Raw genomic sequence first — 57,671 nt, forward strand, 5'->3', positions numbered from 1 at the left:
AATTGCAGATCAGCAATGCCCTTGGCATCAGTCCGGATAGCGTTACCCGTTCGAGGCATCGCCTGAGACAGAAGCTCGGACTGGCAAAAGACGACAGTCTGGAAGAAATAATACTAAGCTGCTGATTATAAGTTTGATAAACATTGTTGTTATTTCATCTATTACTGCAATAATCAATTTGTCTGGATTTTGTCTGCTTGCTTTTTGTCAATGCTGCAACCCACTAACGTATCATTGTACCCGAATTATCACCCACTCAGATTATCGATCAGCTTCCTCTCTGTAAGGACCTTTTTATGCCTGGGGTCTGAATTGCTGATGTCAGCTATTTCCGGGTTCAACTGTAAACCACTGTAAAATGAAAGGATTTTTTACCCTTCTTGCCTCGCTGTTAATTGTACAATGCAGTTTCAGCCAAACCGTCATGTATGTAAATGAAGCTGCCGCCGGCAGCAATAATGGAACCAGCTGGGCAAATGCCTACCGTCAATTAAGTGAGGCCTTCCAGACAATCCGGGACAATCCTTCCACCAACTACGAGATCAGGATCGCTTCCGGTACTTATTATCCAACAGGCATACAAACTGCTACCAACCGGGACTCCACTTTCTTACTAACCAGAGGCGGCGTTAAGATCTATGGTGGATACAATGCAACAACCGGTATCAGAAAGCTCTCCGAAAATGCTACCATCCTCAGTGGAAACATCGGGGCATTGGGCGCCAACACCGATAACAGTTACCACGTGATGGTGGTGATAGGGCTGCCTGCAAATGCCGACAGTGTGGTGATCGATGGAGTTACCATTACGGGCGCCAATGCCAATGGCTCCGCCAACTTTACTTACAATGGCATTGCCACTTCGCAGGTGAGTGGAGGAGGTATCAGGTTTCGCAATAATAATGGTCTAACTAAAATAGCGGTGCGCAACAGTTTCATTTACGATAACCGGGTGAATTATGCCGGAGCAGGGATTCTGAATGAAGTATCACCGATAGAACTGATGAACTGCGTTTTTGCTAACAATGAAAGCCTCAATATGGGAGGTGCGCTATTCAACAATGGCTCCAATGCACGCGTAATTAACTGCAGCTTCAGCAACAACAAAGCCACGAACAATGGCAGCACTGTTCACAATGATAACGCTTCGGTAGTGGCGATCAATAACAGCATCCTTTGGGGAAATTCCGGAGGCGGCAGCAGGGTTACAAGCTTAGCCGGATCTGCTGTTACTATGTTCTACTGCATTGTGGAAGGAGGAAGTACAACAAATAACAACAGCAATAGCGATCCGCAATTCGTTAATGCCACAGATGCGGATGGAGCAGATAATCTTTTTGGCACAGCAGACGATGGTCTGATGCTGAAGAATTGCAGTCCGGCTTTCAATACAGGAGACAATAATGCTATTCCTTCGGGATCCAATACAGATATAACCGGTGCTGCGCGTATATTGCAAACCATTGTTGACAGAGGCGCTTATGAGTCGGCACAGGCAAACAGATTATATGTGAGAGCAGGCAGCGCTGCCGGCGCAGATGGGAAATCGTGGGCAACTGCTTTCAATAACCTGGAAGATGCACTGGTGGCGGCCCGCAGCTGTGCTGTGATCGAAGAGATCTGGGTTGCAGCAGGCACTTATATTCCTTCGCGTGATCCATTCGGGAATGCAACTCCGGCTGACGCCCGCGACAAAACTTTTTATCTGAGAAGCGGACTGAAGATCTATGGCGGATTTCCTGCAACGGGTGATCCCGCAATGAACGACAGAAATCCCGGTCGCAATACAACAATCTTCAGTGGCAATATCGGCAATGCTGCTGATTCAAAAGATAACTGCTACCATGTTGTACTTACAATCAGCGATAACAACGCAACGCTGATAGATGGCGTTACCATCCGAGATGGATACAACGATCTTAACAACAACGGAAGCATTACTGTAGAAACCCTTCCTATCAACAGATATTCAGGTGCGGGCATTTACAGCCTGTTCTCTTCCCTCAAAATACAGAACTGTATATTTACTGCCGATACGGCTATGAATGGCGGAGCAATCTATAATTTCGGTTCACCGGAAATTACAAACTGTGTGTTTGCCGGAAACAGAGGTGATGTTGGTGGTGCGATGTATAATGTAGGCAATACTAATACTCATTCCATTCCCGTTATTTCCAACTGCACATTCGTGAACAATTCTATCAAGCAAAACGGATTGGGCAGCGGCGCCTATTTCAATCAGTATGCCGGAGGGAATATCCGTAATTCCATCTTCTTCAATAAACCTACACTCAGTTCTACCGATGGTGGCCGGGAAGAAATCTATAAAGAGAATACTGTTACACGTCCACTGTATGTAAGCTACTCCAATGTAAGAGACTATGCAGCTGCTACCTCTTTAAGCATTGAATGGGGAAGCGGCATCAGCACTGCAAATGCCGGATTCGAGAATATTTCAAATATGACCGGTTTGGATAATGTACTGGGCACAGAAGATGATGGACTGCGATTATCGTCATGCAGTCCCTGCATCAGTGCCGGAAACAATGATTCTATTCCGGCAGGAAACATCACCGACATTCGTTTTGAACAAAGGATCTTCAATGGTACTATCGATCTGGGTGCTTATGAATATCAACTGATGCCGGCCAGCGGTACTGCCTTGTATGTAGACAGCACCAATGGCAACGATTACGCAAACAACGGATACAGCTGGGCTTTTGCTTTCAAGACATTGTCTCATGCGCTCAATTATGCACAGTTCAACAGTTGTGCAGCAGGCACCATAACGCAGATACACGTTGCCAAAGGAACTTATTATCCAACACAGAACAACCATCAGGATTCTTCTTTCGTCCTCAATAGCAATAACCTTGCATTGCTCGGCGGATATCCTGCCGGTGGAGGAATCAGAAACGCAGCAAATAATCCTGTGATATTAAGCGGTAATATCGGCAACGTAAATAATGTTGGCGATAACAGTTACCATGTAATGATCATTTCTCCGTTGTTGTACACCGGGGTTACCAATATCGATAACGTGGTAGTGGATGGTTTCACTTTTGCTGATGGCAATGCCGGTGCAGGAAGCATCATGGCAAACGGGCTGCCCAGATATTCCGGTGGCGCCATATTTATCACCAGCAAATTATCTGAACTCAATTGCACGCCAACGATCCGCAATTGCAGGTTCATCAATAACCGAACCAGCGTAGCTGCTAATGGTGGCGCTATCTGGTACGATGGCGTCTCGGCAGGCAGCAACAAACTGATCATCGACTCCTGTTACTTTGAAAACAATACATCCTGGCATATGGGTGGCGCTGTAGGCATTATTCAGGAAGGCGCTGCAGCATATCCTATCACAGGTCTTTATGCTGTGCAGATTTCCAACAGCATTTTTAAGAATAATCTTACAGATAACCGGGGGCAGGGAGGAACGAGAGCTGGTGCAGGTGGCGCCATCTCTGCATTTGGGCCTGGTGAGCTGGTGGTGGAGCGATGCCAGTTCAGCAACAATATTGCTGAAAGATTTCAGCCAGTATTTGGTTCACCCAATCCGGGACTGGGACAGGGTTCTGTACTCGCTGCATTTGCAAAAGCCAAAGTGAAATTGCTGCAATGTTCGGGATACAATCTCACCGGAAAAGATTCGGCCATGATCTACAACAACGGATCCGAAATTGAAAGCCATCTGAGCAGTTTCTATCAGCAAACAGGTAATCTGTTTGCAACTGAAGGAACCAATACGGTGAGCACATTGCGCAATACCATTGCCTGGAACAGTCAGGCAACGGCAGTGCCATTGTTGATACGAGCTGGGACAGGCCAGTTCAATGTTGACAACTCATTGCTCACAAGGCTCAACATCTCTAATATCGCAGGTACAAACAATATTGCCGGTGATCCGCTCTTCAAAAATGTATCGCTGGGTGATCTGCATTTGCTTGGTTGCAGTCCGGCTATCAATGCAGGAAATACCGCAACTATTCCTTCAGGCATTACTGCGGATTTCGATCAGTTGCCACGCATTCAGCATGGCACAGTCGACATCGGAGCATTTGAAGCAAACAGTCTTACCAGCAATGCAGCTGCTTTGCAACAGGTAAATGCAACTGCCACAGCATGGCAGTTGAAAGATGATACAACTTTTTACAATCCCGATTGCAATGCCATTATCGCAAGTGTATCCGGGACCAATACTGCGGCATCCATCACCGGAAATACTACGGCGAAAGTTTGGATAGAAGCTGCACAGCCGCCGCACTTTGTGAAAAGACATTTCGAGATAACGCCGGATAATAATGCAGCTGCTGCAACCGGAAGAGTAACCCTGTATTTTACACAGCAGGATTTCAATGAGTTCAATGCAGTGAATACAGTGAAGCTGCCGGTTGGTCCGGCAGACAATGCCGGCAAATCGAATCTGCTGATAGAGAAACGTCCCGGTGTAAGCAATGATGGGACCGGACTGCCAGCCACTTACAGCGGCACGCCGCTCACCATCGATCCCACAGATGCGGATATTCAGTGGAATGCCACAGCAGGCCGATGGGAACTGAGTTTCAGCGTAACAGGGTTCAGCGGTTTCTTTGTAAAAACTCAAAGTGTAACACTGCCATTGAAGCTGGTGGGTTTTACCGGCACAAGGCAAAACCCGGTGAGCAAATTGCAGTGGGAAACGAGGGATGAACAAAATGCAAAACATTTCGAACTGGAGCGGAAAATAAATGATCAGTCGTTTGAGCCGGTTGCTATGATAAAAGCGCTTAATGGTAACAGTCAGTTATATGCTTACAACGATACCATACGCTTCAATGGCCTGATCTATTACCGGTTGAAAATGGTAGATGTGGATGGCAAGTTCACCTACAGCGATATCGTAAGGCTGCGGGATACCCAGGCGGATTTTGTACAACTCAAACCGAACCCCGCTACCTCATGGATCATCATTGATTTTTATGAATCCTCTCTGCTGAATACCGAAGCAGTAATTGCCAACACACAGGGAGCAGTAATGAAAAAAATAAGAATCAGTGCAAGGCCACAAAAGGTAGAGCTGAATGGATTGGCGGCCGGTGTGTATTTCATCCGCTTTGCGAATGGAGAAGTACTGCGGTTCGTGAAACTGTAACAATTCAAATGAGGATGTTATAGTTCACCAGTTGAAGTAAAGCGTGATATTGCCTACTTCGTGACTGCTCAGCCCTTTGATCCATGGCGAAAAAACTTTCTGTGTAAATGAAATGCCGAAGTTGCCATGTGAGAGCACGATGCCATAATCCAGTGTAGCTGTAAGCCGGTTGATATCCGGAGAGATCTTTTTGTCTTTTTTCAATATGATGCCTCCCTGCAGCAATGCATTGTAGGCTATAAACTGGGCCGCTGGCCGGGCGAATACATACGCCTGCCAGCGGCCTCTTGCATTCGATCTGGCAGGTGTGCTGGTATGAGCCATCAGGCCTGTAAACCAAGATTTCATTTTTCCCGCGCGCAGCACCACATAGGCTTCCAGCGCATTCGTCATGGAACCAGCATACACGCGACCACCTCCGATTATTTCTGCCCATTCAAAACCGTTGAGTTGCTTCTCTGCTGTTACATCGATATTCAGGAGGATATCATTCGGCAACTGATTATCCCACCCTTTCGGTTGCTGGGTACCGGTAAGGCGATGTACGAACTCCTGTATTTCTCTCGCTCCGGATGCCTCTCCCAGCATGCCTGCCATGAAGCGGCTATGGATGGCATACTTCTTTTCGGGGTTGTAAGACCAGGAAGAGAAATGCCCCAATACTGCCCCAGCATAAGGAAAATCGTTATTGATCGGCTGCTCCAGTTTAGTGTTGTTAGGCGTAAACATGAGATGCAGGAGACCCACTCCGTAAATGTTCACGGAATTGGGGCCGGCTTTGGGCGCCCATCTTTCCAGAAAGAAACCGGGTTGCTTCTTCGCGTATCTGTAATCGATGAAAGTGCCTGCTGTATAGGCTTTGTCCGTTCCCTGCCCGCGGATATTGATGAAGTCTTCGTCAACGGACAGCCGAAACTGATGGCGGTAATCATCCGGGGATTGTGCACGCAGCATCGTGCTGCTGATGATGATCAGAAATGATAAGTAATAGCGCCTGCTTTTCATCCTTAACCTTTGAAAGTGCCGGTTGAAAAATCATGCCAGGGGAATGGACGATAAAAACTGTGGAATTAGATTTCGCGCTTGCTGGTGAGATCCATGTCGATCTTTTCATCCACTGCATTCGCAAGAATCTGATTCGTCATCTTCTTCAGCGGATTGCGATGGTTCTCTGCATACTCGTCGCGCTGCGTGATGATATCGATGCACTCGAAAATAGACTGGAGGAAAGAGGAATGATCAGCTTTGTTCTTGCCTGCAATATCGAATGCGGTTCCATGGTCCGGAGATGTGCGGATCGCGGGCAGGCCAGCGGTATAGTTCACGCCTTCTCCGATAGCCAGCGATTTGAAAGGGATCAGTCCCTGATCGTGATACATGGCCAGCACACCGTCGAATTTCTCGAACTGGCGGCGGGCGAAGAATGCATCCGGACTGAATGGCCCGATCACCAGCATATTGCGTTTGGCTTCTTTGATGGCGGGTTTGATGATCTCTTCTTCTTCTTTTCCGATCAATCCTTCATCACCCGCGTGTGGGTTGAGTCCCAGTACAGCGATCTTTGGTTTGTCGATCCCGAAATCGCGCTGCAGTGAATTGTGCATGATATTGAGCTTGGAAAGAATATTCTCGCGGGTTACATATTTGGCGGCTTCGGCCAGCGGAACATGCTCGCTGAGCAGGCCTACACGGAAATTGCCGGATGTCATCAGCATCAGTACATCCTGCATGCCGAATACCTCCTTCAGATAAGGGGTATGGCCGGTGTAGTTGAATTCCGCAGACTGCACATTCTTTTTGTGAATGGGAGCGGTTACCAGTCCCTGGATCTTCTGCTCTTTCAGTGCCTGTACGGCAGCTGTGAGCGAACGGATGGCATATTTGCCGCCCACGTCGGTGAGCTGACCGGGCTGAATGTTCACATCTTCTTCCCAGCAATTGAAAATATTCACCTGCTTATGGTTGATGCGGGTGAAGTCTTTTATGTTCTGATAGTTGAAATTGCAATCAGGAATGCCCTTTTTGTAGAAGTTGAGCACCTTGTTGGAAGCGAAGATAATAGGGGTGCACATTTCCAGTACACGGTGATCTGCAAAGGTTTTGATCACTAATTCAGGACCTATCCCGTTCAGATCGCCAATTGAAATACCGATTACTGGTTTGTGTTGCGGTGCACTCATATTAAATATTTCAGGGGCCTAAATTACGTATTTTTGCAGCTCATGTATACACTTAAAAAATCACTGGGGCAGCATTTTCTGAAGGATGAGAATATCTGCCGCCAGATTGTGGACTCCTTACAGGCATATCCGTTCAGTCAGTTGCTCGAAGTGGGCCCCGGTGGCGGCGCCCTCACCAAGTACCTGATAAAGTTGCCGGAGGTGGATCTCCGCTGTGTGGAGCTCGACGATGAGAAGGTCACCTGGCTGCTGAAAACCTACCCTGCCCTGGAAGGAAAGATCATTCACAAGAGCGTACTGGATATAGATCCGCCTTTTGAAGGACCATTCACCGTAGTGGGCAATTTCCCATACAATATTTCTACTGAGATACTTTTTAAAGTGCTTGCCTGGAAAGATCAGATCCAGACCATGGTAGGCATGTTTCAGAAAGAAGTGGCGCAGCGCGTAGCAGCCAAAGAAGGCAGTAAAGTATATGGAGTAACTTCCGTGCTGATGCAGGCGCACTTTCAGGTGGACTATCTTTTCGAGGTGGATGAAGAGGCTTTCAATCCTCCCCCAAAAGTAAAAAGTGCCGTAATCAGAATGAAGCCGCTGGAGCAGCCCGTGCCCACCCGCAGCGACAAACATCTTGCCCTGCTGGTAAAAACTGCGTTTCAGCAAAGAAGAAAAACACTGCGCAATGCAGTGAAATCATTGTTCGATCCGGAGAAGTTGCAGGACGATATTTTCAACAAAAGAGCAGAACAACTGTCAGTTGCTGATTTTGCAGCGCTGACCTACACAATGAGATAAGATGCAAAAAGTAATTGTAACCGCTAAGGTTCACCCATACCTCATAGATCAGCTGACAGCAAAAGGATTTCATGTAGAGTACCACACTGCCATCACTTACGATGAGCTGGCAGCGATGATACCCGATGCAACGGGGCTGATAGTAACCACCCGCCTCAGGATCGATCGCAGCATATTGGAAAAGGCAGACCAGCTGAAATGGATCGGCCGGCTCGGCAGCGGCATGGAACTGATAGATGTTCCGTTTGCAGAGAGCAAAGGTATCTTATGCGTGAGCAGCCCTGAAGGAAACCGAAACGCAGTAGCAGAGCAGGTTCTGGGCATGCTGCTCAATCTCATGAACCGCATCGGCATCAGCCAGCAGGAGGTTCGTGAAATGAAATGGATACGCGATGCCAACCGTGGAACCGAGCTCAGCGGAAAAACAGTGGGCATCATCGGATACGGAAATACCGGAAGTGCATTCGCCCGGCTGCTGGAACCATTTGGAGTAACAGTGCTGGCGCACGACAAATACAATGTAGGTTTTGCAAAAGGATACATACACGAAGCCAATGCAGAACAGATAGCGAAATATGCCGATGTGATAAGTCTTCATCTGCCACTTACAGACGAAACATTTCATTATGCCGGCGAAACGTTTTTCAGTTCACTGAAAAACAAGCCCTGGTTCATCAATGCCAGCAGGGGTAAGGTGCACGATACTTCGGCAGTGATCGAAGCACTGAAAAAAGGCCAGATTGCAGGCGCAGCACTTGATGTACTTGAAAATGAAAAGCTTGATCTCTACACAGAACCGGAGAAGCAACAGCTGCAATGGCTCACTGCCCAACCCAATGTAATAGTAACCCCGCACATTGCAGGTTACAGCCACGAAGCCTTCTATAAAATGGCTGCTGTAACGCTGGAAAAATTGAAATTGTAAGGGGGAAATCCATTATATTTGTAAGGAACATAAATAGTGCAACGCTTCAGCACCAACTGAGGCGTTGTTCTTTTTTTCTATTTTCGGAAGGAAGCAACGATGCCCTTCCTGCAAAAAGAAGGAGGTTATTATGAGTGTTTTATATGTAAGCAAAGAAACACTGGAACAAATGAAAGAAGAGCTGCACCGTATGCGTACTACGGACAGACCTGCAGCTGCAAGAGCTATCGGAGAAGCCCGTGAAAAAGGCGATCTGAAAGAAAATGCCGAATACGATGCTGCCAAAGAGGCCCAGGGAATTCTGGAAGCCAAGATCAAAAAATTAGAAAGCGACGTGGCCAGCGCCCGCGTTCTGGAAGCCGACAATGTAGACACCAGCAAGGTGAGCATCCTCACCAAAGTGACCCTTACCAACCTGAACACCAAGAAGCAACATACCTATCACATCGTTTCTGAAAAAGAGGCCGATCTCAAACAGGGAAAGATCTCCGTTACCTCTCCCATCGGAAAGGGACTGCTCGGAAAAGTGGTCGGTGAAGTTGCCGAAGTAACAGTGCCGGCAGGCATTGTTAAATTCAAAATAGAAAATATCACTGCATAAGCACTGAACCCCCGGATCGGGGGTTTTTTATTGAACGTGGTTTTGTAGATTTGTTACATGACAATATTTTCAAAGATCATAGCCGGAGAAATTCCTTCTTATAAAATTCTGGAGAACGATAAGTTCTTCGCCTTTCTCGACATCTTTCCGCTTACTCACGGCCATGTGCTGGTGATCCCGAAAATTGAAACAGATAAATTCTTTGATGTACCGGATACATTCCTAGCAGAAATACTGGTGTTTGCAAAACCTATTGCGAAAGCCATAGAGAAATCATTTCCCTGCAACAGAACAGGCATGGCGGTTGTTGGTCTCGAAGTGCCGCATGCCCACCTTCACCTGGTGCCCATCAACAATATCGATGATCTTAACTTTACGAGAGGGAAAATAAAAGTGAGTCCCGAAGAACTGAAGATCGCGCAGGAAAAGATCATTGCTAACCTGGAACTCTAAGCGAAATTTTATTTGGATGATCGGATGCGGCCGGGATTCTTCTTGAGAAAATCATCCCATCCTTTCAATACTTTGTCCTGATTGCCGAGAAAGGGTTTATCCTGAAAATGATGGCAGACAGCCACTGCCAGTGCATCGGACATATCGTGTGTATGAACCCAGGCATCCTGCAGATGGAGCATCTGCTGCAGCATCTTCCAAACCTGTTCTTTATCTGCATTACCATTGCCTGTAATGGATTGCTTGATCTTTTTGGGAGAATATTCGTGTACTTCAAGCCCCGATTGCATAGCTGCTGCAATGGCCACCCCCTGAGCTCTTCCGAGTTTGAGCATGCTCTGAACGTTCTTGCCGAAGAACGGCGCTTCGATTGCGCAGTATTTCGGTTTGAACTGTTGAATAAGTTCACTCACCCGTTGATGGATCATGTGCAGGCGTTCGTAGTTGTCTTTTTTTGCGCTGAGGCGAAGCACATCCATCTCCACCACTTTGATTACAGAGGCAGTAACGGAAATAACACTGTACCCCATCAGCAATGTACCGGGGTCGATACCAAGAATTATTTTAGAAGACTTTTGCAATGAGTGTGAGGGGGATTCAATTAATTTGTAAATCGGATTGTTACCACTGAACAAAAATATCAAATTAATCCTCAATTATGTGATAGGCCCGCTGGTGTTTTGCCTGCTGGCTTTTTCTATCTATAAACAATTGAACCGCCAGCCTAACTGGGAGCAGTCTCTTCATCAGATAAAAGAGGCGTTTGCAGGCATGCAGATCGGTAAACTGGTGGTGGTGATTCTGCTGATGCTGATCAATTGGGGAATAGAAGCACGCAAGTGGCAGCTGGTGATCAGAAAGCTGCAACCACTATCGCTGTGGCAGAGTACCAAAGCGATCTTTACCGGTACAACGCTGGCCTTTTTTACACCCAACAGAATGGGTGAGTACTTCGGGAGAATTCTCTACATCGAAGAAGGCAACCGCATCAAGGCCATCTCGCTTACCATTGTGTGCAGTATGGCACAACTGCTGGTTACTATGATTGCCGGATTGGTAGGCCTCATTTATCTGCGCCATACCATATTAACTACCCAGCCGGCAGATGAGAGCATGGCATTCTGGATCAATACGGTTTTGTGGGTAACCGTGTTCGGCGCTGTGGTTTTAACCCTTCTTTATTTCAGGCTGGCATGGTTAGTGAAAGGATTAGAGATGATCCCGAAACTGGGTAAAATGGTTAAGTATATCCGGGTTTTGGATTCTTTTAACGCAACTATCTTATGGAAGATCTTGTCTTTGAGTATTATACGGTATGCAGTATTCGTAGCACAGTATTATCTGCTCTTTGAGGTATTCAATGTAGGCCTTACACTAACGGAAACCTTTGCTTCTATGGCAGTTGTGTTTCTGGTGTTGGCCATTGTGCCTTCCATTGCCATGATAACTGAATTGGGTGTACGCTGGAAGGCCAGTATCGAACTGGTACAATTTTTTAGCACAAATATGATAGGGGTACTTGCCACTTCATTGTCTATATGGGTTATCAATCTGGTAATACCGGCATTGATTGGAAGTTTACTAATTTTAAGTATCCGAATTTTCAGAAACAGGTAGCGCCACGGTACATATTTTATAATTAATCAGACGAGCTATTCATGAAACTCTACAGAACCGGACTTTTGGCAATCTTAATCGTAGCCAGCTTTCCACTGGAAGCAGGTGATGGCTTCTGCAATCTGCGCAACACGTCGTTCGCAGCAGGGGAACAGATTACTTTCAAAGTATTCTACACAGTTGTGGGCGCATACTTCGGAGCAGGTGAAGCCAATTTCACTACCACGCTGGAGCGCATGAACAACAAGCCTGTTTATCACTTGGTGGGTGATGGAAAAACTTACAGCTTCTACGATAATTTCTTCAAGGTGCGCGATAAGTATGAAAGCTATATCGATACCGCTACGCTGCAGCCATATCGTTTCGTGCGCAATATCGATGAAGGCGGATACAAAAAATACGAACACGTTACCTTCAACAAAACCACCAATACAGCCGTAACCAATAACGGTGTGTTCAAAACGCCGGAGTGTATTCAGGATGTATTGAGCGCCATCTTCTACGCACGCAATATCGATTTCAACAGTTACAAACCCGGCGATAAGATCACTTTCTCCATGTTCCTCGATAATGAGGTGTACGAAATGTATATCCGCTATCTCGGAAAAGAAACCATCAAAACCAAGTATGGTAAATTCCGTGCAGTGAAGTTTAAACCGCTGCTCATCAAAGGAACCATCTTCGAAGGTGGAGAAAAAATGACGGTATGGGTAAGCGATGATGCCAATCATATTCCGGTTCGCATCGAGAGCCCCATTTCTGTTGGAAGCATTAAAGTGGATATGATCAGCTACAGAAACCTGAGACACAGGCTCACTTCTCTGATCAGCCTGTAACCCACTTTCAGCTCCTTAAAAAAAATATTGGCCCGCCATCTGGCGGGTCTTTTGTTTTTGATAATGGACTATTATCTTTAATATGTGGAAGAAAGTTAATTTATCATTGCCTTTTTCTTTGGCGCTGTTTTGATCATTACTGTTGCTTTATTTTGGGCCCGGTTATGGAAAGGAGTACTTCATATTGTGAGACTCAACTACTGCATCAGCTCGCCGATGGCAGCGATGCAGCGCTGAGGCAGCTGTTCAAAATTTACCGCGACCGGCTTTTCTTTTACATTGCTAAGATTACAAAATCGGAGCAGGTGGCAGAAGAGCTGGTGATGGATGTATTTATGAAAATCTGGACCCACCGCTCGAAAATGAGTGAGGTGGACAATTTCGATTCTTACCTGTTTCGCATCGCCCGCAATAAATCTATAGACTTTCTCCGCTCAGCAGCCGGCAATGCCCGTTTGCAGGAACTGCTCTGGGATCAGATCCAGGCCATTGCTGCCAATGACCATGCTGATACGCGCCTGCTTGTAAAAGAGTTCGAATCGAAACAACGCGAAGCCGTACTGGCACTGTCCCCTCAGCGCAGAAAAGTGTACACGCTCAGGCACGATGAGCAGCTGTCTCACGAAGAGATTGCCTCTCAACTGAATGTATCGCGCTACACCGTAAACAACCACCTGGTTGAAGCACAGAAATTCGTACACAGATACCTGGCCCAGAACATGGACCTGGCCATGGTTTTGCTGATCGCAAAAATTCTGTAAGTTTTTTTTCTCCCTCACTAGTTAATCGCCTTTTTTACTTCGTCATTATTGGCAGCAACCATTATTGTCCACAATTATGAGCATGGATCAACAATACTCATGGCAGTATCTGATAGAAAAGTATTCCAGCAACACCATCTCCCAGGATGAGCTGGAAGCCTTGCTGTCGATGGCGCGGAGTGGACAATTCGATGAGGCTTTCACCGAGGCATTGCTGCAGCAATGGGAAGCAGCCAAAGAAGAGCAGCGCGAAACCGGCATCAACTGGGACGAAAAGTTCGATGCCCTGTTCAGCACAAGCAACGAAGCCGAAGTAATTCCCGTGCTTCCCAAAAACAACAGAAAGTGGTATGCCGTGGCTGCAGCAGTAGCGCTGTTGCTCAGCGCAGGTGTTTTCTACACGCTGAACCATTCAAAAACGCAGACTGCAAAAACAACTGAAACCGTTGCGCAGAAAGCCGCCACCATCAATATTGCTCCCGGCAATAATGGTGCAGTACTTACACTCGCCGATGGCAGCCAGGTAGTGCTGGATAGTGCCGGCAACGGCGTACTGGCCATGCAGGGCAAGACCTGTGTACGCAACAACAACGGAACATTGTTGTACGACGAAGGCAATGCTCAATCCGGCGATGTTCAGTACAACACGCTCACCACTCCCAAAGGAAAACAATTTCAACTCATATTGGCTGATGGCACCAAAGTATGGCTGAATGCAGCTTCTTCAATCCGTTACCCTACCGTTTTTACACAGCATACCCGCCAGGTGGCCATCACCGGCGAAGCCTATTTTGAAGTGGCTCATGGCAAACGCAGTACCGGCGCAGGTTCTGTGGCGCAGCCATTTATAGTGCAGTTCAATAATGCAGCAGGCCAGAGCGGCCAGGTGCAGGTATTGGGCACTCATTTCAATATCAATGCCTATGAAGATGAGGCCGCTGTTAAGACCACCCTGCTGGAGGGCAAGGTGAAAGTGGCTATGAACAATCAGTCTGTGCTGCTCGATCCGGGACAGCAGGCATCTGTAAACAAGCAGGGCAGCATCAAAACCCTCGACCATGCAGATACCGATGCCGTAATGGCCTGGAAGAATGGCTTCTTCTCATTCAATGGAACCGATATGGAAACTATGATGCGCCAGATAGCACGCTGGTACGATGTGGAGATCGAATATGCAGGTGCAGTACCCAACAGAAAGTTCGGAGGAGAGATCCCCCGCAACAGCAATGCTGCACAGGTATTGAAGATCATGGAAGAAAGTGAAGTGCGTTTCAAAGTATCAGGAAAGAAAATAACCGTACTACCCTAGAATTCTTTAACTGTAAAATACAGGATGGCCTGAAAAAAGAAACCGCCCCGATTGGAGGATCGTGACGGTGAATTTGGGCAATCCACATTTGTTGTCGCAAACTGTTTCTTAATCCCAAACATGAACAAAAGTATGCAAAAAAATTCGTGCATACCCCTTGCTCTGTGCAGGCGTGGTATGCTCACAAAAACGCTGTTGATTATGAAGTTCACAGCAATTTTCTTACTGGTAGCCAGCCTATGTTGCAGTGCTGCCGCCATAGGGCAGAAAGTGACGCTTTTCGGAAAAGCAATGTCCATGCAGAAAGTGTTCCGTGAGATCAAAAAACAAACAGGTGTTGCTTTCTTCTTCGACGAAAACTGGTTGAAAGAAACAGCTCCTGTTACCATCGATGCAGCAGGCCTTCCGCTCGAAAAAGTATTGGATCTCTGTTTTGCAAATCAACCGGTCACTTACTCAGTTGTAGGTAAAACAGTAGTGATCAAAAAGAAAACCCCTGTTACCGATTTTGTTGATGCATTGGCAGATTTCGGCATCATCAAAGGAAAGGTTACCGACGAAAAGGGTGAGCCGCTTTCCAATGTATCTGTGATGGTTAAAGGAACTACCAAAGGTACTTCCACCAACAGCAATGGCGAGTTCTCCATCGATGCAGATGCAGGCAGTGTGCTGGTTTTTTCCATCATCGGATATAAATCTTCCGATTATAAAGTAGGAAACGCTGGTAACGCTTCGGTTAATATTCAAATGCAGGTAGAAGCTACTACGTCAAGCGAAGTGGTGGTTATTGGTTATGGTACCATGAAGAAAAGTGATCTGTCTGCAGCGGTTTCTACAGTGCCTAATCTGGCACAGGCCAAAGACCGCCCCGTTACCAGTGTTGAAGGTATGATCCAGGGCAGGGTTCCTGGTGTTACTGTTATCAGCAATGGTGGCCATCCCAACAGTACACCGAAAGTTACTATCCGCGGTATGGGATCGAGAAGCGACGAGTCTATTCTGGTGGTAGTGGATGGTGTCCCCAATGCTATCTATAATCCTGCTGACGTTGAATCAGTTACTATTTTAAAAGATGCCGCTTCTGCTGCTATCTACGGTGCTTTTACAGGCGCTTCCGGTGTTATGCTTATCACTACGCGTCAGGCAGGAAAAGGAAAAACAGGTGTTGAATACAATGGCTTTGTTGGTATGAAGTCCGCCTGGAAAACACTGCAGTCACTCACTGCTGAAGACGAAGCGAAGGTTTCCAATCTCGCGTATACCAATGCAGGTCTCGACCCGCTTGCAGGATGGAATGCTGCCCTTAACCCATATGCGCAGGTTACCCGTACCAACTGGATGGACGAGATCTTCAGAACAGGATTGATTCATCGTCATACCATTTCATTGAATACCAGCGGCGAAAAATCTTCGACTATGCTGCAGGGAAGATATGAAGATGAGCAGGGAACCCTCCTGAACACCTATAACAAAAATCTTTCTCTCCGATTCAATACCAACTATACTTTCAATCGTTTTGTGAAACTGCGTCAGGATCTGTTCTGGAACAATAACGACAGTCGCGGTACACAAACTTCCAGCGGTTATAGCGGAGTGATCCTTTCCGCGATCTACATGCCGAGATCCGCTACTCCTTACTATGAAGATGGAAGCTTCGGTGGTGTTGGTCCGCGCGATTCGAAATACCTCGGTATCCATGGCGATGCCATCAACCCCGTTGGTACTTTGCTGAGGAACAAACCTTACAACCGGAATTCAGATGTTCAGTCGGTTACTGAACTGGGTATTTCTTCGATTGTTCCGGGACTGGCGCTCACTTCGAGATTCTCCTATCGTTATACAAATATTCTGTACAAGAATTTTGAACCGATGAGAACAGAGCCTGGCAAGCCCAGCAATCAGAACTACCTCACAGATACAACCAACAGAGCGTATCATTGGATCTGGGAAAATACCCTCAACTATACCAAAACCATTGGCAGACATAATATCGGAGCAATGGCTTCCATGACTGCTCAGGAAAGCCGCAACCGCCGTTTAAAGCTGGCCGCGCGTGGATTTGGAAATGAAGAAGACTGGGCGCAGTTCTATGATAATGCAGGCATTCTGGATCAGGATCGTCCAAGAAGTTATGATGAGAAAGACCGGAATATTTCTTATGTAGGACGTTTGTCGTACAGCTGGGCAGACCGTTATTTCCTTACTGCCAGCTACCGGTATGATATTGCAGCCAGACTTCCCATCAACAAAAAAGGAATCGGTACGCCAGGTGTAACTGCTGCATGGAAGATCAGCTCTGAACCATTTTTCAAATCGGAGGTAATTGATTTTCTGAAACTGCGTGCCAGCTGGGGACGCATCGGAAACCTGAGCTCTGTAGGCAAAGGGTATGGCTATCCTCAGTTGTATCCGAGTGATCTTTATCAGGTAGGTAACGGAGCTCCACTTACCACTTCGCTGTACCTGAACAGCCAGTTCAATCCAAACCTCACATGGGAAACTTCCGAGCAGTGGGATATTGGACTGGATGTAACGTTGCTGGATAAACGACTTTCATTCACTGCAGATTACTTCAATAAAGAAACCTTCGATCTGATCAAAACACAGGATACCAAATGGCCCAACTCCATGGGTCTGGGCGCTCCTCTTATCAATGAAGGCCTGATCAGAAATACAGGATTTGAACTTTCTGCCAACTGGAAAGACAAAGCAGGTGAGATCACTTACGAAGTGGGAGCCAATATCGCAACCCTGAAGAACAGAGTGGTTGAGATCGATGAAAATCCTAAAAGCTTCTGGGCACACACCGAAAGCTGGAGAAGTGTTCTTACTCCTTACCGCAGTACTGCCGGTCAGCCTTATTATTCTTACTGGCTGATTCAGTCTGAAGGCATCTTTCAGTCCGATGCAGAGGCAGCAGCTTATACCGGTAAAGACGGACAAAGAATTCAGCCGAATGCAAAAGCCGGTGACCTGAAGTTCAAAGACAACGATGGCAATGGTAAGATCGATGATGGCGACCGCATGTACATGGGCAGCGCCTTCCCTGATCTCACATATGGTTTCAATGCAACCATCAACTGGAAGAATTGGGATTTCAGTGTATTTCTGCAAGGGGTGAGTGGTGTTAAACTCTTCAATGCCTTCAAGCAATCTACACTCAACGGATCTGAGCAGGGATACAACCGCTGGGATAAAATTCTCGGTGCATGGTCTCCGGAGAATCCAAATTCAGACATTCCGCGCATCTCTGCAAAAGATGCCAACAAGAACTTCCAGACAGCTTCTGACTGGTATCTGGAGAACGGCAACTACATGCGTGTGAAGAATGTACTGATCGGCTACACATTCCCTAAAATGAAATGGAACTCCGGTCTTCGTGTATACATCACCGCAGATAACCTGCTTACGATTACCAAATACTCCGGCATGGACCCTGAAGTGGGCGGTGTAGGAATGGATGGCGGCCAGTTCCCTGTGTCGCGCACATTCGCGATCGGCGCCAAATTAAACTTATGATCGATTAAACTCTGACAACAATGATTAAAAATACGCTCTATAAAATCTCCTGTATCGCGCTGCTGGCAGTGCAGACAGGCTGTTCAAAAAACTGGGTGGATGTAACCCCAAAAGGTAATCCTTCCACAGGTGTGTTCTGGCAAAGCGACAAGGATCTCGAAAAAGCTATCGCAGCTGTGTATGTGCCCATGGCTTATGAAAGCACCTGGGGCCGCGATCTGTTCTGGGTTCAGAATGCCAGTGACGATCTGGTAGTAGGCCGTGTAAAAGCAGACGGAGAAAATATCAAGAACTTTATTCCTACCGGCCGCGAAGGATATCTTTCCGAAGGATACAACGATCTCTACTGGCTCATCAACAAAGCCAATCAGGTGATCGAAGGCGCTCCTAAAGCAAAGAATGTTACTGAGTCTCTTCGTCAGCGCGTAATCGGTGAAGCATATTTCATGCGCGGGTTTGCTCATTTCTGGATTGCATCTGTATGGGGTCATAAAGACCGTGGAGTAGCATTCGACGGACCTGAAAATGCAGAGTACGGCAAACGCATTGCGCCACAGCTTCCTTCAGTTACCGATAATTACAAACAGGTGATCAGCGATCTTACCAAAGCAGCAGAACTGTTGCCGTTGTTTCAAAGTTATAATGCCGGTAATCAGGGCAGAGCGCATAAGGCGGCTGCATGGGGCTATATGGTGAAAACATATGCCTACTGGGCTCAGTACGATAACAGCAAATGGGCACAGATTCCCGATCTCTGCGAGAAAATCAAAAACGAAGGTGGCCGTGCGCTGATCAAGAACCAACCGAATGTTGCCGACAACTACAAAAAGGTGTTCGCTATCGAGAACAACTGGAGCAGCGAGTACATCTGGTCCGTTACTTCCGGCGTAACCGGAGGATCTGAGTTTCCCGGTGTAATTCTGGAGAACAAAGGATGGGGTGTTTACAACGGATGGGGCTACTTCCAGCCAACCGAAGAGCTGTACAAGGAGTACGAAGCGAATGATCCGCGCAGAGAAGCCACCATTCTGAAGTTCAACGATAAGTTCACATACTTCGGTGTAGAAAGAAAGTACTGGTCTACCAACAGCCTTTCCGGTTTCCAGATCAATAAATACATGGAACCATACAGCTATGGTAAAAACAATAATGCAGCAGAAAATCCGATGATCAACCAGAGTGGTGATTATCCGACTACCAAACTGAACCTGCCATTGCTGCGTTATGCGGAGATCCTGCTCTTCAAGGCAGAGGCGCTGATTCAGCTGGGACGCAGCGGAGAAGCGGCTGCACCGTTGAATGAAGTTCGCGCACGTGTAGGGCTCGATCCTGTATTGTCTCCTACAATGGCCGATCTCAAACACGAGCGTCGTGTGGAGCTGGCTTGCGAATGGACAGACAGACTGAAAGACCTCAAACGCTGGGGTGATTACGATAAGATCAATGCGCCGCTTCATGGCCGCAAGCATACAGATCTTACGAATCCTGAATCTCCATTTAATGTGGTGGAGATCTGGCCTGCGCGTCATTTCGATCCGGCAAAACATATGGCATGGCCTATTTCTCCGGATGAGATTGCAAGGGCCAACGGTGCATACAAACAAACACCGGGCTGGGAATAAGAAAGCTTTTTCCTTTAACCCATAAACAAAAGGGGCTGACCATCTGGTTCAGCCCCTTGTTATTGCAGCCGGTTGAAATTACTTCGGAAGCGTCTGAGCATAGCGCTACAAAACAGCATAGGCTGACCTTTGGGGCCAGCCTATGCTGTTTTGTATTTTGATTGAAAACGCTGTCGGTTAAATTTCACTCAGCTTAAACAAATCCTTCTGGCGAATACCCTTCTCCGTTACTCCGAGTGTTGCGCACTCATACACAGGATCGTGTTCAAAGAAGAGAATGTATTCTTTCTCCACCGCTTCTTTCAGAAATTTTGCCTTTTCATTGAGTGTTGTCAGCGGGAACATATCGTATGCCATCACATAAGGAAGGGGGATATGTCCGATGCTTGGCAGCAGGTCGGCCATGAACACAACAGTTTTGTTCTTATAGCTGATCTGTGGCAACATCATGGCGTCTGTATGGCCATGCACATATCGTACAGTGATGCCATCCCCGAAACCGATGCCATCCACTGGCTCGATGAATTTCAGTTGTCCGCTTTCCTGAATGGGCAGAATATTGTCTTTCAGAAAAGATGCTTTCTCGCGTTCATTGGGTTGGGTGGCCCATTCCCAGTGGCGGAGATTGCTCCAGTATGTAGCGTTTTTGAAGGCGGGAGTTAATTTGTCTCCTTCGCGAATGATGCTTCCTCCGCAATGGTCGAAGTGAAGGTGTGTGAGAAAAACATCGGTGATATCGTCGCGATGAAAGCCGTGCTGCTGCAGGGATTTATCGAGTGTGTCGTCGCCATGAAGATGATAGTGCCCGAAGAATTTGGCGTCTTGTTTGTCTCCGATGCCATTGTCTACCAGTATGAGTCTTTTCCCATCTTCGATCAGCAGGCAGCGCATTGCCCAGCTGCAGAGATTCAATTCGTCTGAAGGGTTGAGTTTGTTCCAGATCTGCTTTGGTACAACGCCGAACATGGCGCCTCCATCTAGCTTGAAATTACCGGTGTTAATGGTGTAGAGTTTCATGAACAAAAAATAGTGCTGGTTATTGAATGGCTTTTAGTTTCTTCTGTTTTACCAGGGCTGAGATGAGCCAGATAAAACCGAGGAAGAAAAATACGATCAAAGACAGTACCGAGTTTTTCATTCCACCATGATGTTTGGTGAGTTCTTCAATTATTCCGAAGGAGAACATGCCTACAACGATGGCAATTTTCTCGGTAAAGTCGTAGTAACTGAAGAAAGAAGCCGTGTCCTTGGTTTCGGGCATCAGCTTGGAATAGGTAGAGCGGCTGAGAGATTGAATGCCTCCCATTACGAGCCCTACTGCTACTGCCAGTCCGTAGAAAAGATATTCGGGGTCGCCGCCGTTCTCTTTCACTTCGGCTGTGAAATAGGCGCCGATACAGATGAGTATCCAGAAGAGTACCACACCCATGAGCACCTGAATATTTCCGACGCGCGCACTGAGCCTTGCCATACCCCATGCGCCGAGGATGGCTACGAGCTGAATGATTACCGCAGTTAATATGAGTTTGGTCTGATCGAGCTGAAGCAGTTTGGCTCCGAAGAGGGTAGCGGCTAACATTACCGTCTGAACGCCCATGCTGTAAAAGAAGAAGCCACGGAGGAAGCGTTTCAGCACAGGCATGGTGGTAACCTGTTTGTATACTTTTTTGATTTCGCGGAAACCTTCGGTGAGTACGCTTTTGTCGTGTTTTTCGTTGGAAGGTTTACTGGCCGGTAACCTTTTGAAAGTTATCTGCGCAAATCCGAACCACCAGATACCTACAAGAAGAAAAGTTAACTGTGACGCATATCCTTCTTTTCCCGGCATCATAAGAATGAGTGCAAAACCGATCAGTTGGCAAAGTACACTGCCAACGTATCCATAAGAAAACCCGCGGGCACTGATGCGGTCCATATCCTGTGGTGCTGCAATTTCAGGCAGGTATGAATTGTAGAACACCAGACTTCCTGCCCAACCTATAGCGGCCAGCATAAAAAAGAATACGCCGAACCCAAGCGGAACCCATTCCAGTTTGAAGAAGTACAGGGCTGAACATCCGATTGCTCCGAGATAACAGAAGAATCGCATGAATTGCTTTTTGTTGCCACGGGTATCCGCAATGGATGTGAGGATTGGAAACATCAATGCAATGATGAGATAGGCTACAGAAAGAGAATAATCATAAAGAGATGTATTTACGTATTCCCTTCCGAGAAACGGAACTGAATTGGCTCCATATTCTTTTGCAGTGATGGCTGCAAAATATATCGGAAAGAAAGTAGTAGTAATTACCAGATTGTAGACCGAGTTGGCCCAATCATACATGGCCCAGCCATTAATGACTTTTTTAGATGCAGTTGTTTGCATGTACAGCGGTTGAACGGTTTATATAGGAGCAGAATCCTGAAACCCGGATCAGTTGTGGATCACACCGGTCCAGATCAGGATCAGCAATGCAATACCTACGATGATGCGGTACCATCCGAATATGCGGAAGCCGCGGCGTTGAAGAAAACCAATGAAAAATTTAATGGCCAGCATAGCCACTACAAAGGCGGTAAGATTCCCCACAATGAATGCAGTGAGGTTTTCAGAAGAATCGAGGATCATCTTATATCCCTTGGTGGCTACTCCATCGATCTCGATGTCTTTGAAGAACAGGGTATATCCGGTTGCGGCACACATGGTTGGCACTGCCAGAAAGAAGGAGAACTCAGCTGCCAGCCTGCGCGATAATTTCTGTTGCATGCCACCGATAATGCTTGCGGCGCTGCGGCTCATACCAGGTATCATGGCCAAACACTGCCAGAGACCGATGATGAACGCCTTGCGGCCGGTGATCTTTTCTTCAGTATCGATAGTGCTGTTTCTGAAAAGGCGGTCGATGAACAGGAGCACGAAACCTCCCAGCAGCAGCGTAATAGCTACGGTGGTAGGGCTTTCGAGCATCGCATCGATCTTATCGGAGAACAGTTTTCCCAGCACCAGTGCGGGGATCACTGCTATGATCAGTTTAACGTAGAATTGCCAGCGTTTGAAATCGAAGAATTTTCTCCAGTACAATACCACTACAGAAAGGATGGCTCCCAACTGCACTGCTACCTCAAAAACTTTGGTGAATTCATTTTTGTGGATCCCCATCAGGCTGCTGGTGATAATCATATGCCCGGTGGAAGAAACAGGTAAATATTCAGTAATGCCTTCAACAATGGCAATGATGATTGCCTGGAGTAAACTCATTGTACAGGATTTACATTATGCTTTTGGCTTGCGGAAGATCGCAAAAACTTCGATGCCCAGGCCCAGGAGTATCAGAATCGGCGCTACAGTGATGCGGGTTTTGCTGTACACATCAGAGTCGTTGAATACATTGGGGTCGTTGCTTTTGCCACCAGACATCAGAATAATGCCCAGCGCCATCACGGCGATGCCAGCTACGATCCATACATAATTCTCTTTACCGAAAAGGCTATTGGTAGTTGAACCGGGTTTTGCTTTAATATCAGCCATTGTACAATGTTGAGGTTGCAATATAGTGGTTTTAATACAGTTCGTCCAGTTTCATTTTCAGGTATTTCACCACGCTGCGCCATGTGCTGAACAGCGAAATGCTGATTCCCAGCACCAGCAGGAAAAGGAAGAGAATGATTAATTTACTGTTATCGCGGAGATCTTTAAGATAGGGGAGAAAACGCTCGCTCAGCACCATCAGTCCATAGATTACACCGATGGCTATCAGTGCGGATATGGTTCCGTTGATGATGGCCCTTACATTCATGGGCCTGGAGATGAACCCGCGCGTAGCACCTACCATCTGCATGGTTTTGATAAGGAAGCGGTTGCTGTACATGGCGAGGCGAATGGTATTGTCTATCAGCACAATGCTGAGAATACAGAAGATACCGGCCAGAATGGCGAATACGGTGAGGCCTACTCTAACGGTAGATCCCATCTTCTCCACAATGAAGGCGGGGTACTTTACGCTTTCCACCACCATGTTCTGCTTTTCGAGATCGGCTTTGATGGCTGCGATGGTATCTTTCTGAACGTATTCTGCTTTGAGATTGAGGTCGAATGAGTTGGGGAGAGGATTCTCATCGAGCAGCTCGGAGAAATCCTGTCCCTCGTCGGCGATCAGCTTTTTCTTCGCAGCTTCCTTATCGATAAATTCAAGGCTCTTGGTGTAAGGCTTGGTGGCGAGGTAATTCTTCATTCCCTCGATATCGGTTGGCGTGATATTGTTCCTGAGGTAGATCTGCACTTTCACACCTTCCCTCAGTTCTTCGGAATACCGCTTGGCGTTGAGTAACAACCACCCGAATATGCCTACGAAGAAAAGTACGATGGTTACGCCCAGGATAGCCATGAAATAACTAGGCTTGGAACGCTTGGCCGCTGCCTTTCCGATTTGAGCCATGAAATAAAATTTTTGTGAGGTTAGTAGTGAGGCAAAAATAACAGATTTACTCCGTTTAAGCAGGATTATCCGTATTTTTGATGCCCCTCTAACGATTGAAAAGCCGGAAAAATTCTGAGGGCATGGGCTTTTAACGTTTCCTCAACTTTTATCTCAAACATAAAATTTGCCGCTGTTGGCGGACAAGGCATGGAATACAATTTCAGAAATATCGAAAAGAAATGGCAGGAGCAATGGATCGCTTCCGGCGCATACAAAGTAAGCAACGACAGCACAAAGCCAAAGGCTTACATCCTTGATATGTTCCCTTACCCCAGTGGTGCAGGGCTGCATGTGGGCCATCCGCTTGGGTATATTTCCAGCGATATCTATGCAAGATATAAAAGGCTGAAAGGCTTTAACGTACTGCATCCTATGGGATACGACGCTTTCGGATTACCCGCCGAGCAGTATGCCATCGAACGTGGCATCCATCCCGCAATTTCTACTGAAGCCAATATCCAGACTTTCCGCCGTCAGCTCGACAATATCGGTTTCTCCTACGACTGGAGCCGTGAGGTGCAAACCTGCGATCCGAAATATTATCGCTGGACGCAATGGATCTTCCTGCAACTTTTCGAGAGTTTCTACAATCGCCACAACAAGAAAGCAGAGAAACTGGAAGTGCTGGTTGCCTCTTTCGAAAAAGAAGGCAACAAAGTGCATGCTTTCCCCAACAATAAATATGAACTGAGCAACGGCAGCAAAACCTTTACTGCAGCTGAATGGAAGGCAATGGACGAAGTAGCGCAGCGCGAAATACTGATGCAGTACCGCCTTGCTTACCTCGCTTACACCGATGTTAACTGGTGCGAAGCCCTCGGTACCGTTCTCGCTAACGACGAAGTGATCAACGGCGTGAGCTATCGCGGTGGTTTCCCTGTGATCAAAAAGAAAATGCGTCAGTGGAACCTGCGCATCACCGAATATGCAGAGCGCCTGCTCGAAGGCCTCGATGTGATCGACTACTCCGACTCCATGAAAGAGATCCAGCGCAACTGGATCGGCAAGAGCTTCGGCGCAGAGATCAGCTTCAAAGTAAAAAGCGAACAAAATACCGTTACTGATATGACGGTGTTCACTACCCGCCCCGACACCATCTTTGGTGTGGACTTTATGGTAGTGGCACCAGAGCACGATATGGTGAAAGAGATCACTGCCGCCGATCGTCAGCAAGCGGTGGATGAATACCTCCAGTACGTGCAAAGCCGTTCAGAAGTGGAGCGCATGGCCGAGGTGAAGAAGATCACAGGATGTTTCACCGGCGCTTATGCCCTCAATCCATTCAACGGCCGTGAAATTCCTATCTGGATTTCTGAATACGTACTCGCTGGTTATGGAACCGGCGCCATCATGGCCGTGCCATGTGGCGATGAACGCGATCATAAATTCGCACAGCATTTCAATATCCCCATCACCAATATCATCGGAGCAGCATACGATGGAAAGGAAGCCAATCCTACCAAAGATGCGGTTCTCGAAAATTCTGATTTCCTCAATGGCCTCGTAATGCGCGATGCTATCGAAGTGGTATTGAAGAAGGTGGAAGAAGCCAGAATCGGCAAACGTCAGGTGAACTACAAAATGCGCGATGCCGGCTGGAGCCGTCAACGTTACTGGGGTGAACCGTTCCCCATCGTTTTCAAAAACGATGTGCCTTACGCGATGGACGTAAAAGATCTTCCGCTGCAACTCCCGCCCAGCGACGATTTCAAGCCATCAGGCACAGGCGAAGGCCCATTGGCGAATGTGCCATCATGGGTGAATATCAGCGACACAGAAAAGCACGATACGAATACTATGCCCACGCACGCAGGTGCAGCGTGGTACTTCCTCCGTTATATGGATCCTCACAACGAGCAGGAATTTGCGAGCCGCAAAGCCCTCGATTACTGGAACCAGGTGGATGTGTATATCGGCGGTTCCGAGCATGCCGTAGCGCATCTGCTCTACTCACGCCTCTGGGTGAAAGTACTGCACGATCTCGGTTTCCTCAGCTTCGATGAGCCTTTCAAAAAACTCATCAACCAGGGTAAGATCACCGGCGATTCAAGATTCGTTTACCGTGTACGCAACAGCAACGAATTCGTTTCTGCCGGATTGAAAGATAAATACGAAACAGACCAGCTCCATGTAGACGTGAACATCGTCGACGGACTGGAACTCGATACCGAAGCCTTCAAAAAATGGAAGCCGGATTTTGCTGATGCTACTTTCATTCTCGAAGACGGCAAATACATCTGCGGATCTGCCATCGAGAAGATGAGTAAGTCGTACTACAACGTAATCAATCCGGATCAGGTAGTAGAGAAATACGGGGCAGACACATTCCGCATGTACGAAATGTTCCTCGGGCCACTCGAAGCATCGAAGCCATGGGACATCAAAGGCATCGAAGGTGTTCACCGCTTCCTCAAAAAACTCTGGCGCCTTTTCTACGACGAAACAAAAGGACAGGTTTGGAACACAGACAAGGCCACCGACGCCGAACTCAAAGTGATCCACAAAGCCATCAGGAAAATTGAAGAAGATACAGAGCGTTTCTCTTTCAACACAGCCGTGAGCGCCTTCATGGTTTGCGTAAATGAACTGAACGATCTCAAATGCAATAAGAAAGAAATACTCGAAAAACTGGTGATACTGCTTACTCCATATGCACCGCACGTGAGTGAAGAACTCTGGCAGCTGATGGGCAATGCAGGATCTGTGCTCGATGCCAGCTACCCTGTAGCTGAAGAGAAATACCTCATCGAGACCAGCAAAGAGTACCCCGTTTCCATCAACGGAAAAGTGAGAACGCAACTGGTACTCAGTCTCGAAGCTACTCAGCAAGAGGTTGAACAACTGTTGCTGGCCAATGAGATCGTACAGAAATGGCTCGAAGGCAAATCTCCCAAGAAGGTGATCTACGTGAAAGGAAAGATGTTGAATGTGGTGGTTTAGCGTTACCTTCAGTACAGATAATGGAATCCCCTTTCAGTAATATTATCCGCCGGTATCAGTCTACATTCCATCCGGTAGTGAAGACTGATCCCGGTGAGAAATTGCTGGCCCTCGACCTGAGTGTTCACAATAATGCACTCACCGCAGAGACGCTGGCTACCACTGCGGGTTTCAGTAAATGGATCGACCGTCAACTGGAACAGCAGCAATGCCGCTATGCCATCGGAGGATATGCCGAAAAGAGAAAGCTCTACGACGCACACCCTGAGTTTGCCGGAAACAAACCCGGAGACGAACGCAGGAATATCCATCTGGGCATCGATATCTGGGGGCCTGCAGGTACTCCCGTGTATGCTTTTATGGGAGGAATGGTGCATAGTTTCGCATACAACCAGGCCGATGGCGATTACGGTGCTACCCTTATCTTATTGCATCAGCTGGATGGTCTCCCGTTCTACTCCCTGTACGGCCATATGAGCCTGAAAGATATTCAGACACTTGCAGCCGGACAATACATTATCTTTGGTCAGGAGATCGCGCATTTCGGTACACCTTCCGAGAACGGAAACTGGCCACCCCACCTGCACTTCCAGATCATGCTGGATATGGAACTGAAAGAAGGCGATTATCCCGGCGTATGCCGCGAGTCTGAAAAAGAAAAGTATTTAGCCAATTGCCCCGATCCTGATCTGATCTTACAACTCATTTCCACCTGAAGTCTCCCCTCATCCCTTATTGAATTGGTAGCCCCCTTACCATTGTCCCTTGCCGTGGCATGTTGATAACCCGCGTGTATTATGTTATTATCTAATTCTTTTCATTCGGAGAATGAAGTGATTATTTGATTAAATTACAAATACATGCAATGTGAAGGGTTAATTCTGACACTATTTGATAACCTATAAACTTTCTCTTATGTCATTCAATCTTCTCGATTCGGTGAAAGGACTATTTACCAATGACCTAATTAGTAAGATGGCATCCTCTTTTGGTGAGAGCGAAGGAGGCATTCAAAAGGCAATCAGCGGCGCGGTTCCGGCAGTATTGACGGGCTTACTCAATAAAGGCAGCTCGGCAGACGGAGCCGCCAGCTTACTCAATCTTTCCAAAGATGCAGCCAGTGGCGGAATCATGAGCAATCTCGGTAACCTGCTGGGTGGCGGTACCCTGCTCACCAAAGGCATGGACATGCTGAAAGGTTTGTTTGGTGATAAAACCAATGCTATCACCAGCACCATCGCCAATTTTGCAGGCATCCGCGAATCATCGGCTTCTTCGTTGCTGAGTGTGGCGGCTCCTGCAGCGCTGGGCTCACTGGGCAAACAGGTTACTCAAAGCAATATGGGCGTTTCGGGATTGACTTCTTTTCTGGCCGAACAGAAAGACAGCATTCTGAAAGCAGTACCATCTGGTTTGAATATCGCAGGTGCACTGGGACTGGGAAGTCTCGGTGATCTTGGCAGCAAATTATCAGGGCTCGTTGGTGGAGCAGCTGGTTCGGTGAAGCATGTAGCCGGACAAGCATCTGCCTATGCAAGCGATACTGCCGAAAAAGCAAAAGGCGGCGCCAAATGGCTCTGGCCATTGTTGCTGGCATTGCTGGTGATACTGGCGCTGATCTACTTCCTCAGAGGAAAAGGCAAAAAAGACGACGGCATGGCAACCACTACCGAACAGGTGGCTACCGATACCAGCACAGCCAATACAGGAACCACCACTACTCCGCCTGCGGCACCCGCAGCTCCGGTAATGGAATCCATCAAAGTGAAACTGCCTGATGGCACCGAACTCGATGCATACAAAGGTGGTATCGAAGACAAACTCGTTGCTTTCCTCAACGATGCCAATTCAAAAGGTGGCAAAGACGTTTGGTTCGATTTCGATAACCTCAATTTCAAAACAGGAAGCGCCGACATCACAGATGAGAGCATGGTGCAGGTAAGCAATATCGCTGCTATCCTCAAAGCCTATCCGAAACTGAAGATCAAGATCGGTGGCTACACAGATAAGAGCGGTGATGAAAAACTGAACATGAAACTGTCTCAGGATCGTGCCAACGCAGTAGATAAGGCGCTGAAAGCAAAAGGCGCAAACGCAGCACAGATCGCAGGTGCAGAAGGATATGGCTCGCAGTTTGCAAAAGCTGCTGCCACAGCACCGGATGAAGAAAGAAAACTCGACAGAAGAATTGCTGTGGGTGTAAGAGAAAAATAATTTCCGCTTTGTTCCATAGTACATTTAAGCTGGCTGCGTTTGCAGCCAGCTTTTTTATTGTTATCAGTAATATTTGAATGTAAACAATATCTTATCAGTTGGGCCTCTTTGAATTTTTCTGATCAACCGGTTTTTACTGTCGTAATCATTTACGTAGTTGGTGATGGTACCGTAAGGAGGATTATTCACAAAATCTGATATGCTGTTTCTTTTGTTGTTCCAATATTCATCGAATGACTCTTCAACAAAAATTACTTCGATGCCATGGATGGCAGCGAGGGGATTGAGCAGGGTGTCGTTTGAAAATGATTTCTGACTTCTTGAGCTGTTACTCCTGCTGATCCATTCCTTCAGCCCTATTTTGTTGGGATAATAATTGAAAGTGTCAGTTTCATGAAACCCAAATTCATTGCTTTTGGTTCGTACATGAAGATCTCCTGCATCATTGTACTGATGTGTGTAGTGAGTGGTTGGTGAATAGTACACGTACAATTGATAATCGTACGATTTGATCTGCCCTTTGTTGTTGTACTGCACGTTCTTTCTCGATGAAAGCAATTTTCCGTTCTGCCATAGTGAAGATGAATCGATGTATTTGCCACGATGCGATACTCGGTACGTGTAAGGGAAGCTACCCGGATCACGCGCTACTACTGAATCTACATAACCTAACTTGTCGTAATAAAAGTTGTAGACCCGGGCGTCTCTGGTAAATTCTTTCAGTCTGAAATTCTTGTCGGTGCCGCCACCTCCTCCATGAATTACATCCCATATTTTATCGCAGGATGCGAATAAGAGTACTGCCAGCATCGCTGCCATTAGTTGTTTCCAATGTTTCATAATTGTTTCAGGTTTATGTATTGAAGTAAAAAACAAGATAACCGGATGATTCAGCCGGAGCGGTTGCATTACAGGAATGGATGATTACCGAGGGTGGGAATTAACAGCACAGTGGAGGAGGGGAATGCAAAGCTAGGCAATAGCCGTGTAGGAGTAGTGCGGGTTGCCGCTGTTTGCACCTGTGGCGGAGAATGAGTTTGCTCAGTAGTTCGTTTAGGATGATGAAAGCACAAAAAAAAGAGCTGCCTGATTTCAGACAGCTCTTTCCATCATTCACTATTCTTATTTATGATTCGATGAGCAGTTTCAGCAGCTCGCGCTGTGTGCTCTGTGTTTTGTCTTTTGCATACCATGCATGCAGCTCAGTAGAGATGGCGCTGTAGTCCATGCCTTCTGCCCGCATCTTCTTGTAGAGTTCCTGCAATACAGTGGGTCTGGGACCCCAGTTGAATTTTTCTTCCAGAGTTTCCGTATCGAGTACAATCAGTTTGGGGATGCTTCTGCTGGTACCGTCGGTGAGGTACTGATCCATCAGATCGAGGTTCTCGTCGCGCAATACCAGTTTCAGTTGAATAAGTGGATTATGTTCTGCTATCGCATTCAGAACCGGAACAATCTGCGAGGCATCGCCACACCATCCTTCGGTGATCACCAGCCAGGTCTGCGGGCGGTTGATGGCCTGCAGTGCGGTGCGTAATTCAGGCAGCAGTTGTATGGTCTTATCGATACGCTGCATGCGCTGTACATTCAGTTTGGTGTAGGCGGCAAAGGCTTCCGATTGTTGTGGACCGGTTACCTTTCCTTCGAGCAAAAGGTTGTCTATAAGTTCGCGATAGGCAGTGTAATCCATTGCACTGTCGATGTACTTCCTGTCGATCGTTTTTCTGTTCGTTGCAATCATGATGAATGGATTAATGTTGTTCAAAAATATATTCTTTTTGCAATTGAGGCAGCTGCATTATGCATTGTAGGCGGCTGCAAACTCAATGGCGAAATCTTTCAGTTTTGTTTTACCCAGTACGCGATTGGGTTGTTTGAAATAATCTTCGTTGATGATACCGCTTTGGATACCTGTTCCCATTTCAACATAGTTCTGTGCGAGGTTTTCGCCAAGTCCTGCGCCAAGCATGCCCTGAAACGCCTGATCGTCGGGGAATTGCACCCAGGGGATTCCGGGTTTGCCTACTGCATTGCCGATTTCGGTTGCAATCTGGTCTGTGCCTACTTCGTCACTGGCGATATACACATGCGAGTGTCCTTTGAAATCGAGTGCCAGCAATGCTTTTGCTGCAACTTCCGCGATATCCGATGGATGAACGATGGGGAACTTACCAGCAGCAAGACTGAAGTTGCTACCGATAATATTTGCGTTCCTGATCAGCGCCAGATTAGCCAATAAGTTATAATAGAAGTAAGCGGGGCGAAGATGGAGGATGTTCACATCATCCAGTTTATTCAGCTCCAGTTCTCCGAAATGCAGTCCATTGATTGGACCCGCTCCGTTCGTAAGATGCGCGCCGACGCTGCTCAGGTTCACCACATTTTTTACGCCCGATGCTTTGATCGCTTCTGCGTATCGTGTATCGGTAGCGTGGATATGAGCTTTGAGATCCGCTGCTCCGTAATCGGGCGGAACCATCGTGTACACTGCATCTTTTCCTTCGAAAACCGAAGTAAGAAATGCTACATCATTCACAGAGCCGATAGCAGCTTTGGCGCCTTTGTCTGTAAGCACTTTCAGGTTTTCAGCTGATCTTCCGATAACGGTTACTTCATGTCCTGCTGCCAGTAATGCCAGTGCCAGTGGTTTTGATATATGGCCTGCGGCCCCTGTAATTGCATATTTCATGTCTCTCAGAATTTTTAGTGGTTGTGATTTAAAATAGTGTTGTGTTTATATTATTTGTATATACAAGTATTGAGGCAAAAAAAATTAAGGATCGAGTTTGTCGGCCATATTGGCCATTGTGCGGGTCAGTTTATCACATTCTTCCTTGCCCAGAATTGCGTAATACTTAGTGGTGAATTCTGTGGCGCACGCGATCAGTTTAGGAAAAAGTTCTTTTGCTTTTGGAGTAGGATATACGTTGGTGATCTTGCCTTCATTGGTTCTTACCACCAGTTTTCTGCTCTCCAGTTTTTCGATCAAACGCGTAATGGTAGAGGGTGTCAGCCGAAGCTGCCCTGCGAGCGAACCGGGTTGCATGCCGGGTTCTTCCACTACCAGCATCAGCAGATAAGCATGGCTGGGTGAAAGATCTACCTTCTTCCAAACATCGATCGATAGTTTCTCTACTACGCGGGCGAGTGCGTTGGAAGCGAAGTACATGCATTGTTTGTATTTGCTCTCTGAGGCTTTCATTGCTGAGTGTAATGCGGGGGCTTATTCCCGAATGACTATGCAAATGTACAACTAATATTTGTATATGCAAATGTTAAAAACCTGATTGAGTTATTGGGAATAGCGTTGGCGGCCATGAACCTTAGCAACTGCTATGACCTCTTTGCATACAGATTTGAGCTCCATGCATCAGACTGATAATTATTAACCATTGAGGAGGCTGTGTATGCTAATGAGGCCGGTGAGGGGATTGCGATTCGAGGTAGTGAAATCTGCCGGGCAGCGTTATGTCTCCGATGAGCTGTTGCATGGAGGATGGGGCAATAGAATAGATCCGGGGTGCCGCGCAACAGATTTCAAGACCTCTCATCGCATCCCCATCCCCGGCCCTGTCCCGCTGAATATGTAACAGTTCTGCTGTTTAATTCCTGCTTTATCAACCATTCGCAGCAAAGAGATATTCAGACAATGGCCTTAAAATCTGTTGCACGAAAGCTGGATATTCTTCCAATGCTTCATCCTTCTTACCCAATGTTCATCGGAGACACATCTCTGTCCGGCAGATCTTTAGACAGTGTCTGAATATCCCTTTGCAAAGAAGCCAAAGAAGTTTTTCAAGAATAATGTATCTTCTCAAATCATTTCAAACGCATCGAGGAATTTCGCAAAGTATGCCTGCGTAGCGGCTGCATGTGTCTCCGTAAGATGCAGAATGGTAGCTTCAGATTGAATGAACGGTGCGTCGGTGAGTTCTTCACGGCCATGTTGCAGCATCTGCTGTGCAAGCGGCGCATCCACTTCCATATGAAACTGCAGTGCAGCGAAATTGTTGCCAATCACATAACCCTGATTGGCGCAGGCAGCTGTTTCGAAGAGACGGATTGCATTGGAAGGCAGTTCAAATGTATCTCCATGCCAGTGAAAAACTGTAACTGAAGAGGGAAAACCCTGTGTAAGCGGATGTTCGGGATGCAATACCGAAACCGGCATCCAGCCGATCTCTTTTTCGGGGTTGCGGTACACGCGCGCACCGAGCACATCGGCGATCAGCTGTGAACCGAGACAAATGCCCAGCACTTTCTTTCCTGCATCGATACATTCCCTGATGAATGTTTTTTCTGCAGCCAGCCAGCTGAATTCCGCTTCGTCGTGCACGCCCATCGGTCCGCCCATCACCACCAGCCAGTCGAGACTTTGCGGCGAAGGAAATACTGCTTCTTCATACAACTTCGTAAAACCGGTGCTATGCTGTTTGGATGCTGCCCAGTTCAGCAGGAAACCGGGGCTTTCAAAAGGAACATGCTGTATAAAATGTATGTGCATGGGTATACTGCCTTACTTTTGTGTAGATTTACAAAGTTGCTGAAATAAATGGCCAATCCAAACTTAAATACAGAGAAGGGCCCGCAAAGTGCGGCGGACAAGGAGTTTGAAAATAATATCAGACCCAGGGAGATACTCGATTTTGCGGGACAGAACCAGATCATCGATAACCTCAAGATCTTCATCAAAGCGGCAAAGCTGCGTGGTGAAGCGCTGGATCATATCCTTTTTCATGGTCCTCCCGGATTAGGTAAAACCACGCTGAGCCGCATTGTGGCCAATGAACTGGGTGTGCAGATCAAAGAAACTTCCGGTCCGGTGATAGAGAAACCGGGTGATCTGGCAGGATTGCTCACCAATCTCGAAGCGCACGATGTATTGTTCATCGATGAGATCCATCGGTTGAGTACCGTGGTAGAAGAATATCTCTATGCCGCGATGGAAGATTACCGGTTGGATATCATGATCGACAGCGGTCCCAATGCACGCAGCATTCAGATCAATCTGAATCCTTTTACGCTGATTGGCGCAACCACGCGCAGCGGTTTGCTCACAGCTCCGTTATTGTCGCGCTTCGGCATCAAATCGCGACTCGAATATTACAATGCAGATACCCTGAAAGCGATCGTGCTTCGCTCCTCAGGCATACTCAATACAAAGATCACTTCCGACGCGGCAGGTGAGATTGCCAGAAGAAGCCGCGGTACGCCGCGGATCGCAAACGGATTGCTTCGCCGCGTGCGCGATTTTGCACAGGTGCTCGGCAATGGAGTGATCGATCTCGGCATTACCCAGCACGCACTGAAAGCGCTGAATGTAGACGAACACGGACTCGATGAAATGGATAACCGCATTCTGTTGACCATCATCGAAAAATTCAAAGGTGGGCCTGTAGGCATCACTACCATTGCAACGGCAGTAGGTGAAGAAACAGGAACGCTGGAAGAAGTGTACGAGCCGTTCCTCATTCAGGAAGGTTTCATCAAACGCACGCCCCGCGGGCGCGAAGCCACTCCTAAAGCATATACGCATCTGGGCAAGGACATCAAGAATGGTCCTACCATGTTGTTCTGATAAGCTATCGCATAAAAGAGAATGGCGACTGAAACTTCAGTCGCCATTCTCTTTATGTATAAGTGAGTGTTAAGCTACAGGAACAACCAGTCTGAAACCATTGCCGTGAATGTTCACGATCTCGATGGTATCATCTTCTTTCAGGTACTTTCTCAGCTTGGCAATGTACACGTCCATGCTTCGGCCGTTGAAGTAAGTATCGCTGCCCCAGATCTTCTTGAGCGCCTGCTCTCTTGGAAGCAGATCGTTCATATGTTCTGCCAGCATTTTCAGCAGTTCATTCTCTTTGGGAGAAAGAGTCTGCATTTTGCCTGCATGGCTGAGCTCGCGCAGTTTGGGATTGAAGTGGTAGCTGGCGAGATCGTATTCTTTGTTCTCCTGCTCTTTGCTCACCTCTTCGTTGCGTTTGAGGATGGCTTTGATTTTGAGCAGCAGTACTTCGCTGTCGAATGGTTTGGTGATATAATCATCTGCACCCAGTTTGTAGCCCTGGATGATATCTTCCTTCATTGTTTTTGCGCTGAGGAAGAAGAGAGGAATATCAGGATCTACGTCGCGGATCTCTTCTGCGAGCGTGAAGCCATCCATATGTGGCATCATGATGTCGAGCAGACAGAGATCGAATTTTTCACGCTGGAAGGCGGCCAGTCCGAGGCGACCGTCCCTTTCAAGTGTTACGTCAAAATCGTTCAGTTCGAGGTAATTCTTCAACACACTGCCCAGGTTCGTATCGTCTTCACATAACAATATTTTCGGTTTCTTTCCTTCCATTGTTGGTAGATTTAGTTCGTATAAAGTGTAAATAAAATTAATTCATTTACCAGTTCCGGCAAGTGCCGTGTAATATTTTGTTAATAATGAATGAAATGCCCCGGTACAGCTGAATGGCCATACCGGGGCAGGTATGTTTGAATGATCTTATTTTTTGGTAACGGAGAATGAGCCGGGATCCGCTGATGGCTGTGTGGTTGATTTGATCACGCCATTCGCCATTTTTGTATTGTTCTCCGTGAGAGTGGCTGTGCAGGCCATTTTTTCGAGCCCTTTCATGAAGTCGAAGCTCACTTCAACCGATGCCTCGTCCTTGGCCCATTTTCCTGTGAAGGTAAACGGAGTGGGGGCGCCGGGCTTCACAAAAACCAGTTCCACTTCGTTCTTTTCTTCCTTGAACTCGATAGTTACTCCATACTTTATCTGTTCGAGGGTTGCCTCGCCCTGCCATTGTGTATTGGCAAGATTGAAAGGCGCCGCATCTTTGCTCTTCTTGCAGGAAAACAACATCACGGTGCAGATAAGGGCTGCCAGCGGTAAGGCGAATAGTGGCTTCATGATCTTGATTTGTATTGGTCAAATTTAGGTATTGATCCGTAAAATTCCCCCTCCGTTGCATCATGGGCAGGCAGGCTATTGAAATGTACACATTTTCAGTAACTTTCGCAGATCAAAATTCTACTATGGCAGACCAGAATGCTTTTCTTCAATTGGTAAAAGACGGCTATACTTTCAAAGGCGAATCATTTTTGATCGGCGGTGCCATGCTCGATGGCAATGTGCTGCCGGAGGGAGCAATCAGGCTTCCGCTCAAAACAATGAACAGGCACGGACTGATTGCAGGAGCTACCGGTACCGGTAAAACGAAAACCCTGCAAGTGCTGGCCGAAGGCCTCAGTGATGCAAGTGTACCCGTATTGCTCATGGATATCAAAGGCGATCTCAGCGGCATTGCCGAACCCGGCACTGAAAACGATAAGATCAAAGACCGTATGGGCAAGATCGGCGGTACGTGGACTGCCTCCGGATTCCCCGTTGAACTGATGACGCTCAGCAACGAAAAAGGTGTTCGCCTCCGGGCAACAGTGAGTGAGTTCGGTCCCATCCTCCTCTCAAAGATTCTCGATCTCAACGATACGCAGCAAGGCCTCGTAGCCATGATCTTCAAATACTGCGACGACAACAAAATGCCCTTGCTCGATCTCAAAGATTTCACCAAGGTATTGCAGTACATCAGCAACGAAGGCAAGGCCGATATCGAAAAAGATTATGGCAAGATCGCAACCACCAGCACCGGAACCATCCTGCGTAAAGTGATAGAACTGCAACAGCAGGGAGCCGATGTATTCTTCGGCGAGCCCAGCTTTGAAGTGGACGATCTCATGCGCATCTCCGACGATGGCCGTGGCATGATCAGCGTGCTTCGTGTAACCGATATGCAGAATCGTCCGAAGCTCTTCTCTACTTTCATGTTGCAGATGCTCGCAGAGCTGTACGCAACACTGCCCGAAGCAGGTGACCTCGATAAACCGAAACTGGTGATGTTCATCGATGAAGCACACCTGGTTTTTCAGGAAGCAACGGAAGCATTGCTGCAGCAGATCGAAACAGTGATCAAGCTGATCCGTTCTAAAGGTGTAGGCATTTTCTTCTGTACACAAAATCCGCAGGATGTACCTGCCAGTGTACTGAGCCAGCTCGGATTGAAAGTGCAGCACGCCCTGCGTGCCTTTACAGCAGCGGATCGCAAGACCATCAAACAAGCCGCACAGAACTATCCTGAAACAACTTTCTATAAAACGGAAGACCTGCTCACGCAGCTCGGTATCGGCGAAGCGCTGATCACCATGCTGAACGAAAAAGGTATCCCTACTCCATTGGTGCACACCATGCTGGTGTCTCCGCGAAGCCGCATGGATGTTCTCTCCGATAGTGAGATCGACGGATTTGTTGCCAAATCGAAACTGGTAAAGAAATACGCCGAAACAGAAGATGCAGAAAGCGCTTACGAAATTCTCACAGCCAAACTCGAAGACGCTGCTAAGAAAGCAGAGGCTGAGGACGAAGAAAAAGCAGCGAAGAAAAGTACCAAAGAAGAAAAATCTACTATCGAAAAAGTATTGGATAGCGGCGCTTCCAAACAATTCATGCGCACCGTTGCAGGTGGACTCGGCAGAGCACTGCTCGGAGTGCTTGGTGTGGGAGGAAGAAGCAGCAAAAAGAAAAGCAGTGGCTGGTTTTAATTCCGGTCGCTGATCTCTCCTTTTTCGTTCACCTTAATTTTTTGTTCAGATTGCAGGAAGGTAATTGCTTCCTGCAATTTGTGTTTTTGGAGGTTGGTGAGCGACTGCATGAGTGTTTCAACAGTTACTGTTTTTTGTTTGCGGATCTGTTGATGCACCAGTGCCAATTCTTCCGGAGTAAGTGGTTGTTTTCTTTTTTCGAGACAGATATCGCATACGCCGCATGAGGTGGCGTTTGCATCTCCGAAGTACTGTGCAATCTGCTGGCTGCGGCACTGATCTTTTTCTGCCAGATAGTGCAGCAGGGTTTTTATTCTCGACTCGTAGAGTTGTTTCCTTTTCTGATAGTGTGCGGTATCGATGCGCAGTTCTTCAACGCGCACCCTGTTGTGGCGCAGATAGAGCTGTGGCGTATCTTTCTGCGGAATGTATTCGATGATAGCGTATCCATGCAGCTGCCGCAGTTGCAGTTTCACTGTTTCTGCATCTGATCGCATGAGATAGGCGATATTCTTTTCCGAAATGGGAACAGGCACATCGAAAATGCCTTCGTAAGTGCGAAGCAAAGTCTGAACGATGGGCTCCAGTTGCGGATAGGTTTCCTGAAAATCGTAGAGCCATTCTTTGCCGGTGATGAAAGTTACGGAGGCCGGAATGAAAACCTGTTCGTTGTAATTCATCCATCCTTCCTGCTCCATGGCTTTCAGCGCGTAGGTGGCGAGACGTGGTTCCGGATGGAACTTTGCGATGAGATCATTCAGCTCAAAGTCGTAGTAGTTGCCACTTCCAAGGCCATTGGGCACCTGGAGGTAGTTCATCACATCGCTGTAGATTTTTTTGATGTCGTCGGTGCCGGGGAACCGGATATCGGGCAATGCGCGCAGTTCTTCAGCATCGGTGTGATCGCTGAGCAATACGGCGTAGGATCGTTTGCCGTCGCGGCCTGCGCGGCCTGCTTCCTGATAATAGTTTTCCATGCAGTCCGGAGGATCGGCATGTATCACCACGCGTACATCGGGTTTGTCGATGCCCATACCGAAGGCATTGGTGCAGACGATGCAGCGGGTCTCGTTCTTTATCCAGGCTTCCTGGCGGCGATTGCGTTCCTCGCGTGTGAGGCCGGCATGGTAACATGCAGACTGAATGCCGTACATATTCAGCTGATCACTGAGTTGTTTGGTGCGCTTGCGGCTGCGGCAATAGATGATGCTGCTGCCGGGAACTTTATCCAGTATCTCGCGGATCTTGTTCACTTTGCTGTCCACTTCAAACACGCTGTAGCTGAGATTGGGGCGTTCGAAAGATGTTCTGAAGATATTCCTTCCGGAGAACTGAAGCTTCTCGCAGATGTCCTCCTGCACTTCGGGCGTTGCAGAAGCGGTGAGTGCGAGAATGGGAACATCACCCACTTCGTCGCGAAGCGCTGCGATCTTCAGGTACGATGGCCGGAAATCGTAGCCCCACTGCGAAATACAGTGTGCTTCGTCTACTGCAATGAGGCAGAGATCGAGGCCGGGGAGATATTCTTTGAAGAGCGTTGTTTCAAGTCGTTCAGGTGATACGTAGAGAAATTTGCAGTTGCTTTCTGTGGCTACTTTGAGAATGTTGATCACTTGTTTGCGCGTCATGCCAGAGTCGATGGCATAAGCTGTGATGCCTTTCTTTCGCAGGTTCTCCACCTGATCTTTCATCAACGCAATGAGCGGACTTACTACCAGACAGAGCCCTTCCATTATCAGTGTGGGCAATTGAAAACAAAGTGATTTTCCGCCGCCGGTGGGAAGTATTGCGAGTGTGTCTTCCCGGTCGAGCACGGAATGGATGATGGCTTCCTGCATGGGGCGGAAGCCATCGTGTTTCCAATATTCTTTGAGTAATGAATGGATGCTGCTCATTGGGTTACACCACTTTCTTTACGAACAATCTGCCTGAGTTGATGGCGAGCACTACATCGCTCAGTCCCATCACCAACGCTCCAAAGGTAGGGGTCAGCAGGCCAAATGCCGCAACAGGGATCGCCACAATATTGTAAGCGAATGCCCAGAAAAGGTTTTGCTGAATGGTTTTGTAAGTATGTTTTCCCAGTCCGAGTGAGAGCGGGAGGTTTTTGATGCCGTTATCCATCAGCACTACATCGGCAGTCTGCACGGCAATCTGCGATGCGGCGCTGAGCGAAATGCCTACGGTTGCTTTGGCAAGAGCCGGTGCGTCGTTGATGCCATCACCCACCATGGCTGTGGGGCCTTTGAGGGTGAGGTTCTCTACTACTTCGAGTTTCTGTTGCGGTGTTTGTTCGGCAATCACTTCGTCGATGCCGAGGAAATCGGCGAGTTGTTTGCATTTATCGAAACGGTCGCCACTCAGCAGAATGGTGCGGATATTCCGTTGACGGAGGTATTGCACTACGGGCATGGCTTCGGGGCGTACTTCATCTTTTACATCTATCCATCCGATCAGCTGATCGTTTTTGAGGATGTACACGTTGTGATTGGCATCGTTGGTATATGCCTGTGCAATTTTGTATGATCCTGCGAAAAAGGTGTCGCCCTCCTTTGTGATGGCTTTCATGCCAAGGCCTTTCTCTTCTTCGATCTTCGCAAACTGGATGGCTTTGTTCTGTTTCCATTCCTGCGCTATGCATTGCGCAATGGGATGGTTGGAGTATTTCTCCATCGAGAATACCAGTTGTTTGAAAGTTTCTTCGGAATATTCATTGGAGAGTATTTCAAAAGAAGCCAATGCAAATTTGCCGGTAGTGAGCGTGCCTGTTTTATCGAACACCACCTGTTGGATATTCTTGAATGTTTCGAGGCTGTGTGCATTGCGGAAGAGCACGCCGTTGCGCGCTGCTCTGCCGAGACCCACCGCAATGGCAGCCGGAGTGGCCAGTCCCATGGCGCAAGGGCAGGCAATTACAAGGACCGCGATGCTTCGCATGAGCGCCGCCGTGAAATCGTGGAGTATGATCCAGTTGGCGATCAGTGTAATTGCTGCTATGCCCAGCACAATCGGGACAAAGATGGCGCTGATCTTATCCGCCAGTTGCTGCACAGGAGGCTTCTCGCTCTGCGCACGCTTCACCAGATTGATGATATTGGAAAGCACTGAATTGCCGGCTTCCGCTGTCACGTACACTTTCACGGTTCCTTCAACGAGCAGACTTCCTCCGATCAGATGCTCTTTTTGTTTTTTATGTATCGGAAGACTTTCGCCGGTGATGATCGACTCATCGATAGTTGCATCGCCCCAGAGGATCTTGCAATCTGCAGGAACCTGTTCACCGTTTTTGATCAGCAACAGATCACCTACTTTGAGTGCAGTATTTTCAACGGGGAAGATATGTTCGTTGTGTTCATCGTCGTATGCGATCATATTGGCCATCACTTTCTGAGAGCTGGCCAGCTTGTTCAGCGATTTCTGTGTGCTCTGAATGCTGCTGTCTTCGAGGTAATTGCCGAGGAACACGAGGGTGATCACTGAGGCAGCAGTTTCGAAGAAGAGGTATCCTTCTCCCAGTCCGAATATGGCGCCCGCGAGGCTGTACACGAATGCAGCCGTTGCACCGATGGCCACCAGCACATTCATATTGGGCAGTCCGTTGCGGATGCTTTTGATGGCGCTTCTTCCAAAGAAATCCATTCCTACGATGAATACAGGAAGGCATAGTGCGAGCTGAATCCAGGGGTTCATCAGCCAGTGGATATGGATCCACTTATCGAACATATGCAGCATCAGGGGAATGGTAAAAATGAGACAGAAAAGGAAGCGCTGCTTATGGTTTTTGAAGATCCTTTGGGGAGATGGGGCCATGGTGGCATCGCCGGTATCTACTGTGTAGCCCAGTGATTCGATGCCTTTGCGCAATTCTTCTTTTTTATTCTGACCGTTGATCAGGAAGCTGACATCGCCACCTGCAAGATTTACTTTTACATCCTGCAATCCTTTCTTTTCGAGATACTGCCTGATGGTTAGAACGCAGCTGGAGCAGTCCATCCCATCTACTTTCCAATTCACTGTTTCCATTGCTTAGAGTTTAATTTCTGCTGAACGATATGCAAAATTACCGATCATGCTGCGGAGGGCCTTATAAGTAAACGCCTTTTATCGCTTCAGGGTTGCAAAATCGGAGGTTATTATCGCTGCAATGTTGCAAATAAGCAGCATGAAATGTCCGAATCGGTGCGGGCACAGGGTTTAACCCAGAAAATCGCTCAGAGCCTTGTATATTTGTGCTTTATGCAACTATCATTTACCCTGGATACCATCAAAGAAGCGGCGGCCACTTTCTGGCAGCAGCTGGGCGACCGTAAAGTGGTTGCGTTACATGGACAAATGGGAGCGGGGAAAACCACTTTTGTGCATGCGCTCTGTGATGCTAAAGGAGTTACCAGCACGGTGGGGAGCCCTACGTTTTCCATCATCAATGAATATGCCTATCCGGGTGGACAGCTCTACCACATTGACCTCTACAGGTTGAAAGATGAGGAAGAAGCCATCCGCACGGGCGTGGAAGACTGCCTGTATTCGGGCAGTATCTGTTTTGTGGAGTGGCCCGAAAGGGCGGAAGGCATCTTCCCGGATGATACGTTGAAGTTGCATATCTCCGCAACCGGACCGGAAACACGGCTCCTCCTGATAGATGAGAAATAAGTATATTTGATGCAGCTGCCAATCAGAAAATAATCTTCATGTCCCAGCAACGACCGTTTATCAGCACCTCTTTCAGCTATGAAACATTAGAAGAAAAGCTTGATGTAAAACCCAAGGGGGCTAAGCTTCATATTGGTATTCCCAAAGAAACCGCTTTTCAGGAGAACAGAATTGCATTGACTCCCGATGCCGTGGGAGTGCTGATCAGCAATGGGCATGATGTGGTGATCGAACACAATGCCGGTGAGGCATCGCATTTCCGCGATCGCGATTACAGCGAAGCCGGTGCACGCATCGTGTACGACAAAGCAGAAGTATTCAAGGCGCCCATTCTCGTAAAGAGTGCGCCGATTGTTGAAGAAGATATTCCCTACCTGCAGTTCAATCAGGTGATCATATCCCCCATACATCTTTCTGCCATGAAAGCAGAGCTGCTGCAGAAGATGATGGATAAACGCATTACCGCCATTTCGTTCGAGAACCTGAAAGACGATAGTGATAGCCTGCCCATCGTTCGCAGCATGAGCGAGATTGCAGGCAGTGCCGTGATGCTGATTGCAGGGCAATACCTCAGCTCCGCCAATCATGGGAAAGGAGTGTTGCTGGGTGGCATTTCGGGTATTCCTCCTACCAAAGTAATTATTCTGGGAGCCGGCATCGTAGGCGAGTTTGCGGCACGTGCTGCACTTGCACTCGGCGCTTCCGTGAAAGTGTTCGACAGCAGTGTGTATCGTTTGAAGAGACTGCAGAACAATATCGGTCAGCGTATGTGGACCTCAGTAATTGAGCCACGCATTCTGGCCAAGCAACTCAAGACCTGCGAAGTAGCTGTTGGAGCGCTGGCATCCACTTCGGGCCGCACCCCTGTGGTGGTTACCGAAGAAATGGTGAGCAATATGCGCCCCGGCAGTGTGATCATCGATGTGAGTATCGACAGAGGCGGTTGTTTTGAAACATCAGAAATTACCAGTCATGAACAGCCGATATTTATGAAGTACGGCGTGATCCATTACTGTGTACCCAATATTCCTTCCGGATTTGCCCGCACGGCTTCGCAGGCCATCAGCAATGTACTGATGCCGCTGTTGCTCGAAGCCGGAGAAGAAGGCGGCTTCGAAAATCTTGTATGGCACAAAGTGCATCTGCGAAGCGGCATCTACATCTTCAAGGGCGCACTCACAAATTTCCACCTGAGCCAGCGGTTCGATCTCAAGTATACAGATCTGAACCTGCTGATAGCAAGTCAGCGGTAAAATATCTATTCAAAGCATTGGTTTCTCCGCTATGGCGTGCAGGATCATGTGAATACGCCGCCAAATATGCCGGGCAGAGTTGTGTTTCCGATGGGCTGTAATCTCATGGGATTGAGCGCCGGCAATACTCTTCAGCTTTCGTGCAACATATTTGAAGGTCGTATTCACATGATCCTGCACGCCCGATCCCCGGATGTTCAGCATTCATGTACACCACATAATTCAATGATGATTACCCGATCGCAGGAGAGCACACTTGTATAATCAGTGACATGGCTGCAACGGGACAGGCTAAACCGGCCTTCAAATATGTTGCGCAAAAGCAGGGCATTTTTACTGTTGCTTAATCCTTTTTCCCAAAAGTTCATCGGAGATACAACTCTGCCCGGCATATTTGACTGCCGTGTTTCGCCTGTCCCGTTGCAGCCACAAAACTGAAACAGACAAAACGATGAACCGAAAACCTGCGATAGTAGTCAGTAATAAAACAATAACTATTTCTTGTAATCGAGGATACTGAGCCTGTGTTCGCAGAAGCTGTATTCCTGTGTGTCGTTGGAGCTGACGATGAAGGTTCGGCCTTTGCCGTATTCTGCAATGAGACGCTGATACAGCGCTATGCCTTCGGCATCGAGGTTGGTGCAGGGTTCATCGAGCAAAATGCAATCTACGTGGGAGAAGATGGCCTGTGCGAGCTTTACGCGTTGCTTCATGCCACTGCTGTAAAAACGGATCTGCTTATCGGCGGCTTTGCTGAGCCCAACTGTTTCGATGATCTGAGGAATAGTGATGGAAGAAAGCAAAGGTTTGAACTGCTGATGGAAATGCAGGAACTCGGTTACTGTCATTTCTTCGATCAGTTCGAGATAGGGTGCGGCGATTGAGATATGGCGGAATGCAAAATCAGGTTCTACCTTGCGGGCAGGGGCATCGATGGAGTAAGTGGCTTCGCCTTCACTCAGCGCAAGAGCGCCACCGATGGCCTGCAATAAGGTGCTTTTCCCCGATCCGTTGGGACCAGTGATGGCATATGAGCTGCCTTCAAGAAAGGTGTAATCTACTTTTCGAAAAATCCATTCGTGGTTGAAACGCTTGCCTGCATTAGTCAGCGATATCTTCATCCACACTGTTTTTAGTAGCGCGTTTAATGATACCACGTCCACTTTCGCGGATGAAGGTTACAATTTCATCGCGTTCGTCGGTGGCAGGGAATTCTTCTTCCAGGAATTCGAGCGCCTGTGAAGTGTTCATGCCTTTGTTGTAGATAACGCGATAGATATCGAGCAGGTGATTGATCTTATCGATAGTGAAACCTCTGCGTTTGAGACCTACAGAGTTTACGCCGGAATAGCTGAGGGGCTGACGTGCCGCTTTGATGAAAGGAGGAACATCTTTGCTCACCAGTGAACCACCACTGATGAAAGAATGTGATCCGATCTTCACGAACTGGTGAACAGCGCACATGCCACCGAGGATAGCCCAGTCGCCGATCTCAACGTGGCCTGCAATCTGAGAGTTGTTGCTCATGATGCAGTTGTCGCCGATATAACAGTCGTGTGCGATATGGCTGTATGCCTGAATGAGACAGTTCTTGCCTACTCTGGTAGTGCCTCTGTCTTTTGTTCCGCGGTTGATGGTCACGAATTCGCGGATGGTAGTATTGTCTCCGATTTCCGCAGTAGTGTCTTCACCACCGAATTTCAGATCCTGAGGGATCGCAGAAATTACGGCGCCGGGAAAGATCCGGCAGTTTTTTCCAATGCGGGCCCCTTCCATGATGGTTACATTACTGCCAATCCACGTGCCTTCTCCGATCTCCACGTTTTGGTGGATCACGGTGAAAGGATCAACTTTCACGTTGGTAGCCAGCTTTGCATTGGGGTGAATGTACGTATGCGGATGAATCATCTGATTTAAGTTCTTAAGTGTTGTTGTTACAGGCAACGGGTTCATAGTATTGAATTCGACCCCATCCCCGTTGGGGCTCTGGTGATCTGTCCCGGTAAGCGGGTTTTTTTTCACAGTTTGGCGTTTGATACTCAATTGATCAGCTAAAAGAGTTAAAGGCCGGGTTTAATTCCGACCCGCAAAAATATAACTTATATACAAACGAACTTTTTTATTCTTAGTATACATCTGGCAATATGTTTTAACCACGTTTTACCAGTTGAGCCATCAAGTCCGCTTCTGTGGCTATCTTATTTCCGACGTAAACAGTACCTCGCATTTCGCAAATACCCCTACGGATCGGTGCAATTAATTCCATTTTCAGAATCATTGTATCTCCCGGAACCACTTTCTGCTTGAATTTACAGTTGTCGATTTTCAGGAAATAAGTGTCGTACTCTCCCGGAGGCATGGCATTGATACAGAGGATGCCACCGGTCTGAGCCAGCGCCTCCACCTGCAGAACACCGGGCATTACCGGGTTGTTGGGGAAGTGGCCAGGGAAAAACCACTCATCGTAGGTTACATTCTTTACGCCAACGATCTGTTTGTCGGAAAGTTCGATGATCTTATCTACCAGCAGAAACGGATGTCTGTGCGGTAAAGTCTTTTCTATCTGCTGCAAAGAATACACTGCCGGCTGATTGGGGTCGTAGACAGGTACGTTCTTTACGTGTTTGTTCTTCTTGATGTATTGCTTTATCACGCGGGCGAAATCCACATTGGTGCTGTGTCCTGGCCTGTTCGCAATAATATGTGCCTTGATGGGATAGCCAATCAGGGCAAGGTCTCCCACAACATCGAGCAGTTTGTGACGGGCTGGTTCGTTAGGGAAGCGAAGCTCCAGGTTGTTGAGGTATCCTTCGCTTTTCACCTGCATATCTGTTCTGCCGAATGCTTTGGCCAGTCGGCTCATTTCTTCGTCGGTAACAGGTTTATCAACTACCACAATGGCATTGTTGATGTCTCCGCCTTTGATGAGGTTGTGTTCCAGCAGCATTTCGAGTTCGTGAAGGAACACGAAAGTGCGGCAGCTGGAGATCTCCGATCTGAACTCACCCATATTCTTCAGTCCGGCGTGCTGGGTTCCCAGAACGGGGCTGTTGAAGTCGATGAGGGTAGTGATCTTGTATTCTGTGGCAGGAAGAGCGGTCATTTCAACGCGCTTCTTCTCGTCGTAATGGCTGATATTGGTATCGATGAAGTACCACGATTTGGCGGCATCCTGTTCGAGAACACCTGCTTTTTCGATTATTTCAACGAATGGAGCGGAGCTTCCGTCCATGATAGGAATTTCAGGGCCGTTCAGTTCTATCAGGCAGTTGTCTACACCCATACCCACCAGAGCGGCGAGGATATGCTCAACAGTGCTCACTTTGGCGCCATTGTCTTCGAGGGTAGTGCCTCTGGAAGTATCAGTAACGAGATCACAGTCGGCCTTGATCACAGGCTGACCCGGCAGGTCGATACGCTGGAACTGGTACCCGAAACCAGGATTTGCTGGTTTGAGGGTCATGTCTACTTTAGAGCCTGTATGCAGGCCCGTGCCTGAAATACTGATTGCCGATCCGAGAGTATGCTGCTTGTCAGGATTGAAATTCGCGTCCATTCTCATTTTTTAGATGCGCAAAGATACATTGGAACGGAATAATACCTCTGTATGTTGTATTGATATTTTGCGGGATGGGAGTGACGTTTTGGCGTTTAAGGCGGGAATGTGCTAGGGGATTGGGTTTTGGGAGGATGATGGATCGTATAGTGTTGAAAATTAGTTGTCTTTGGATGGGAAATATTTGAGAGATAAAGCTGATGAAAAGGCTGAAACCAGCTGAAAACAGGTAGAGTAATGGCTGCATAATGGCTCAATACCGGCTGGCTTCCCCTTTAAAAGCGCTGAAAAAGCGCTGAAAAAGGGCAGAGAAAGGGCTGAAATATGTTCATTCTACATTTTGGCAGGACCACTAGGGAATTAAACCTCACTGGATAATCATGAAAACAAAAGACCCGCTTCCGCGGGCCTTTCAATTATATCAGATTAGTTGAATCTTCTTAATCTACTTTTTCTCCCAGCAACTGCTGCACCAGTCTCTCCAGCTCCTGAATTCTTCTTTCCAGATCCGGCAGATTTCTGCTCACCGCCTGCGATCTCAACGCACTCGTATAATCGAAAGCAGGTGATCCCGTCACAGCAGAATTACTTGTTTTGATCGACTTGCTCACGCCGCTCTGCGCATTGATCCTCGCGCCATCGGCGATCACAATGTGGCCTACAATACCTGCCTGTCCGCCAATCATCACATTATTGCCGAGTTTGGTGCTTCCGCTAACGCCGGCCTGTGCTGCGATCACGGTATTGTTTCCTACTTCAACATTGTGTGCAATCTGAATCAGGTTATCGAGCTTCGCTCCCGACTTGATCACTGTAGATCCCATCGTTGCACGATCGATAGTTGCATTGGCTCCGATCTCCACAAAATCTTCCACCACCACATTCCCGATCTGCGGCACTTTTTTGAAGCTGCCATCGGGCTGGGGAGCAAATCCGAATCCATCACTTCCCAAAACAGTTCCTGCATGCACGGTTACATTTTTACCGAGTACACAGTCGTGATAAATTTTCACACCGGGATGAATGATTGAATTATCTCCGATAGTTACTTTATCGCCGATATATGCGTTAGGGAAAATCTTTACGTTATTGCCGAGCACTACTCCTTTTCCGATGTAGCAGAATGCGCCGAGGAAAATATTCTCTCCGAGTTTGGCGGAAGGATCTACATACACGGGGTCTTGAGTGCCTACCATCTGCTGCGTCATTACTTCCTGATACTTGGTGAGCAGGGTAGCGAACGCAGTGTAAGCATCTTCCACACGAATCAATGTGGCGCTCACAGGCTGTTTCAGCTCCTGAGCAGCACTGATGATGATCACAGAGGCTTTGGTAGTATAAAGATGATCTTCATATTTGGGGTTTGCCAGAAATGCCAATTGGCCAGCCTGCGCTTCTTCGATCTTGCCGAAGGAGCCTACACTTGCATTGGGATCACCTTCTACTTTCCCGGTGATGATCATGGCTATTTGTGCTGCGGTAAATTGCATGGTTGTTGAGCTTTTATAAGGGATGCTGCAAGGTACTGGTCAGATGCCTTACTTCAGATAACAAATGTAATATTTTTTCACAGGGGTTTGGAGTGCCTGGCTGATCAGCGCATTGTCTACCTGCGAAATGTCTTTCACGGTTCCGTCTTTGAACAGAATATTGATCCGCTCCACTACCGGATTGTAGGTAGTGTTCACGGCTTCTCCGGTGAAAAGCAGGTAATGGCAATCGGCTGAGCTGATGCCTGTTTGCTGGCAAATCCTGTTCCGCTGTTCTTCGATCCAGGCTTCATTGATGGGTTCCGCCTGTAATTTAACTTTTAATAAACGGCGGTCGATCAGTCCTTCACACAATGTACGGAGTACGGTATCTGAGTGGAACATCCAGTTCTTGATCGAGGCCATCACATCGAAATCGTCGAGCAGACAGAATTCTTTGAGGTATTTGTCTATTGGAGTCGATTCGTCTTTCGATTGCAGAAAAAGATCGAGCACAGGCGATGCTGCGTGCACTGTTTCTCCTCTGAGAATCAGTTCCCGTGCGCGTTCCAGCACACGAACCAGCATTTTCTCCGCACTCAGTACAGCCTTGTGCAGATACACCTGCCAGTACATGAGGCGGCGCGCCACCAGAAATTTTTCGATGGAGTAAATGCCTTTTTCTTCCACCATCAGTTCTCCTTCGTGCACGGTGAGCATTTTGAGAATGCGGTCGTAACCGATCACACCTTCCGAAACACCGGTAAAGAAACTGTCGCGGCTCAGGTAATCCATTCTGTCTACATCGAGCTGACCAGAGATCAGCTGGTACAGAAATGGCTTATGATATTGATTGGTGAATATGGAGATGGCAAGGTCCAGCGCTCCGTTCATTTCTTCGTTGAGGATCCGGATGATGCGGAGAGAAATATCCTCATGTTTCACTCCTTTGATCAATACGTTCTCCAATGCGTGGGAAAATGGGCCATGACCAATATCATGCAGCAGGATAGCCACTTTCGCAGCCACTTCTTCTTCCGGAGTAATCTCGGTACCCTTATTGCGCAGTTCATAAATTGCATTGCACATCAGGTGATACGCACCCAGTGAATGATGCAGGCGGGTATGAACCGCCCCCGGATATACCAGATGCGCAAATGCCATCTGATGGATCCGCCTCAGTCGCTGATAATAAGGATGCGCTATAACCTGGAAAATCACCGGATGATCGATAGTGATAAAGCCGTATACCGGGTCGTTTATGATCTTTCTTACAGGATGTGCCATTCGCTGCTTGCCGTTTTGTTAAAGTTTCCCCTAAAGGCAGTCGGCAAAGGTACGTTACTAATGATTATCAGTGATAATATGGTATTTTGCTACATAACCACCATTAAATCGAATACATGGCAATTGGAAAAATACTCTGGGTAGACGATGAAATTGAAAGTTTGCAAAGTCAGATCCTGTTCCTGCAAGGGAAAGGATACGAAGTAAGCGCACTCACCAATGGGTTCGATGCTGTGGACTTTGTAAAGGATAATTATGTTGATGTTGTTCTGCTCGACGAAACCATGCCCGGCATAACCGGACTGGAAACCCTTGCCAAGATCAAGGAAGTGAATCAGCAGATACCCGTGGTAATGATCACCAAGAACGAAACGGAAAATCTGATGGACGATGCCATTGGCAGCCAGATCACAGATTACCTTATCAAGCCGGTGAATCCCAATCAGGTATTGCTCAGTCTCAAAAAGATCATCGATAAAAAAAGCCTGGTAGCAGAGAAAACCACTTTTGCTTACCAGCAGCAGTTCCGCAATCTCTTCATGGCATTGAACAGCAATCCCGATTTCAATGAGTGGATGGAGATATACCGCAAACTGGTGTACTGGGAACTGGAGATGGAGAAAAGTGATAGTCCTGAAATGCAGGAAGTACTGCAGACACAAAAAAGCGAAGCCAATACCGAGTTCTTCAAATTCGTATCCAAACATTACGCCAAATGGGTGAATCCCAAAGGCGATGATGGACCGGTAATGAGCCACACTTTATTCAAATGGAAAGTGATGCCGCATGTGGAGAAAGGAGTGCCTACCTTCTTCATTTTGCTCGATAATCTTCGTTTCGATCAGTGGAAAGCCATTCAGCCGATCTTTGCCGAAAGCTTCAGAATTCTGGAAGAAGATTGCTTCTACAGCATCCTGCCCACTGCCACGCAATACGCGCGGAACGCCATTTTCAGCGGATTGCTGCCCATCGATATCGAAAAGCAATATCCGCAGCAATGGAAGAATGATGATGATGAAGGAGGAAAGAATCTGTTCGAAGAAGACTTCTTCCGGTCGCAACTGAAGAGAATGAAAAGGGAGGATGTGAAGTTCTCTTACACCAAGATCCTGAACAATTCAGCCGGACAAGACCTGGTGAACAATATTCATAACCTGCTCGGCAACGATCTCAATATCATCGTATACAATTTTGTTGATATGCTTAGCCATGCACGAACGGAAATGGAAGTGCTGAAAGAACTGGCAGGCGATGAGATCAGCTACCGTTCTGTTACCCGCAGCTGGTTCGAACATTCGCCGCTGCATCAGGCACTGAAGCGGATTGCCGATAAGAAGATCAACCTGATACTGGCCACAGACCATGGCAGCGTGCAGGTGAAAACACCGGCAAAAGTGATCGGCGACAAGCAGACCACCACCAATCTTCGCTATAAACACGGCCGTAATCTGCATTATGAAGCCAAAGATGTGCTGGCATTCAGAGATCCCAAAGAGGCGGGATTACCGGTCCCGACCGTGAATTCGAGCTATATTTTCGCCAAAGAAGATCTCTATCTCTGTTATCCCAACAACTATAATTATTACGTAAACTATTACCGGAATACATTTCAGCATGGAGGCGTAAGTCTGGAGGAGATGATAGTACCTGTTATCAAAATGACCAGCAAGTAAGATTCTCTCCACTGTCTGTGGATAACCTTTTCCGGCTGCAATCAGCATCACCATTACATTTGGCTACCTTTGTAATGCTCATTGTAGTACAACTATGAAATACACACAAACCACTTTAGATAAGCTCGAAACGTTACTGGATGAGATGGAGTACGTGGTACGGTACGAACGTGGCACATTCCAGAGCGGATACTGTATTCTGGAACAGAAGAAGGTTGTTGTATTGAATAAGTTTCTTCAGATGGAGGGCCGTATCAATACCCTTTTAGACATCATACCTCAGCTGAATGTCAATCCGGAATTTTTTACAGCAGAATCACGTAAAGTGTATGAAGATGTGCTGATCAGACAAGCCGCCAACAGCACCGACAGTAACAAGTAAATGAGCCTCCACCTTGAGTTATCCTGCACTCACCATAACATTTCTGGGAACAGGCACCAGCAGCGGTGTGCCTATGATTGCATGCGAATGCCCGGTTTGTACTTCCTCTGATCCGAAAGACAATCGCCTTCGTTCCAGCATAATGGTGCAATCTGCTACAACAACACTGGTAGTGGATTCCGGCCCGGATTTCCGATGTCAGATGTTACGCGAAAAAGTGAAGAAGCTCGATGCAATACTGTTCACGCACTCGCACAAAGATCATCTGGCCGGTCTGGATGATATCCGTGCGTTTAACTTCTTCTCGCATCTGCCCACGCAGATTTATGCAACAGAGCCTACGCAGGAGGCCATCGTGCGTGAGTTCCCATATGCCTTTTATGAAACACGTTATCCCGGATTGCCGGAGCTGAAGCTTAACACCATCAGCAGCGCCGTGCCTTTCAAAGTAGGAGATATTCCGGTAACGCCGATATTGGTATGGCATCTGAAAATGCCCGTACTCGGATTCCGTTTTGGATCTTTTACTTACATCACAGATGCCAATCGCATCGATGAAGAAGAAAAGGAAAAAATTCGCGGAAGCCAAACACTGGTGCTCAATGCACTCAGAAAAGAATCGCATATATCACATTTCAGTCTGAGCGAAGCAATTGCCATCAGCCAGGAACTGAAAATTCCTCAAAGTTTTTTTACACATATCAGCCATCAGCTGGGTAAGCATCAGGATGTGAGTGCTGAGCTCCCGGAAAACATTTCACTGGCATATGATGGCATGCGTCTGCAAGTGCCGGCCAGCGCGCAATAGAGCTGTTTCCTGCTTTAATACTTTTTTCAAAGATCAATCACTGTTTTTGTAACCTGCTTTCGCCATTTCTCCGATGATGGTATGGCAATTGCCTGGTACATCGATGTCTATCGGTATGGGATAACCGCGAATATGTCTTTTCAACTGGATAGATTTGTGTCCATTAAACCGATGCCTTATGAAAGAAAGCTGGAAAGACTATCTCGTTTTTTCAAAGAAAGAGCGTACCGGTATTTATCTGCTGTTGGTTATTCTTGGGATCGTTTGTGTTCTCCCACGATTCTTCTGTGCGCCGGAGCTTACTGTGGATGCAGATGCCGCAAAGAAAATACAGGAAGAACTGTTGGCATTGCAGCATCAAAAGAACCAATCGAAATACAGAGGTGAAATTAAGCGTGATGGTAACGGCCCGGAACAGGAGGATGAAAATGATAGAGGCGATAAAATGCCGCAACAACCGGATGCAGGTGAATTGGCAACGGCATCAACGGATCAGAGCAATGGAGCAGAGGTGAACAATCCTGTTTCCTTATTCAATTTCGATCCAAACACATTAGCATTTTCGGGTTGGAGGCAACTCGGTATCCCTGAAAAGATCGTTCGCACAATATTCAATTACCTCAGCAAAGGGGGGCGATTCCGGAAGCCGGAGGATATCACAAAGATCTATGGCATGCATGCAAATGATGCACAAAGATTGATGCCGTACATCCGGATCAATTCATCCGGTGAAAAACAGCTTGCAGATCGGAGAAGTTTTTATCAGCAAAGAAGTGGAAACGGGAGCTATCCAACTAGCGGTAGCAGTCTGTTCAGCGAAACTTTCAATAGAGAAACAAATCAGCAGGGATCAGGTCTGCACTATCAACGAACCGATCAGAGCCGTTTTTCGTCTGCTGTAAATTATCCCCGGCGCAAGCAATACATCGTTACCGATATCAATGCAGCTGATACTGCCGACTGGGCCCGACTGCCGGGCATAGGCAGCAGACTCGCTTTCCGCATTGTGCAATTCAGAGAAAAACTCGGAGGTTTCCATAGTATCGATCAGGTGGCGGAGACCTGGGCATTGCCCGATTCAACCTTTCAGAAGATCAAACCGTGGCTGAGAAGTTCCACAATTCAGTTACGAAAGATCCGCATCAATGAAGCAGATCAGGAAACCCTGCGGCAGCATCCTTACCTGCGATGGGAGCTGGCCCGCGCCATTGTGGATTTCCGAAAGCAGCACGGACCATTCAAAAGCATCGGAGACCTGACAAAAATCATACTGCTTCCGCCGCTTCTCATCACGAAAATTGCGCCGTATATTGAGTTCAACATCCCCTGACCCCCGCATAATTAATCGCCAATCACTCAATTGTTAAGGGTGAAGTGTCGCGGATAAAAAATACCGCTAACAAATGTTAGTTTGTTTGCTGAAATCTGTTATCTTGCACTTGCCTTTAACGATTGTAGCCAATAGCATAACGTATGAATTTTCAAACAGCTGAATTAACACAACAGGTAGCACAGACAGCAGCCGATTTCGCCCGCCAGTACATTAAGCCATATGTAATGGAGTGGGACGAGAGTCAGGTATTTCCCATACCCGTTTTCAAGGAAATGGGTAAACTCGGACTAATGGGGGTACTGGTTCCCGAAGAATACGGAGGCGCCGGTCTCAGTTATTATGAATATGTTGCCATTATTCAGGAGATCGCCAAAGTGTGTGGTTCAGTTGGTTTGAGTCTTGCGGCTCATAACTCCCTCTGCACCGGTCATATCATGACCTTCGGAAACGCAGAGCAGAAAAGTAAATACCTCCCCAAGCTCGCCACTGCAGAGTGGCTCGGTGCATGGGGACTCACAGAGCCCAATACCGGAAGCGATGCCGGCAATATGAAAACCACCGCCGTAAAAGACGGCGATCACTGGATACTTAATGGTACCAAGAGCTGGATCACCCACGGCATCAGCGGTGATGTAGCAGTTGTGATCGCACGTACAGGCGAGCCCCGCACCAGCGGCAATGCCACTGCCTTCATTGTAGAGCGTGGCACCCCCGGTTTCAGCGGCGGCAAAAAAGAGAACAAACTCGGCATGCGCGCCAGCGAAACTGCCGAAATGATTTTCGACAACTGCCGCATCCCCGATGCAAACCGTCTCGGTGCAGTAGGCGATGGCTTCAAGCAATCCCTCAAGATCCTCGATGGTGGCCGTATCTCAATTGCAGCACTTTCACTGGGCATCGCAAAGGGCGCTTACGAAGCTGCGCTTCAATATTCAAAAGAGCGCCATCAGTTCGATCAGCCAATCTCTCAGTTCCAGGGCATCTCCTTCAAACTGGCAGATATGGCCACTGAAATTGCAGCGGCTGAAATGCTCACGCTGCAAGCCTGCTCGCTGAAAATTGCCGGAGAAAAAATGACCAAAGAATCTGCCATGGCAAAATACTACGCCAGCGAAGTAGCTGTGAAAGTATCTACCGACGCAGTTCAGATCTTCGGAGGGTACGGTTACACAAAAGATTTCCCTGTAGAAAAATATTATCGCGATAGTAAACTCTGCACTATCGGAGAAGGAACTTCCGAAATACAGAAACTGGTTATCGCCAGAGAAGTGCTCGGAAAGTAAAGTAAGAATCCTAACTGGTTTTGTCTGTCATGTCTTGTAAAGCCCCCGAATGGTTGCGGGGGCTTTACGTTTTGCAATAAAAAAGCCGGCAATGAGCCGGCCTTCAATAATGTGTATGCTTTCGATTAAGGCATGAAATCATCTTCTTCTTTCGGACCATATTTCGCAAACATCTTGTCGATGACGCCTCCGAACAGCGGCAGCTTTTCTTTCGCGAAATTCTTGATCACTTCGATGGCGCGTAATGCCTGCTCTTCGGTCAATCCTTCAGCTTTTAATTTTTCAATGAGATCTTTCATGATAACAAGTTTTAAAAAAGATGCCGGGACTGTTTTCCCGGCACTGATTATGTAAGAATGTGACGATTAGTTATCAGGCCACTTTCAGCATGCTCATCTTGCTCTTGTCGAACTTCTTCTGTGCGTACTCAAGCGTGAGATTGAATACAGTTTGTTTGGAAGAAGGAAGCTCGAACATAGCATCGGTGAGAATGCTTTCGCAGATGCTGCGGAGACCACGTGCGCCGAGTTTGTACTCCATCGCTTTGTCTACCATAAAATCCAGTACTTCATTCTCGATATTCAGTTGAATGCCTTCGAGATCGAACAGTTTTTTGTACTGTTTGATGAGCGCATTCTTCGGTTCTGTGAGAATGGAGCGGAGGGTTTCTGCATCCAGCGGATTGAGGTGAGTAACCACGGGCAGACGACCGAGCAACTCAGGTATCAGACCAAACGATTTCAGATCCGTTGCAGTGATGTACTGCAGCAGGTTCTTCTTCATGGTTTCCTGCAGTTCTTTGTTCACGTTGAAACCGATGGCGTTGGTGTTCACACGGCGTGCGATCACACGATCGATTCCATCGAATGCACCACCACAGATGAAGAGGATATTCTGTGTATTGATCTTGATCAGTTTCTGCTCAGGATGCTTGCGGCCTCCCTGTGGTGGAACAAGTACATCAGTTCCTTCGAGCAGTTTCAGCAATCCCTGCTGAACACCTTCGCCACTTACGTCGCGGGTGATAGAAGGATTGTCTCCCTTGCGGGCGATCTTGTCGATCTCATCGATATACACAATGCCTCTTTCAGCTGCAGGTACATCGTAGTTACAAACCTGGAGCAGACGGGTGAGGATGCTTTCCACATCTTCCCCTACATATCCGGCTTCTGTAAATACGGTTGCATCTACGATAGCGAAAGGAACATTCAGCAGCTTGGCGATGGTTTTAGCCAGCAGGGTTTTACCTGTACCGGTTTCTCCAACCATCACGATATTGCTCTTCTCGATGTCAACATCACCTTCAGAAGGTTTCTGCTGCAAACGTTTATAGTGATTGTATACGGCTACGGATAAAACTTTTTTTGCTTCATCCTGACCGATCACATATTCGTCGAGGAATTTCTTCACTTCCATTGGCTTCTTCACATTCAGTTTGAAGGAAGAAGGAGCGGGGGCGGTTTCACTGCGGATCATGAGCTCCTGCTCGATGATCTCCTGTGCGTGCTCAACGCAGTTTTCGCATATATGTCCTTCCTGACCTGCGATGAGTATTTTCACTTCATCACGGCTGCGACCACAAAAGGAACAATGCAAGGTTGTTTTTGCCATAATTGATTCTTCGTCTCCGGTTACAAAGGTATCTAAATGAAGCCCCAAATCCCAATTAAAAAGGTAAAGTGCAGGTTAATGCGTTGTTACCGAGATTGTTGGAAGTTGGGGCTCTGATTATGAGAACTTTATAACTTGTCTGTTATATGATCTACGATACCGTATTCGATGGATTCTTTTGCATCCATCCAGTAATCGCGGTCGAAATCCTTCATGATCTGCTCGAATTTCTTGCCGGTATTTTCGGCCAGAATGCGTGCACTCACTTCTTTTACGCGCTTGGTTTGTTTCGCCTGGATTTCCAGATCGGTACTAACACCCTGGATGTATCCGCCAAGGCTTGGCTGGTGAATCATCACTTCTCCGTGAGGATAGATGAATCTGCGGCCTTTTGCGCCACCGCTCAGC

The 57,671-nt window shown here is 47.5% G+C and carries 49 protein-coding genes (2 of these 49 only partly in view); 24 read left to right on the plus strand and 25 right to left on the minus strand.

Translation table 11 applies throughout. The annotated features are described in order from the left end of the window. Positions 1-125: the final stretch of a hypothetical protein gene (locus tag HHL16_RS06480; RefSeq protein ID WP_169424313.1), read on the plus strand. It extends 1,645 nt beyond the left edge of the window; only the last 125 of its 1,770 coding nucleotides appear in the window; the start codon falls outside the window, past its left edge; the stop codon is at positions 123-125. Between the two features lie 233 nt (positions 126-358). Then, positions 359-5,134, plus strand: coding sequence for a choice-of-anchor Q domain-containing protein (locus tag HHL16_RS06485; protein ID WP_169424314.1), 4,776 nt, complete (start codon positions 359-361; stop codon positions 5,132-5,134). A 24-nt stretch (positions 5,135-5,158) separates the two neighbouring features. Here HHL16_RS06485 and HHL16_RS06490 read toward each other — a convergent pair whose 3' ends face one another. Further along, complete coding sequence (locus tag HHL16_RS06490) at positions 5,159-6,139, minus strand: lipid A deacylase LpxR family protein (protein ID WP_169424315.1); 981 nt, start codon at positions 6,137-6,139, stop codon at positions 5,159-5,161. A gap of 65 nt (positions 6,140-6,204) precedes the next feature. Continuing rightward, on the minus strand, positions 6,205-7,314 hold the full coding sequence (gene pdxA, locus HHL16_RS06495; RefSeq protein WP_169424316.1) for a 4-hydroxythreonine-4-phosphate dehydrogenase PdxA: 1,110 nt from the start codon (positions 7,312-7,314) through the stop codon (positions 6,205-6,207). A gap of 42 nt (positions 7,315-7,356) precedes the next feature. Between pdxA and rsmA the strand changes: the two genes are divergently transcribed. The 4 genes from rsmA (at position 7,357) to HHL16_RS06515 (ending at position 10,088) form a co-directional block, all read left to right on the plus strand. Further along, the gene (gene rsmA, locus HHL16_RS06500) at positions 7,357-8,109 is read left to right on the plus strand and encodes a 16S rRNA (adenine(1518)-N(6)/adenine(1519)-N(6))-dimethyltransferase RsmA (protein WP_169424317.1); all 753 of its coding nucleotides are present in this window, start codon (positions 7,357-7,359) and stop codon (positions 8,107-8,109) included. A gap of 1 nt (position 8,110) precedes the next feature. Beyond that, entirely contained in the window at positions 8,111-9,034 is a 924-nt protein-coding gene (locus HHL16_RS06505; protein WP_169424318.1) for an NAD(P)-dependent oxidoreductase, read from the plus strand. 130 nt (positions 9,035-9,164) lie between these two features. Continuing rightward, entirely contained in the window at positions 9,165-9,635 is a 471-nt protein-coding gene (gene greA, locus HHL16_RS06510) for a transcription elongation factor GreA (RefSeq protein WP_169424319.1), read from the plus strand. Positions 9,636-9,692: 57 nt separating this feature from the next. Next, the gene (locus HHL16_RS06515) at positions 9,693-10,088 is read left to right on the plus strand and encodes an HIT family protein (protein ID WP_169424320.1); all 396 of its coding nucleotides are present in this window, start codon (positions 9,693-9,695) and stop codon (positions 10,086-10,088) included. A gap of 8 nt (positions 10,089-10,096) precedes the next feature. Here the strand turns inward: HHL16_RS06515 and ruvC are convergent, their stop codons facing one another. Further along, a complete protein-coding gene (gene ruvC / locus HHL16_RS06520; protein WP_169424321.1) occupies positions 10,097-10,669 on the minus strand; it encodes a crossover junction endodeoxyribonuclease RuvC in 573 nt (190 codons plus the stop codon). A 79-nt stretch (positions 10,670-10,748) separates the two neighbouring features. Here ruvC and HHL16_RS06525 point away from each other — a divergent pair, with 79 nt between their 5' ends. From HHL16_RS06525 to HHL16_RS06550, 6 genes are all read left to right on the plus strand, one after another. Then, positions 10,749-11,705: a lysylphosphatidylglycerol synthase domain-containing protein gene (locus tag HHL16_RS06525; protein WP_169424322.1), complete on the plus strand. Its 957-nt coding sequence runs from the start codon at positions 10,749-10,751 to the stop codon at positions 11,703-11,705. Between the two features lie 65 nt (positions 11,706-11,770). Beyond that, positions 11,771-12,541, plus strand: a complete 771-nt coding sequence (locus HHL16_RS06530; protein ID WP_240965872.1) for a DUF3108 domain-containing protein — start codon at positions 11,771-11,773, stop codon at positions 12,539-12,541. Between the two features lie 164 nt (positions 12,542-12,705). Beyond that, positions 12,706-13,302 (plus strand): RNA polymerase sigma-70 factor, encoded by a 597-nt coding sequence (locus HHL16_RS06535; RefSeq protein WP_169424324.1) that lies wholly within the window; start codon positions 12,706-12,708, stop codon positions 13,300-13,302. A gap of 82 nt (positions 13,303-13,384) precedes the next feature. Beyond that, complete coding sequence (locus HHL16_RS06540; RefSeq protein WP_169424325.1) at positions 13,385-14,611, plus strand: FecR family protein; 1,227 nt, start codon at positions 13,385-13,387, stop codon at positions 14,609-14,611. A gap of 201 nt (positions 14,612-14,812) precedes the next feature. Then, entirely contained in the window at positions 14,813-18,130 is a 3,318-nt protein-coding gene (locus HHL16_RS06545; protein ID WP_240965875.1) for a TonB-dependent receptor, read from the plus strand. 20 nt (positions 18,131-18,150) lie between these two features. Continuing rightward, positions 18,151-19,752, plus strand: a complete 1,602-nt coding sequence (locus HHL16_RS06550; protein ID WP_169424326.1) for a RagB/SusD family nutrient uptake outer membrane protein — start codon at positions 18,151-18,153, stop codon at positions 19,750-19,752. Between the two features lie 177 nt (positions 19,753-19,929). On the opposite strand, the gene HHL16_RS06555 is transcribed toward HHL16_RS06550, so the two are convergent. The 5 genes from HHL16_RS06555 to HHL16_RS06575 are packed head-to-tail and all read right to left on the minus strand — an operon-like array spanning position 19,930 to position 24,170. Beyond that, complete coding sequence (locus tag HHL16_RS06555) at positions 19,930-20,769, minus strand: MBL fold metallo-hydrolase (RefSeq protein WP_169424327.1); 840 nt, start codon at positions 20,767-20,769, stop codon at positions 19,930-19,932. A 19-nt stretch (positions 20,770-20,788) separates the two neighbouring features. Further along, positions 20,789-22,120: an MFS transporter gene (locus HHL16_RS06560; protein ID WP_169424328.1), complete on the minus strand. Its 1,332-nt coding sequence runs from the start codon at positions 22,118-22,120 to the stop codon at positions 20,789-20,791. 48 nt (positions 22,121-22,168) lie between these two features. Continuing rightward, positions 22,169-22,993: an undecaprenyl-diphosphate phosphatase gene (locus HHL16_RS06565; protein WP_169424329.1), complete on the minus strand. Its 825-nt coding sequence runs from the start codon at positions 22,991-22,993 to the stop codon at positions 22,169-22,171. Positions 22,994-23,008: 15 nt separating this feature from the next. Beyond that, a complete protein-coding gene (locus HHL16_RS06570; protein ID WP_169424330.1) occupies positions 23,009-23,263 on the minus strand; it encodes a DUF3098 domain-containing protein in 255 nt (84 codons plus the stop codon). 31 nt (positions 23,264-23,294) lie between these two features. Then, entirely contained in the window at positions 23,295-24,170 is an 876-nt protein-coding gene (locus HHL16_RS06575) for a permease-like cell division protein FtsX (RefSeq protein WP_169424331.1), read from the minus strand. Positions 24,171-24,359: 189 nt separating this feature from the next. Between HHL16_RS06575 and leuS the strand changes: the two genes are divergently transcribed. The 3 genes from leuS (at position 24,360) to HHL16_RS06590 (ending at position 29,366) form a co-directional block, all read left to right on the plus strand. Next, the gene (leuS, locus tag HHL16_RS06580) at positions 24,360-27,152 is read left to right on the plus strand and encodes a leucine--tRNA ligase (RefSeq protein WP_169424332.1); all 2,793 of its coding nucleotides are present in this window, start codon (positions 24,360-24,362) and stop codon (positions 27,150-27,152) included. A 20-nt stretch (positions 27,153-27,172) separates the two neighbouring features. Further along, positions 27,173-27,868, plus strand: coding sequence for a peptidoglycan DD-metalloendopeptidase family protein (locus HHL16_RS06585; RefSeq protein WP_169424333.1), 696 nt, complete (start codon positions 27,173-27,175; stop codon positions 27,866-27,868). 199 nt (positions 27,869-28,067) lie between these two features. After that, entirely contained in the window at positions 28,068-29,366 is a 1,299-nt protein-coding gene (locus HHL16_RS06590; RefSeq protein ID WP_169424334.1) for an OmpA family protein, read from the plus strand. A gap of 63 nt (positions 29,367-29,429) precedes the next feature. On the opposite strand, the gene HHL16_RS06595 is transcribed toward HHL16_RS06590, so the two are convergent. The 5 genes from HHL16_RS06595 to HHL16_RS06615 form a co-directional block, all read right to left on the minus strand. Continuing rightward, complete coding sequence (locus HHL16_RS06595; protein ID WP_169424335.1) at positions 29,430-30,206, minus strand: hypothetical protein; 777 nt, start codon at positions 30,204-30,206, stop codon at positions 29,430-29,432. Between the two features lie 286 nt (positions 30,207-30,492). Next, complete coding sequence (locus HHL16_RS06600; protein WP_206022270.1) at positions 30,493-31,107, minus strand: thioredoxin family protein; 615 nt, start codon at positions 31,105-31,107, stop codon at positions 30,493-30,495. Positions 31,108-31,164: 57 nt separating this feature from the next. Beyond that, positions 31,165-32,055 carry an NAD(P)H-binding protein gene (locus tag HHL16_RS06605; RefSeq protein ID WP_169424336.1) on the minus strand — a complete coding sequence of 297 codons (891 nt, stop codon included), beginning with the start codon at positions 32,053-32,055 and terminating at the stop codon, positions 31,165-31,167. Between the two features lie 84 nt (positions 32,056-32,139). Further along, positions 32,140-32,568 (minus strand): MarR family winged helix-turn-helix transcriptional regulator, encoded by a 429-nt coding sequence (locus HHL16_RS06610; RefSeq protein WP_169424337.1) that lies wholly within the window; start codon positions 32,566-32,568, stop codon positions 32,140-32,142. Positions 32,569-33,180: 612 nt separating this feature from the next. Further along, positions 33,181-33,870 carry a type 1 glutamine amidotransferase gene (locus HHL16_RS06615; protein WP_169424338.1) on the minus strand — a complete coding sequence of 230 codons (690 nt, stop codon included), beginning with the start codon at positions 33,868-33,870 and terminating at the stop codon, positions 33,181-33,183. A 48-nt stretch (positions 33,871-33,918) separates the two neighbouring features. Between HHL16_RS06615 and ruvB the strand changes: the two genes are divergently transcribed. Beyond that, complete coding sequence (ruvB, locus tag HHL16_RS06620) at positions 33,919-34,944, plus strand: Holliday junction branch migration DNA helicase RuvB (RefSeq protein WP_169424339.1); 1,026 nt, start codon at positions 33,919-33,921, stop codon at positions 34,942-34,944. Positions 34,945-35,013: 69 nt separating this feature from the next. Here ruvB and HHL16_RS06625 read toward each other — a convergent pair whose 3' ends face one another. Together HHL16_RS06625 and HHL16_RS06630 are read right to left on the minus strand one after the other, a co-directional pair. Next, a complete protein-coding gene (locus tag HHL16_RS06625; RefSeq protein ID WP_169424340.1) occupies positions 35,014-35,715 on the minus strand; it encodes a response regulator transcription factor in 702 nt (233 codons plus the stop codon). Positions 35,716-35,862: 147 nt separating this feature from the next. Then, a complete protein-coding gene (locus tag HHL16_RS06630) occupies positions 35,863-36,273 on the minus strand; it encodes a hypothetical protein (RefSeq protein ID WP_169424341.1) in 411 nt (136 codons plus the stop codon). 125 nt (positions 36,274-36,398) lie between these two features. Here HHL16_RS06630 and HHL16_RS06635 point away from each other — a divergent pair, with 125 nt between their 5' ends. After that, positions 36,399-37,958: a helicase HerA-like domain-containing protein gene (locus HHL16_RS06635; RefSeq protein ID WP_169424342.1), complete on the plus strand. Its 1,560-nt coding sequence runs from the start codon at positions 36,399-36,401 to the stop codon at positions 37,956-37,958. Here the strand turns inward: HHL16_RS06635 and HHL16_RS06640 are convergent. After that, positions 37,955-39,853, minus strand: a complete 1,899-nt coding sequence (locus HHL16_RS06640; protein ID WP_169424343.1) for an ATP-dependent DNA helicase RecQ — start codon at positions 39,851-39,853, stop codon at positions 37,955-37,957. The genes HHL16_RS06635 and HHL16_RS06640 overlap by 4 nt on opposite strands. Before the next feature lie 4 nt (positions 39,854-39,857). After that, positions 39,858-41,981 (minus strand): cation-translocating P-type ATPase, encoded by a 2,124-nt coding sequence (locus tag HHL16_RS06645; RefSeq protein ID WP_169424344.1) that lies wholly within the window; start codon positions 41,979-41,981, stop codon positions 39,858-39,860. A 213-nt stretch (positions 41,982-42,194) separates the two neighbouring features. Here HHL16_RS06645 and tsaE point away from each other — a divergent pair, with 213 nt between their 5' ends. Both tsaE and HHL16_RS06655 read left to right on the plus strand, forming a co-directional pair. Next, on the plus strand, positions 42,195-42,608 hold the full coding sequence (tsaE, locus tag HHL16_RS06650; RefSeq protein WP_169424345.1) for a tRNA (adenosine(37)-N6)-threonylcarbamoyltransferase complex ATPase subunit type 1 TsaE: 414 nt from the start codon (positions 42,195-42,197) through the stop codon (positions 42,606-42,608). Between the two features lie 38 nt (positions 42,609-42,646). Beyond that, the gene (locus HHL16_RS06655; protein ID WP_169424346.1) at positions 42,647-43,861 is read left to right on the plus strand and encodes an alanine dehydrogenase; all 1,215 of its coding nucleotides are present in this window, start codon (positions 42,647-42,649) and stop codon (positions 43,859-43,861) included. Between the two features lie 494 nt (positions 43,862-44,355). Here HHL16_RS06655 and HHL16_RS06660 read toward each other — a convergent pair whose 3' ends face one another. The 5 genes from HHL16_RS06660 to HHL16_RS06680 form a co-directional block, all read right to left on the minus strand. Beyond that, the gene (locus HHL16_RS06660) at positions 44,356-44,982 is read right to left on the minus strand and encodes an ATP-binding cassette domain-containing protein (RefSeq protein WP_169424347.1); all 627 of its coding nucleotides are present in this window, start codon (positions 44,980-44,982) and stop codon (positions 44,356-44,358) included. Next, the gene (gene lpxA, locus HHL16_RS06665; protein ID WP_346766826.1) at positions 44,963-45,883 is read right to left on the minus strand and encodes an acyl-ACP--UDP-N-acetylglucosamine O-acyltransferase; all 921 of its coding nucleotides are present in this window, start codon (positions 45,881-45,883) and stop codon (positions 44,963-44,965) included. The genes HHL16_RS06660 and lpxA overlap by 20 nt, the downstream gene beginning before the upstream one ends. Before the next feature lie 127 nt (positions 45,884-46,010). After that, the gene (locus HHL16_RS06670) at positions 46,011-47,417 is read right to left on the minus strand and encodes a bifunctional UDP-3-O-[3-hydroxymyristoyl] N-acetylglucosamine deacetylase/3-hydroxyacyl-ACP dehydratase (protein ID WP_169424349.1); all 1,407 of its coding nucleotides are present in this window, start codon (positions 47,415-47,417) and stop codon (positions 46,011-46,013) included. Between the two features lie 440 nt (positions 47,418-47,857). Then, a complete protein-coding gene (gene lpxD / locus HHL16_RS06675; RefSeq protein ID WP_169424350.1) occupies positions 47,858-48,907 on the minus strand; it encodes a UDP-3-O-(3-hydroxymyristoyl)glucosamine N-acyltransferase in 1,050 nt (349 codons plus the stop codon). Positions 48,908-48,955: 48 nt separating this feature from the next. After that, on the minus strand, positions 48,956-50,173 hold the full coding sequence (locus HHL16_RS06680) for an HD domain-containing protein (RefSeq protein ID WP_169424351.1): 1,218 nt from the start codon (positions 50,171-50,173) through the stop codon (positions 48,956-48,958). Positions 50,174-50,289: 116 nt separating this feature from the next. Between HHL16_RS06680 and HHL16_RS06685 the strand changes: the two genes are divergently transcribed. The 5 genes from HHL16_RS06685 to HHL16_RS06705 all read left to right on the plus strand — a co-directional run bounded on the left by HHL16_RS06685 (position 50,290) and on the right by HHL16_RS06705 (position 55,652). Beyond that, positions 50,290-51,846 carry a response regulator gene (locus HHL16_RS06685; RefSeq protein WP_169424352.1) on the plus strand — a complete coding sequence of 519 codons (1,557 nt, stop codon included), beginning with the start codon at positions 50,290-50,292 and terminating at the stop codon, positions 51,844-51,846. 94 nt (positions 51,847-51,940) lie between these two features. Next, positions 51,941-52,228, plus strand: coding sequence for a hypothetical protein (locus HHL16_RS06690; RefSeq protein ID WP_169424353.1), 288 nt, complete (start codon positions 51,941-51,943; stop codon positions 52,226-52,228). A 13-nt stretch (positions 52,229-52,241) separates the two neighbouring features. Continuing rightward, positions 52,242-53,036, plus strand: a complete 795-nt coding sequence (locus HHL16_RS06695) for an MBL fold metallo-hydrolase (RefSeq protein WP_169424354.1) — start codon at positions 52,242-52,244, stop codon at positions 53,034-53,036. Between the two features lie 178 nt (positions 53,037-53,214). Beyond that, positions 53,215-54,366: a helix-hairpin-helix domain-containing protein gene (locus HHL16_RS06700; protein WP_169424355.1), complete on the plus strand. Its 1,152-nt coding sequence runs from the start codon at positions 53,215-53,217 to the stop codon at positions 54,364-54,366. A gap of 143 nt (positions 54,367-54,509) precedes the next feature. Further along, positions 54,510-55,652: an acyl-CoA dehydrogenase family protein gene (locus HHL16_RS06705; protein WP_169424356.1), complete on the plus strand. Its 1,143-nt coding sequence runs from the start codon at positions 54,510-54,512 to the stop codon at positions 55,650-55,652. Positions 55,653-55,777: 125 nt separating this feature from the next. Here HHL16_RS06705 and HHL16_RS06710 read toward each other — a convergent pair whose 3' ends face one another. From HHL16_RS06710 to HHL16_RS06720, 3 genes are all read right to left on the minus strand, one after another. Further along, positions 55,778-55,951 carry a hypothetical protein gene (locus HHL16_RS06710; RefSeq protein ID WP_169424357.1) on the minus strand — a complete coding sequence of 58 codons (174 nt, stop codon included), beginning with the start codon at positions 55,949-55,951 and terminating at the stop codon, positions 55,778-55,780. Between the two features lie 73 nt (positions 55,952-56,024). Continuing rightward, positions 56,025-57,263, minus strand: a complete 1,239-nt coding sequence (clpX, locus tag HHL16_RS06715) for an ATP-dependent Clp protease ATP-binding subunit ClpX (RefSeq protein ID WP_169424358.1) — start codon at positions 57,261-57,263, stop codon at positions 56,025-56,027. Between the two features lie 128 nt (positions 57,264-57,391). Beyond that, a protein-coding gene (locus HHL16_RS06720) for an ATP-dependent Clp protease proteolytic subunit (RefSeq protein WP_169424359.1) crosses the window boundary here: on the minus strand, positions 57,392-57,671 show its 3' end. Its footprint extends 359 nt past the window's final position; only the last 280 of its 639 coding nucleotides appear in the window; the start codon falls outside the window, past its right edge — the gene reads right to left on this strand; its stop codon occupies positions 57,392-57,394.

Source organism: Pseudoflavitalea sp. G-6-1-2 (assembly GCF_012927185.1).
GTDB lineage: Bacteria > Bacteroidota > Bacteroidia > Chitinophagales > Chitinophagaceae > Pseudobacter.

What these genes read in the sequence shown, in the direction of transcription:
- HHL16_RS06565 (WP_169424329.1), bottom strand. Translation starts at nt 22,993, where the DNA reads ATGAGTTTACTCCAGGCAATCATCATTGCCATTGTTGAAGGCATTACT.
- HHL16_RS06550 (WP_169424326.1), top strand. Translation starts at nt 18,151, where the DNA reads ATGATTAAAAATACGCTCTATAAAATCTCCTGTATCGCGCTGCTGGCA.
- HHL16_RS06640 (WP_169424343.1), bottom strand. Translation starts at nt 39,853, where the DNA reads ATGAGCAGCATCCATTCATTACTCAAAGAATATTGGAAACACGATGGC.
- HHL16_RS06700 (WP_169424355.1), top strand. Translation starts at nt 53,215, where the DNA reads ATGAAAGAAAGCTGGAAAGACTATCTCGTTTTTTCAAAGAAAGAGCGT.
- HHL16_RS06535 (WP_169424324.1), top strand. Translation starts at nt 12,706, where the DNA reads ATGGAAAGGAGTACTTCATATTGTGAGACTCAACTACTGCATCAGCTC.
- pdxA (WP_169424316.1), bottom strand. Translation starts at nt 7,314, where the DNA reads ATGAGTGCACCGCAACACAAACCAGTAATCGGTATTTCAATTGGCGAT.
- greA (WP_169424319.1), top strand. Translation starts at nt 9,165, where the DNA reads ATGAGTGTTTTATATGTAAGCAAAGAAACACTGGAACAAATGAAAGAA.
- HHL16_RS06685 (WP_169424352.1), top strand. Translation starts at nt 50,290, where the DNA reads ATGGCAATTGGAAAAATACTCTGGGTAGACGATGAAATTGAAAGTTTG.
- ruvB (WP_169424339.1), top strand. Translation starts at nt 33,919, where the DNA reads ATGGCCAATCCAAACTTAAATACAGAGAAGGGCCCGCAAAGTGCGGCG.
- leuS (WP_169424332.1), top strand. Translation starts at nt 24,360, where the DNA reads ATGGAATACAATTTCAGAAATATCGAAAAGAAATGGCAGGAGCAATGG.
- HHL16_RS06595 (WP_169424335.1), bottom strand. Translation starts at nt 30,206, where the DNA reads ATGAAACATTGGAAACAACTAATGGCAGCGATGCTGGCAGTACTCTTA.
- HHL16_RS06545 (WP_240965875.1), top strand. Translation starts at nt 14,813, where the DNA reads ATGAAGTTCACAGCAATTTTCTTACTGGTAGCCAGCCTATGTTGCAGT.
- HHL16_RS06655 (WP_169424346.1), top strand. Translation starts at nt 42,647, where the DNA reads ATGTCCCAGCAACGACCGTTTATCAGCACCTCTTTCAGCTATGAAACA.
- HHL16_RS06590 (WP_169424334.1), top strand. Translation starts at nt 28,068, where the DNA reads ATGTCATTCAATCTTCTCGATTCGGTGAAAGGACTATTTACCAATGAC.
- HHL16_RS06710 (WP_169424357.1), bottom strand. Translation starts at nt 55,951, where the DNA reads ATGAAAGATCTCATTGAAAAATTAAAAGCTGAAGGATTGACCGAAGAG.
- HHL16_RS06540 (WP_169424325.1), top strand. Translation starts at nt 13,385, where the DNA reads ATGGATCAACAATACTCATGGCAGTATCTGATAGAAAAGTATTCCAGC.
- HHL16_RS06560 (WP_169424328.1), bottom strand. Translation starts at nt 22,120, where the DNA reads ATGCAAACAACTGCATCTAAAAAAGTCATTAATGGCTGGGCCATGTAT.
- HHL16_RS06585 (WP_169424333.1), top strand. Translation starts at nt 27,173, where the DNA reads ATGGAATCCCCTTTCAGTAATATTATCCGCCGGTATCAGTCTACATTC.
- rsmA (WP_169424317.1), top strand. Translation starts at nt 7,357, where the DNA reads ATGTATACACTTAAAAAATCACTGGGGCAGCATTTTCTGAAGGATGAG.
- HHL16_RS06605 (WP_169424336.1), bottom strand. Translation starts at nt 32,055, where the DNA reads ATGAAATATGCAATTACAGGGGCCGCAGGCCATATATCAAAACCACTG.
- tsaE (WP_169424345.1), top strand. Translation starts at nt 42,195, where the DNA reads ATGCAACTATCATTTACCCTGGATACCATCAAAGAAGCGGCGGCCACT.
- HHL16_RS06670 (WP_169424349.1), bottom strand. Translation starts at nt 47,417, where the DNA reads ATGGACGCGAATTTCAATCCTGACAAGCAGCATACTCTCGGATCGGCA.
- HHL16_RS06690 (WP_169424353.1), top strand. Translation starts at nt 51,941, where the DNA reads ATGAAATACACACAAACCACTTTAGATAAGCTCGAAACGTTACTGGAT.
- HHL16_RS06505 (WP_169424318.1), top strand. Translation starts at nt 8,111, where the DNA reads ATGCAAAAAGTAATTGTAACCGCTAAGGTTCACCCATACCTCATAGAT.
- HHL16_RS06600 (WP_206022270.1), bottom strand. Translation starts at nt 31,107, where the DNA reads ATGATTGCAACGAACAGAAAAACGATCGACAGGAAGTACATCGACAGT.
- HHL16_RS06570 (WP_169424330.1), bottom strand. Translation starts at nt 23,263, where the DNA reads ATGGCTGATATTAAAGCAAAACCCGGTTCAACTACCAATAGCCTTTTC.
- lpxD (WP_169424350.1), bottom strand. Translation starts at nt 48,907, where the DNA reads ATGCAATTTACCGCAGCACAAATAGCCATGATCATCACCGGGAAAGTA.
- HHL16_RS06635 (WP_169424342.1), top strand. Translation starts at nt 36,399, where the DNA reads ATGGCAGACCAGAATGCTTTTCTTCAATTGGTAAAAGACGGCTATACT.
- HHL16_RS06705 (WP_169424356.1), top strand. Translation starts at nt 54,510, where the DNA reads ATGAATTTTCAAACAGCTGAATTAACACAACAGGTAGCACAGACAGCA.
- HHL16_RS06490 (WP_169424315.1), bottom strand. Translation starts at nt 6,139, where the DNA reads ATGAAAAGCAGGCGCTATTACTTATCATTTCTGATCATCATCAGCAGC.
- clpX (WP_169424358.1), bottom strand. Translation starts at nt 57,263, where the DNA reads ATGGCAAAAACAACCTTGCATTGTTCCTTTTGTGGTCGCAGCCGTGAT.
- HHL16_RS06555 (WP_169424327.1), bottom strand. Translation starts at nt 20,769, where the DNA reads ATGAAACTCTACACCATTAACACCGGTAATTTCAAGCTAGATGGAGGC.
- HHL16_RS06515 (WP_169424320.1), top strand. Translation starts at nt 9,693, where the DNA reads ATGACAATATTTTCAAAGATCATAGCCGGAGAAATTCCTTCTTATAAA.
- HHL16_RS06625 (WP_169424340.1), bottom strand. Translation starts at nt 35,715, where the DNA reads ATGGAAGGAAAGAAACCGAAAATATTGTTATGTGAAGACGATACGAAC.
- HHL16_RS06645 (WP_169424344.1), bottom strand. Translation starts at nt 41,981, where the DNA reads ATGGAAACAGTGAATTGGAAAGTAGATGGGATGGACTGCTCCAGCTGC.
- HHL16_RS06610 (WP_169424337.1), bottom strand. Translation starts at nt 32,568, where the DNA reads ATGAAAGCCTCAGAGAGCAAATACAAACAATGCATGTACTTCGCTTCC.
- HHL16_RS06660 (WP_169424347.1), bottom strand. Translation starts at nt 44,982, where the DNA reads ATGAAGATATCGCTGACTAATGCAGGCAAGCGTTTCAACCACGAATGG.
- HHL16_RS06575 (WP_169424331.1), bottom strand. Translation starts at nt 24,170, where the DNA reads ATGGCTCAAATCGGAAAGGCAGCGGCCAAGCGTTCCAAGCCTAGTTAT.
- HHL16_RS06615 (WP_169424338.1), bottom strand. Translation starts at nt 33,870, where the DNA reads ATGCACATACATTTTATACAGCATGTTCCTTTTGAAAGCCCCGGTTTC.
- HHL16_RS06485 (WP_169424314.1), top strand. Translation starts at nt 359, where the DNA reads ATGAAAGGATTTTTTACCCTTCTTGCCTCGCTGTTAATTGTACAATGC.
- HHL16_RS06680 (WP_169424351.1), bottom strand. Translation starts at nt 50,173, where the DNA reads ATGGCACATCCTGTAAGAAAGATCATAAACGACCCGGTATACGGCTTT.
- HHL16_RS06630 (WP_169424341.1), bottom strand. Translation starts at nt 36,273, where the DNA reads ATGAAGCCACTATTCGCCTTACCGCTGGCAGCCCTTATCTGCACCGTG.